The 48,617-nt window shown below is 34.8% G+C and carries 59 protein-coding genes, 3 tRNA genes and 1 pseudogene (1 of these 63 only partly in view); 23 read left to right on the top strand and 40 right to left on the bottom strand.

Going from position 1 to position 48,617, the window contains the following annotated elements:
• Nucleotides 1-586 precede the first annotated feature (586 nt).
• Both ACW8TM_RS04075 and ACW8TM_RS04070 read left to right on the top strand, forming a co-directional pair.
• On the top strand, nt 587-871 hold the full coding sequence (locus ACW8TM_RS04075; protein ID WP_491531999.1) for a zinc ribbon domain-containing protein: 285 nt from the start codon (nt 587-589) through the stop codon (nt 869-871).
• A gap of 158 nt (nt 872-1,029) precedes the next feature.
• Complete coding sequence (locus ACW8TM_RS04070; RefSeq protein WP_491531998.1) at nt 1,030-1,647, top strand: zinc ribbon domain-containing protein; 618 nt, start codon at nt 1,030-1,032, stop codon at nt 1,645-1,647.
• 587 nt (nt 1,648-2,234) lie between these two features.
• Here ACW8TM_RS04070 and ACW8TM_RS04065 read toward each other — a convergent pair.
• Nucleotides 2,235-3,516, bottom strand: a pseudogene (locus tag ACW8TM_RS04065) (FAD-dependent oxidoreductase).
• 181 nt (nt 3,517-3,697) lie between these two features.
• On the opposite strand from ACW8TM_RS04065, the gene ACW8TM_RS04060 reads away from it, so the two are divergent.
• Nucleotides 3,698-4,063 carry a DUF6917 domain-containing protein gene (locus ACW8TM_RS04060; protein ID WP_491531997.1) on the top strand — a complete coding sequence of 122 codons (366 nt, stop codon included), beginning with the start codon at nt 3,698-3,700 and terminating at the stop codon, nt 4,061-4,063.
• 142 nt (nt 4,064-4,205) lie between these two features.
• On the opposite strand, the gene ACW8TM_RS04055 is transcribed toward ACW8TM_RS04060, so the two are convergent.
• The gene (locus ACW8TM_RS04055; RefSeq protein ID WP_491531996.1) at nt 4,206-4,391 is read right to left on the bottom strand and encodes a hypothetical protein; all 186 of its coding nucleotides are present in this window, start codon (nt 4,389-4,391) and stop codon (nt 4,206-4,208) included.
• The gene (locus ACW8TM_RS04050) at nt 4,360-4,629 is read right to left on the bottom strand and encodes a hypothetical protein (RefSeq protein WP_491531995.1); all 270 of its coding nucleotides are present in this window, start codon (nt 4,627-4,629) and stop codon (nt 4,360-4,362) included. Before ACW8TM_RS04050 ends, ACW8TM_RS04055 begins: the two co-directional genes overlap by 32 nt.
• Before the next feature lie 122 nt (nt 4,630-4,751).
• Here ACW8TM_RS04050 and ACW8TM_RS04045 point away from each other — a divergent pair, with 122 nt between their 5' ends.
• Nucleotides 4,752-5,009 (top strand): hypothetical protein, encoded by a 258-nt coding sequence (locus ACW8TM_RS04045; protein WP_491531994.1) that lies wholly within the window; start codon nt 4,752-4,754, stop codon nt 5,007-5,009.
• A 75-nt stretch (nt 5,010-5,084) separates the two neighbouring features.
• Here ACW8TM_RS04045 and ACW8TM_RS04040 read toward each other — a convergent pair whose 3' ends face one another.
• A complete protein-coding gene (locus tag ACW8TM_RS04040; protein ID WP_491531993.1) occupies nt 5,085-5,249 on the bottom strand; it encodes a hypothetical protein in 165 nt (54 codons plus the stop codon).
• A gap of 366 nt (nt 5,250-5,615) precedes the next feature.
• On the opposite strand from ACW8TM_RS04040, the gene ACW8TM_RS04035 reads away from it, so the two are divergent.
• Nucleotides 5,616-5,918 carry a hypothetical protein gene (locus ACW8TM_RS04035; protein WP_491531992.1) on the top strand — a complete coding sequence of 101 codons (303 nt, stop codon included), beginning with the start codon at nt 5,616-5,618 and terminating at the stop codon, nt 5,916-5,918.
• Between the two features lie 653 nt (nt 5,919-6,571).
• Here the strand turns inward: ACW8TM_RS04035 and ACW8TM_RS04030 are convergent.
• Entirely contained in the window at nt 6,572-6,757 is a 186-nt protein-coding gene (locus ACW8TM_RS04030; protein ID WP_491531991.1) for a hypothetical protein, read from the bottom strand.
• 126 nt (nt 6,758-6,883) lie between these two features.
• Between ACW8TM_RS04030 and ACW8TM_RS04025 the strand changes: the two genes are divergently transcribed.
• On the top strand, nt 6,884-7,138 hold the full coding sequence (locus ACW8TM_RS04025; RefSeq protein ID WP_491531990.1) for a hypothetical protein: 255 nt from the start codon (nt 6,884-6,886) through the stop codon (nt 7,136-7,138).
• A gap of 300 nt (nt 7,139-7,438) precedes the next feature.
• Here the strand turns inward: ACW8TM_RS04025 and ACW8TM_RS04020 are convergent, their stop codons facing one another.
• From ACW8TM_RS04020 to ACW8TM_RS03995, 6 genes are all read right to left on the bottom strand, one after another.
• A complete protein-coding gene (locus ACW8TM_RS04020; protein WP_491531989.1) occupies nt 7,439-8,185 on the bottom strand; it encodes a hypothetical protein in 747 nt (248 codons plus the stop codon).
• Between the two features lie 28 nt (nt 8,186-8,213).
• Complete coding sequence (locus ACW8TM_RS04015; RefSeq protein ID WP_491531988.1) at nt 8,214-9,524, bottom strand: hypothetical protein; 1,311 nt, start codon at nt 9,522-9,524, stop codon at nt 8,214-8,216.
• A 900-nt stretch (nt 9,525-10,424) separates the two neighbouring features.
• Nucleotides 10,425-10,892 carry a hypothetical protein gene (locus ACW8TM_RS04010; protein ID WP_491531987.1) on the bottom strand — a complete coding sequence of 156 codons (468 nt, stop codon included), beginning with the start codon at nt 10,890-10,892 and terminating at the stop codon, nt 10,425-10,427.
• Between the two features lie 53 nt (nt 10,893-10,945).
• Nucleotides 10,946-12,187, bottom strand: a complete 1,242-nt coding sequence (locus ACW8TM_RS04005; RefSeq protein ID WP_491531986.1) for a hypothetical protein — start codon at nt 12,185-12,187, stop codon at nt 10,946-10,948.
• 335 nt (nt 12,188-12,522) lie between these two features.
• A tRNA-Val gene (locus ACW8TM_RS04000) sits at nt 12,523-12,596 on the bottom strand.
• A gap of 119 nt (nt 12,597-12,715) precedes the next feature.
• The gene (locus ACW8TM_RS03995; protein WP_491531985.1) at nt 12,716-12,877 is read right to left on the bottom strand and encodes a 50S ribosomal protein L40e; all 162 of its coding nucleotides are present in this window, start codon (nt 12,875-12,877) and stop codon (nt 12,716-12,718) included.
• An 85-nt stretch (nt 12,878-12,962) separates the two neighbouring features.
• On the opposite strand from ACW8TM_RS03995, the gene ACW8TM_RS03990 reads away from it, so the two are divergent.
• Nucleotides 12,963-13,598, top strand: coding sequence for a hypothetical protein (locus tag ACW8TM_RS03990; RefSeq protein ID WP_491531984.1), 636 nt, complete (start codon nt 12,963-12,965; stop codon nt 13,596-13,598).
• Here the strand turns inward: ACW8TM_RS03990 and sucD are convergent.
• From sucD to ACW8TM_RS03975, 3 genes are read right to left on the bottom strand one after another with little or no spacing between them, the layout of a single operon-like run.
• Nucleotides 13,595-14,464, bottom strand: coding sequence for a succinate--CoA ligase subunit alpha (gene sucD, locus ACW8TM_RS03985; protein ID WP_491531983.1), 870 nt, complete (start codon nt 14,462-14,464; stop codon nt 13,595-13,597). The two genes, ACW8TM_RS03990 and sucD, sit on opposite strands and share 4 nt — an antisense overlap.
• Before the next feature lie 3 nt (nt 14,465-14,467).
• The gene (gene sucC, locus ACW8TM_RS03980; RefSeq protein ID WP_491531982.1) at nt 14,468-15,604 is read right to left on the bottom strand and encodes an ADP-forming succinate--CoA ligase subunit beta; all 1,137 of its coding nucleotides are present in this window, start codon (nt 15,602-15,604) and stop codon (nt 14,468-14,470) included.
• A complete protein-coding gene (locus ACW8TM_RS03975; RefSeq protein ID WP_491531981.1) occupies nt 15,601-16,044 on the bottom strand; it encodes an Lrp/AsnC family transcriptional regulator in 444 nt (147 codons plus the stop codon). Before ACW8TM_RS03975 ends, sucC begins: the two co-directional genes overlap by 4 nt.
• A gap of 200 nt (nt 16,045-16,244) precedes the next feature.
• On the opposite strand from ACW8TM_RS03975, the gene albA reads away from it, so the two are divergent.
• The 3 genes from albA to aspS are packed head-to-tail and all read left to right on the top strand — an operon-like array spanning nt 16,245 to nt 18,419.
• Nucleotides 16,245-16,523 carry a DNA-binding protein Alba gene (albA, locus tag ACW8TM_RS03970; protein ID WP_491531980.1) on the top strand — a complete coding sequence of 93 codons (279 nt, stop codon included), beginning with the start codon at nt 16,245-16,247 and terminating at the stop codon, nt 16,521-16,523.
• A 58-nt stretch (nt 16,524-16,581) separates the two neighbouring features.
• Nucleotides 16,582-17,085, top strand: coding sequence for a transcription elongation factor NusA (locus ACW8TM_RS03965; protein ID WP_491531979.1), 504 nt, complete (start codon nt 16,582-16,584; stop codon nt 17,083-17,085).
• 14 nt (nt 17,086-17,099) lie between these two features.
• Nucleotides 17,100-18,419, top strand: a complete 1,320-nt coding sequence (gene aspS, locus ACW8TM_RS03960; RefSeq protein ID WP_491531978.1) for an aspartate--tRNA(Asn) ligase — start codon at nt 17,100-17,102, stop codon at nt 18,417-18,419.
• On the opposite strand, the gene truD is transcribed toward aspS, so the two are convergent.
• The 5 genes from truD to tnpA form a co-directional block, all read right to left on the bottom strand.
• Complete coding sequence (truD, locus tag ACW8TM_RS03955) at nt 18,416-19,744, bottom strand: tRNA pseudouridine(13) synthase TruD (protein ID WP_491531977.1); 1,329 nt, start codon at nt 19,742-19,744, stop codon at nt 18,416-18,418. The genes aspS and truD overlap by 4 nt on opposite strands.
• An 11-nt stretch (nt 19,745-19,755) precedes the next feature.
• Complete coding sequence (gene pth2, locus ACW8TM_RS03950) at nt 19,756-20,109, bottom strand: peptidyl-tRNA hydrolase Pth2 (RefSeq protein ID WP_491531976.1); 354 nt, start codon at nt 20,107-20,109, stop codon at nt 19,756-19,758.
• A 187-nt stretch (nt 20,110-20,296) separates the two neighbouring features.
• A complete protein-coding gene (locus ACW8TM_RS03945) occupies nt 20,297-21,235 on the bottom strand; it encodes an RNA-guided endonuclease InsQ/TnpB family protein (RefSeq protein WP_491531975.1) in 939 nt (312 codons plus the stop codon).
• A complete protein-coding gene (locus tag ACW8TM_RS03940) occupies nt 21,187-22,503 on the bottom strand; it encodes an RNA-guided endonuclease InsQ/TnpB family protein (protein WP_491531974.1) in 1,317 nt (438 codons plus the stop codon). Before ACW8TM_RS03940 ends, ACW8TM_RS03945 begins: the two co-directional genes overlap by 49 nt.
• Nucleotides 22,500-22,898, bottom strand: coding sequence for an IS200/IS605 family transposase (gene tnpA, locus ACW8TM_RS03935; protein WP_491531973.1), 399 nt, complete (start codon nt 22,896-22,898; stop codon nt 22,500-22,502). The genes ACW8TM_RS03940 and tnpA overlap by 4 nt, the downstream gene beginning before the upstream one ends.
• Before the next feature lie 192 nt (nt 22,899-23,090).
• On the opposite strand from tnpA, the gene ACW8TM_RS03930 reads away from it, so the two are divergent.
• The 5 genes from ACW8TM_RS03930 (at nt 23,091) to fen (ending at nt 27,135) form a co-directional block, all read left to right on the top strand.
• A complete protein-coding gene (locus ACW8TM_RS03930) occupies nt 23,091-23,270 on the top strand; it encodes a zinc finger domain-containing protein (RefSeq protein ID WP_491531972.1) in 180 nt (59 codons plus the stop codon).
• A gap of 12 nt (nt 23,271-23,282) precedes the next feature.
• Nucleotides 23,283-23,555, top strand: a complete 273-nt coding sequence (locus ACW8TM_RS03925) for an elongation factor 1-beta (protein ID WP_491531971.1) — start codon at nt 23,283-23,285, stop codon at nt 23,553-23,555.
• Between the two features lie 77 nt (nt 23,556-23,632).
• Nucleotides 23,633-25,834 (top strand): CDC48 family AAA ATPase, encoded by a 2,202-nt coding sequence (locus ACW8TM_RS03920; RefSeq protein WP_491531970.1) that lies wholly within the window; start codon nt 23,633-23,635, stop codon nt 25,832-25,834.
• Nucleotides 25,835-25,849: 15 nt separating this feature from the next.
• Entirely contained in the window at nt 25,850-26,086 is a 237-nt protein-coding gene (locus tag ACW8TM_RS03915; RefSeq protein WP_491531969.1) for a hypothetical protein, read from the top strand.
• A gap of 2 nt (nt 26,087-26,088) precedes the next feature.
• The gene (fen, locus tag ACW8TM_RS03910; protein WP_491531968.1) at nt 26,089-27,135 is read left to right on the top strand and encodes a flap endonuclease-1; all 1,047 of its coding nucleotides are present in this window, start codon (nt 26,089-26,091) and stop codon (nt 27,133-27,135) included.
• Here fen and ACW8TM_RS03905 read toward each other — a convergent pair.
• Entirely contained in the window at nt 27,132-27,809 is a 678-nt protein-coding gene (locus ACW8TM_RS03905) for a protein-L-isoaspartate(D-aspartate) O-methyltransferase (protein ID WP_491531967.1), read from the bottom strand. The two genes, fen and ACW8TM_RS03905, sit on opposite strands and share 4 nt — an antisense overlap.
• Nucleotides 27,810-27,847: 38 nt before the next feature.
• Between ACW8TM_RS03905 and ACW8TM_RS03900 the strand changes: the two genes are divergently transcribed.
• Entirely contained in the window at nt 27,848-28,270 is a 423-nt protein-coding gene (locus tag ACW8TM_RS03900; protein ID WP_491531966.1) for a DUF371 domain-containing protein, read from the top strand.
• Here ACW8TM_RS03900 and ACW8TM_RS03895 read toward each other — a convergent pair.
• Together ACW8TM_RS03895 and ACW8TM_RS03890 are read right to left on the bottom strand one after the other, a co-directional pair.
• Nucleotides 28,263-29,327, bottom strand: a complete 1,065-nt coding sequence (locus ACW8TM_RS03895; protein WP_491531965.1) for a class I SAM-dependent methyltransferase — start codon at nt 29,325-29,327, stop codon at nt 28,263-28,265. The genes ACW8TM_RS03900 and ACW8TM_RS03895 overlap by 8 nt on opposite strands.
• A gap of 43 nt (nt 29,328-29,370) precedes the next feature.
• Nucleotides 29,371-29,447: transfer RNA gene (locus ACW8TM_RS03890), tRNA-Lys, on the bottom strand.
• Nucleotides 29,448-29,555: 108 nt separating this feature from the next.
• Here ACW8TM_RS03890 and dph5 point away from each other — a divergent pair.
• Together dph5 and ACW8TM_RS03880 are read left to right on the top strand one after the other, a co-directional pair.
• Entirely contained in the window at nt 29,556-30,350 is a 795-nt protein-coding gene (gene dph5, locus ACW8TM_RS03885) for a diphthine synthase (protein ID WP_491531964.1), read from the top strand.
• A 26-nt stretch (nt 30,351-30,376) separates the two neighbouring features.
• The gene (locus tag ACW8TM_RS03880) at nt 30,377-31,087 is read left to right on the top strand and encodes a DUF357 domain-containing protein (protein ID WP_491531963.1); all 711 of its coding nucleotides are present in this window, start codon (nt 30,377-30,379) and stop codon (nt 31,085-31,087) included.
• Here the strand turns inward: ACW8TM_RS03880 and ACW8TM_RS03875 are convergent.
• Complete coding sequence (locus ACW8TM_RS03875; RefSeq protein ID WP_491531962.1) at nt 31,076-31,738, bottom strand: endonuclease V; 663 nt, start codon at nt 31,736-31,738, stop codon at nt 31,076-31,078. The genes ACW8TM_RS03880 and ACW8TM_RS03875 overlap by 12 nt on opposite strands.
• A 63-nt stretch (nt 31,739-31,801) precedes the next feature.
• On the opposite strand from ACW8TM_RS03875, the gene twy1 reads away from it, so the two are divergent.
• Entirely contained in the window at nt 31,802-32,758 is a 957-nt protein-coding gene (gene twy1, locus ACW8TM_RS03870) for a 4-demethylwyosine synthase TYW1 (protein ID WP_491531961.1), read from the top strand.
• Between the two features lie 9 nt (nt 32,759-32,767).
• On the opposite strand, the gene psmB is transcribed toward twy1, so the two are convergent.
• A complete protein-coding gene (psmB, locus tag ACW8TM_RS03865; RefSeq protein WP_491531960.1) occupies nt 32,768-33,364 on the bottom strand; it encodes an archaeal proteasome endopeptidase complex subunit beta in 597 nt (198 codons plus the stop codon).
• A gap of 174 nt (nt 33,365-33,538) precedes the next feature.
• Here psmB and ACW8TM_RS03860 point away from each other — a divergent pair, with 174 nt between their 5' ends.
• From ACW8TM_RS03860 to ACW8TM_RS03845, 4 genes are all read left to right on the top strand, one after another.
• Nucleotides 33,539-35,044, top strand: coding sequence for a DNA-directed DNA polymerase II small subunit (locus tag ACW8TM_RS03860; protein WP_491531959.1), 1,506 nt, complete (start codon nt 33,539-33,541; stop codon nt 35,042-35,044).
• Nucleotides 35,045-35,072: 28 nt separating this feature from the next.
• Nucleotides 35,073-36,032 carry a thiamine-phosphate kinase gene (gene thiL / locus ACW8TM_RS03855; RefSeq protein ID WP_491531958.1) on the top strand — a complete coding sequence of 320 codons (960 nt, stop codon included), beginning with the start codon at nt 35,073-35,075 and terminating at the stop codon, nt 36,030-36,032.
• 21 nt (nt 36,033-36,053) lie between these two features.
• Complete coding sequence (locus ACW8TM_RS03850; RefSeq protein WP_491531957.1) at nt 36,054-37,787, top strand: radical SAM protein; 1,734 nt, start codon at nt 36,054-36,056, stop codon at nt 37,785-37,787.
• A gap of 31 nt (nt 37,788-37,818) precedes the next feature.
• Nucleotides 37,819-37,916, top strand: a tRNA-Arg gene (locus ACW8TM_RS03845).
• Nucleotides 37,917-37,936: 20 nt separating this feature from the next.
• Here the strand turns inward: ACW8TM_RS03845 and ACW8TM_RS03840 are convergent.
• The 16 genes from ACW8TM_RS03840 to ACW8TM_RS03765 all read right to left on the bottom strand — a co-directional run.
• Nucleotides 37,937-38,593, bottom strand: a complete 657-nt coding sequence (locus ACW8TM_RS03840; RefSeq protein WP_491531956.1) for a DUF434 domain-containing protein — start codon at nt 38,591-38,593, stop codon at nt 37,937-37,939.
• Between the two features lie 2 nt (nt 38,594-38,595).
• Nucleotides 38,596-41,496: a leucine--tRNA ligase gene (leuS, locus tag ACW8TM_RS03835; RefSeq protein ID WP_491531955.1), complete on the bottom strand. Its 2,901-nt coding sequence runs from the start codon at nt 41,494-41,496 to the stop codon at nt 38,596-38,598.
• Nucleotides 41,497-41,643: 147 nt separating this feature from the next.
• Nucleotides 41,644-42,537, bottom strand: a complete 894-nt coding sequence (locus ACW8TM_RS03830) for a 50S ribosomal protein L10 (RefSeq protein ID WP_491531954.1) — start codon at nt 42,535-42,537, stop codon at nt 41,644-41,646.
• A gap of 13 nt (nt 42,538-42,550) precedes the next feature.
• Nucleotides 42,551-43,192, bottom strand: a complete 642-nt coding sequence (locus tag ACW8TM_RS03825) for a 50S ribosomal protein L1 (RefSeq protein WP_491531953.1) — start codon at nt 43,190-43,192, stop codon at nt 42,551-42,553.
• A 5-nt stretch (nt 43,193-43,197) separates the two neighbouring features.
• Nucleotides 43,198-43,698: a 50S ribosomal protein L11 gene (locus tag ACW8TM_RS03820; RefSeq protein ID WP_491531952.1), complete on the bottom strand. Its 501-nt coding sequence runs from the start codon at nt 43,696-43,698 to the stop codon at nt 43,198-43,200.
• Nucleotides 43,699-43,846: 148 nt separating this feature from the next.
• Nucleotides 43,847-44,287: a transcription elongation factor Spt5 gene (locus ACW8TM_RS03815; protein WP_491531951.1), complete on the bottom strand. Its 441-nt coding sequence runs from the start codon at nt 44,285-44,287 to the stop codon at nt 43,847-43,849.
• Between the two features lie 13 nt (nt 44,288-44,300).
• Nucleotides 44,301-44,471, bottom strand: coding sequence for a protein translocase SEC61 complex subunit gamma (locus ACW8TM_RS03810; protein WP_491531950.1), 171 nt, complete (start codon nt 44,469-44,471; stop codon nt 44,301-44,303).
• Nucleotides 44,472-44,542: 71 nt separating this feature from the next.
• Entirely contained in the window at nt 44,543-45,484 is a 942-nt protein-coding gene (argF, locus tag ACW8TM_RS03805; protein WP_491531949.1) for an ornithine carbamoyltransferase, read from the bottom strand.
• A 56-nt stretch (nt 45,485-45,540) separates the two neighbouring features.
• Entirely contained in the window at nt 45,541-46,449 is a 909-nt protein-coding gene (gene ftsY, locus ACW8TM_RS03800) for a signal recognition particle-docking protein FtsY (RefSeq protein ID WP_491531948.1), read from the bottom strand.
• 13 nt (nt 46,450-46,462) lie between these two features.
• Nucleotides 46,463-46,888, bottom strand: coding sequence for a prefoldin subunit alpha (gene pfdA, locus ACW8TM_RS03795; protein ID WP_491531947.1), 426 nt, complete (start codon nt 46,886-46,888; stop codon nt 46,463-46,465).
• Nucleotides 46,885-47,127, bottom strand: coding sequence for a 50S ribosomal protein L18Ae (rpl18a, locus tag ACW8TM_RS03790; protein WP_491531946.1), 243 nt, complete (start codon nt 47,125-47,127; stop codon nt 46,885-46,887). Before rpl18a ends, pfdA begins: the two co-directional genes overlap by 4 nt.
• Nucleotides 47,127-47,798, bottom strand: a complete 672-nt coding sequence (locus ACW8TM_RS03785; RefSeq protein ID WP_491531945.1) for a translation initiation factor IF-6 — start codon at nt 47,796-47,798, stop codon at nt 47,127-47,129. The genes rpl18a and ACW8TM_RS03785 overlap by 1 nt, the downstream gene beginning before the upstream one ends.
• A gap of 15 nt (nt 47,799-47,813) precedes the next feature.
• Nucleotides 47,814-48,068 (bottom strand): 50S ribosomal protein L31e, encoded by a 255-nt coding sequence (locus ACW8TM_RS03780; RefSeq protein WP_491531944.1) that lies wholly within the window; start codon nt 48,066-48,068, stop codon nt 47,814-47,816.
• A 10-nt stretch (nt 48,069-48,078) separates the two neighbouring features.
• Nucleotides 48,079-48,234, bottom strand: a complete 156-nt coding sequence (locus ACW8TM_RS03775; protein ID WP_491531943.1) for a 50S ribosomal protein L39e — start codon at nt 48,232-48,234, stop codon at nt 48,079-48,081.
• Nucleotides 48,235-48,246: 12 nt separating this feature from the next.
• Nucleotides 48,247-48,582, bottom strand: coding sequence for a DNA-binding protein (locus ACW8TM_RS03770; protein WP_491531942.1), 336 nt, complete (start codon nt 48,580-48,582; stop codon nt 48,247-48,249).
• 19 nt (nt 48,583-48,601) lie between these two features.
• Nucleotides 48,602-48,617 carry the 3' portion of a 30S ribosomal protein S19e gene (locus ACW8TM_RS03765; RefSeq protein ID WP_491531941.1) on the bottom strand. 455 nt of this gene lie beyond the right edge of the window, so the window shows 16 of its 471 coding nt (coding positions 456-471); its start codon lies beyond the right edge, outside the window — the gene reads right to left on this strand; the stop codon is at nt 48,602-48,604.

Here is a 48,617-nt window from a genome sequence, read left to right as displayed (position 1 = left end):
TTTCATTACTACTGTTATTCATTGGAATGTTTATTCTGTTAGTTTTTAAGATGGATTTACTTGTGGAGCTTTTACATGTTATCTTGATGTGGATATATCTATTAGGGTTTGTGTTGATGATAGAGATATTGGTCTTGTTTTGAGTGCTTTAAATTCTATTGTTAGAAGATTTGTGAAGCCTATTTTCCTTCTTTAGAGTTTAGGCATTTAATTTATTCTGCTGATTTACATTCTAAATATTCTGAGCTTATCTTCTTTTACTCAATTCATATTGCAATAGCTATTCTTGATAAATTGATTTATTATGATTTAGATACCATTATTAAAGGGGATTTAGTTCTAGAAGTAAAGTCGAGTAGAGGTTAAAGTTTAATAGTATTCTAATATTTCTATGTAAGCTTGAATTGATGTCTAATTGTCTTTAACCTTAAATAAAATGTAAAAGCTAATATGCTATACTCACAAATAATTTAACCAGAAATAAGTAGGGGGAATATTTACGGCTAGAGAAGCAGAAATCTCCTTTCTAGGAGAATTATCATTATATTATGCCAATTTTATTGAAGTGACTCCAAGAGAAAATCATGTGATAATAGAATTAGGATATAGGGATGAAAAATCAACAGTACTATACCAGAGATATGCTATTCACCCAGGTAGGCTTCAAGAATTTATAGATGCTCTACTTGAAGCAAAAATGTTTTATGAAGAAGAGGAAGAGGCGCCTCCTCCGCCACCAAAACCTAAAAGGCCGACAAGGAAACCTAGAAAAGTTAAACCAAAACTGGAAAAGAAGATTTGTCCAGAATGTGGACATGAAAATAAGCCTACAGCAAAATTCTGTGCTAAATGTGGTACAAAACTAGTCTAAATAAACCTTATTGTCAACAAGTCAACCACACTAACTTTAAAGAATAGTAAACAAGGAAATTTCACATTATTCATCATAACATAAAAGATAAAACGATGAAAAAGAATATAAAAACGAATAATCCATGTTTAACTTTATATATGTGGAGGAATTGATTAATGAAGGCTGCCTTTCGAAGTATTTCTCTTCCAACTTTTTGGGATGGAGAAGTTGAATTGACTTCTAAAGGTTTAAAAATGAAACTTCCTAAGCAACTTGAATCCGAGCTAAAGAGGAAGTATAAGCTAGATGAGCTAAAAATTTCTAAGAAGGAGATGGCTAAGAGATCGCTAAAAGAGGCTGCCCTCTTCACGTTAATTGGACCTGGAGCCTTCTTCATAGGTAAAGGTAAGGCTGTAGAAATTCCATTTGAGGCAATTGAAGATGTAAAAATTGTAGAAAAACGTTATGGCGTCCTGGGCAAAAAAGAGTTTATAGAACTAACCTTGGGATGGAAAGATAAACACTTCTCCATAATATTCTCCCCCTTTGAAGGAACTATTAGAAGACAGTTTAAAGCTAGAGAATTCTATAATGATCTTATTAGAGCTATGGAAAGACATCGAAAAGCAAGAATCCTTGAACAAGAAGAAGAATTCGAAGAGGAAGAACCATTAAGAGTAGTAAAGCCAAGAAGAGTCTCGAGAAGAAAGGCCATTAGATTCTGTCCAAAATGTGGAAATGAAGTTGAACCCGACGATAGATTCTGTACCAATTGTGGATATAAACTTCGATGACATCTCAGCTAAAATACAACTAAATAATTCTCATTTTATTTTTCTAACCAATTATATAATGACACTAGGTTTACTTACTTGATGTAGCTTTTTATTCGTTGAATTGATGGCAAATTTATGTGGAGAGGAGCTTGAGGAACTGTTGAGTCAGTAAATTTAGTTTTTGAGCTATTGATGTAAGAGATTCATTAGAAACCGAGATATGGGAAGGTTGATAGGCTAATTAAATCTTTGGATATCTAGATAATTTTCTGAAGCTCAGCTTTAATATTGAATTCTATGATGTGGATGGTCTGAGATAAGTTATACTGACACATATTAATCAAGATGGTCCAATAACTAGGTGTGCATATTGTCTTATAAAAGATGATGTGTAGAATTTGAATTTAAACATTAAATTACATCTTACTGGAACACTGATTTCAATTAAATTTCCATTATGAATTATAAATAAACCATATAGCCATATAAAGCCATAACATTTAACTTCACATTTTCATGGTATAAATTTTGATAATAACATTATCTGAGATTTCAATTAATTGGTGAAGTATTATAATTTTAAAAAGCGCTGTTATTTAGATTTACTATGAAATCTTTCTTTCAAATATCTTGTATACGTCTGCTTTTTTAATTCTCATTTCAATTTCATTTATATTAGTTGTGTAGAATCCTAAGTTAATCATTCTGTTAAAGTATTTTCCTCCAGAATATGTGTATCCAGTTGTTACTGGTTTTCTCTTATTTACTTCTTCATTTATATATGCTATAAAGTCTCCAATAATAGTGCTTCTTGGTAATTTGATGGGCTTCTTATTCATGCCCTTTAAAACCGCATTATACCCAGCTAAAATTCCAGTTGTTATTGCTTCAGTATGTCCTACTTGTGGACCGGATTTCTCTCCTGCAACGAATAGATTTTCTATGCCTATTACTTGCATTGTATTGTCTCTAGGAGCCATTGCCATGAATCTTATTGAATTACCTACACCTCCAGATATCGGATTTTCAAATCTTGCTCTTTCAAATCCAGGTATTTTCCTTAATAATTCTAGTGGAAAGTATGATGTCATGAGTTTTGCTGACCCAGTATCTAGTAATACTATGTTTTCTATATATTCTGGGTATGCATATTGAACACATGCTTTTATTTTGAGTTTATGTTCATCAATCAATTCCTTTGGTAATGGTATTATTACAGTTCCATTTTTATCAAGTTTATTTCTTATATCCTTAGATAATGATTCCTTTGCTATCTTACACGACCCACTCATAACTCCTGGAGTACCATCAGGCCTCACTCTATAATACTCCTCCACTTCTAATTTTTCTGTTATGCCTTATTCTCGGCTTAAAAGTGTGACATCTTAACATGCACATTACACATCCATTGCCATATTTTATGCAATTAGCTGGATAAGCCGAAGTTCCGGTTGCATCTATAAATACGTCACCTTTAATTTCACTTCCATCGTCTAAGATAACTGAAATTATTCTTCTACCCTCTCTCTTTACATTTACAACTCTTGATGAAGTCCTTACGTTAATATTCATTTTATTTAGAAGTTTTCTAATTTCTGGTTCAATTTTATATACATCATAGAGACTTGCATGTTTATGTCTTGGAAATTCTATATTCTTATGTCTTGCAATCCTATCCATTAATTCAAAAATTTCTCCTGCTCCCATAACTATTGCTTCTTCAGCTGCAGTAAATCTTCCATTATTTCTAAAGATTCCGCCAATCAGTCCAGTTCCAAGTAGCATGTCAGTTCTCTCTAACAGGGTTACATCTCCTCCAGCTTTAATTGCTCCAAGGGCAACTCCAATTCCTCCAAATCCTCCGCCAATGACTATTATCTTTACCATTACTTTCTCCTCTAAATTGAAATGATAAATAAATTGGATTGTTGATGTAGATTAGCGGTATATTAGTGATAGGGCTAGTTTATAAGTACTCCATAATGCTATGAGTACTATTATTATTAATAGTATGTTTTCCCACCATTTGTTCTTATATTCTTTTCCTATGAATTCTTCCTTATTTGTTATGATTAGTAGTCCTATTGCTATTAGTGGAATTATTACTGATAGGAAGATGAAATTAATACATCCTATCTCAAGAGCATTAACAAGGTATTCAATATGTGAATTAGCATTAACAAATGAGGCCAGTATTAAACCGGGAAGCACAGTTAATAATGTGGGATATATTGGCTTCGTAGAGATAATTGATGGTGGAGTAGCAGTCATTGGCGATAAAATTTACATTAAAGACAAGTTCATTGGAACAATTGCTGGGTTTAATGAGGATTATGCACCAAATCACATAACAATACTAATTAAAGGAAAACAATTAACAACTGGAACAAAATTGGGAATAAATCTTGAAGATACAATTAAAATTATAATGTAATATCAATCACGTCTACATGCCAATATAAAGTCTAGTTTGTCTTCATTTAATTCAAATTCATAAATTGCCTTTAATAATAATTCTCTTGCAACTTCACTACAAGTTAACTCTCTAGCTTTATAAATTGGTTTTGGAATAAATTCTAGATGTTTAATTTCACCATAATCAACTGCTTTAAGTATAATGGTAATTCCACTAACTTTTCTTCATGAATTTCAATTATGGTTGAAACTATTATGAATGGTGCTAAAGCCATAACAGCCAATATCAAGACTATTATTATAATTTTTGAAATCTTATGGATATCCTTCATATCTGACTCCTCCAATCTCCTCCCCAGCTCTCTTAGCTACAAAATAGGATGATGTAGTGATTATTGAGATTAGAGATAGAATGATTATTTCACGAAGCCTAGGAGTATGCATGGTGCGTGTAAATGTATTTGAAGGCAAATTCTCCAGTAAACTTAAGCATATTGAAGCATAAGTAAAGGCTAAATCTTCAATATTCTTAGGCTTAAAATTAATCCAGTAATCAATTAAATTTTCAACTTCACCACTTACCAATTGAAAGTACAGCTATTATCCAAAGTGTATTTTCAAGTGTAATTTGCAATTGTTTTCTCCATTAAATTTGCACGATACCTTTAAAAACAAGTTTATATTGGAATTTCATGGTGTAGGGTTAATTGAGTGTTGAAGAGAGATTAAAGGCTATTGAAGATAGAGTTCATAGCTTAGAGGTTAGAGTTGCTAAAATTGAGGGAATATTAGAGCAAATAGATAAAAGATTAAATCATATTGAAAGTGGAATTAAAGAGTTGAGGAGTTATTTTGAAAGTAGAATCAACCTATTAGACCGGAAGATTGATAGTAAATTTAACTGGATTATTAGTATGCTTATAACCATGTGGGTTACAATAATCCTAACAATAATATTCAAATAAACTTCAAGATTATTGACTCAATATTAACTTTGCCCTACCAATCTCATTAACTTTGAATTCATAAACAATTCTTGTTTAATTGTAGGTGTAGGCTTTAATTGGATATTGTTTTTCATTTGATGGTGTTATCAGTATTGCATCTAGATTATTTGGAACAATTACAGCAAGTATTCCAAGCTTTATAAATATTTCATATTTTGAAACATCAATAACCTTAGTAATTCCAATTAGCATCTTCAATTCTTAACTTTAAATCCTAAAATTCACTAATACTCAATCTATTCTAGCATTATTTGAAGACATTTTTCCTAGGTTTATTGATTCTCTAAATTCCCATTCTCCACTAATAAAGCTAATATTTAATTAAAATAAATAGTGGATTGGGGAGATTTAGTGGAGAGAATTGGTCATATTAGGGAGATATTTAGAGAGAGAATTGGAAGGATTTATCCAATTGAACTTAAGGGTAGAGATTATGGCGATAAGAGTAAGATTAAGGATAAAGAGTAGATCAACTAATAAGGTTTAGAGGCAAATGCATTAGTTAATTCTGGCTTTGAAACAATTTCACCTCAACTTCTATTACCAATAAAGGCAACTGAAAAGTTGGGTTTATGGCCCCTTCCATCTGAGAGATATGAAGTTAAGGAATATATGACTGCTGGAGGTCCAATAAGAAACTATATTATTTCAAATGAATTAAATGTCAATGTAATTGTTGAATATGAAACAAATAGCATTACATGTGATTTAGTTATATCACCAATTGAAGATGAAATATTAATTAGTGATAAATTGGCTGGAAAATTAGGATTAATAGTCTATGATTTTGCAGATGGAATTTGGAGATTAAATTGTGATCCATCAAATATGAAGAGAAGAAGTGTAAGTCGACAAACATGGCAATAAAATATTTAATTTAAACTTAAACTAACATATAAATTGTTAGAAAACTTCTTGACAAATAAAACTAATATTTAAAAATAATTAATAATACATACCACTATATCCAATTTTCATAATCATATACATTGAAGAATTTACAAAGAGATTAAAAGGAGTTAAATATAATTGGGCAATTTAAAATTCTATGTAGCCAATAAATTTGAGGGTTAATTAACACTTAATTTTAACTACCATTAAAACTTCTGTTTAGGTGTTTCATATCTTTATCCTATTGTTTACCAGACTTTTACTAAAAAGCTTTATGCTATCCATGTTCTTTTAGTAGGAAAATACATTTCATATAATATTGCAGGATTTTTAAGATTTTTATACAATTTAATCAATTTAACTATTACATCATTTATTGTCTTGCTTTTTCATTTTTCTTTTTAGTTTTAGTAGTTTGTGTTTTTTCTTTTTATTCTTGTGGTTGTTGTACCCAACTTTTTTACCTCAGGTGGATTTTTGTTTTTAGAATCCCTATTTCTCTAATACAAAGTCTACAGGTCTTAAAAACCATACATTCATAACTATTTAAGGTGTTTATATTACTGGATTTTTGTCTAGGAGTATTTCTGCATATTTGAGGTTATTGTAGATTGTATTTAATCCACTAGCTAATCCAATAGTCCAGACTTCATATTTGCTTGGTAGTGTTTTGTTAGTATTTTGTATTCTCTTGGCGGTATTCTTCCTCGTATTATATTTATTACTTGTCCTGGTATCTCTTTTAGGCCTAGGTGTGTTGCAAAGTATGCTCTTAGGTCGTATAGTTTGAATCTTCTTCCTATGGTTTTGTCCATTACGTCATATATGAACACGACCTTAATCTAGGTGATATTAGAGGTGAAGGATATTTTTATCCAATTGTATCGAGACCGATTGTAAGTATAATTTATCCATATGATAGTGAAACTGTTTCTGGTATTGTGGAGATTCAATCTGAAGTTACATCTACAATAACCATAAGCTCAGTGGGTTACCGTGTTTATAATCCAAACTACGATACTGGCAGGCAATCAATGTTTTATAACTCATCTCTAGGATTATGGGTTGGTTACTGGGATTCATCAACAGCACCAAGTGGGACTTATTATAGTATAAGAGTAATAGCATTAAATGAATATGAAATACCTTCAGAACCAGATGAAGTAGAGAATATTTATATTATTGGAGTTGACTAGCTTAAATCGGTTTTTTATATTAATTTCAATGTTTAATAAAAAGTTCGGGTACTTAAGAGGAGCTCTGGCCATAATGTCATCAATAATGTTAACAATAAGTTTGAAAGGTATTATTATGAACGTATGCAATTATTGTAATTAAAGGGTATCCTCCATATACTTATGAACCTGATATTGGGATCTGTCTACTTGTTTTATGTGGATTAATACAAATCATACTGACAAAAATACAAAAGTAACTGAAAATCTAAATGCAAAAGCACTGCAACTAAATCACAGTCGTTAAATTGGGAATAGGGCTTATTGATTTGCTTTATGTTTTTGTATTAATCTCTTTAACGCCAGATCTGCTCCTACCCCACTCCTCAATTCCCTATTAATATGATATCTAAGCACTCCCTCAGGATTATGAGGGTACTTATGTTCATATATTTGGAGAAGTTCACGGTATAATTGTTTAAGTTCTGAGTTTTCTTTGATTTTTTGAAAAATGTCTGCTTTCATAGTTATTTTCTTAATTGTTTTTGGTGATGATGTTAAACATTGTATAGAGTACATTAATCCTACTGTAGTCATGTTAAAGGGTGGAATTAGTATTGTGATTGCTATATTAAAACTACTCACTAATGGTCGCTCTTGAGAAAACAATATCAACAAATATAGTCCTGGTACCACCATCAATAATATTAAGTTAATCGTCATGATAATCAATTTCATCCTTCTGATTGTTTTCTTAGTTTCTCTTCCATAAATCATTATCAGCGCACCTATGTTAAGTATAAGAGCTACGTTCATTAATATTATAAATATGTACAATGGATATCCAAGATTACTCCTTGATATCCAAGATATCAATTCAGGATTTAATTCATAAAATGGCATTAGTGGGTGTTTAACATATGTTCTTGGATTTGGCGGAACGTATCCCCATGAAAATAATATGAACCATCCAATATCATGCGGTTGGACTTGAATAGGAGCAAAAATATAGGTCAAAATAAAAGTTAAAAAACCTTTATAATAGTGAAAAGCTTTATTTTTTGTCATAAACTTCACCACATAAATAAAAATGAAGTTATATGCTTGGATTACCTGTCGTTGGTTCATCCCACGTGTATCTATGCCATGGAGCTATTTTATTATAGTATTTTGGCCACCAGTAGTCTGGTCCATGCTCGGAGTCCGCCCATCCTTCATCATAAGGCCATGTCACATGGTAACCTTCCCAGTTTATTATGTTACAGAATGTTCCCCATGTATGAGCATATTCGCCCATACAGGGAGATGTGTCAAAAACATAAATTTCAAGTACGTCCCTGTAATTTAATGCTCTATTCTGACCTGGTGACGGGTCAAAATCTGCTGCATGATCATAATCAATGTATACAACTGGATGCGTATCTTCTATCCATGTCGGTTTATTAGGGTCCTCATAAAATATCCAATCATGCCAAGCTCTACCAACTAAAACAACTTCTTCAGTATACTGATCTAGAAATATTATGCAATGCAACTCCCAATCATGAAGATGCTTAGGATCATTTACATAGTAATACCAGTACTCTATTGCTATCATTGGTCCCATACCCAATTCATCATGAAATACATATTCTTCTACATGTATGAAGACTCTATATCCTGCATCGTATTCTGGATGTGACTCACGATTATCATAGTTATCTTTATTATTGCTTATATCCATGTCTTTATCAAAATAAAAATCGCATGGAAAATATGGCTCATCACTATAGTACATTAAAATAGGTTCATATGTTTGTGCTAGTGTTTTTAGTTGTTGTATTCTTGTTGAGTCTATTGTGTATGTTGCATGGTATCTTGTCAGGAGGTCTATTGATAGTGTTTCCCAGTATCCATATCTGTTTACTCCTGCTGGGCCGTCATTGTTTGGTTGTCCATCATAATGATAATAAATATTCCAAGCATCACATGGTGAATAAGCCACAATATAATACCATTTGTTTGGGGAGAGTGTTACTTGACTACTCAACTGGACGACATACCAATCCAAATAGCTTACATAAACTGTTCCATATGCAAGTAATATTCCATCCGGTCCACCCTCACGTATCTCAACGTAAATATATGACATGCCTTGTATTGTAACATTCCTCTCCCTTTCAACTCCCTCAACTCCAGCACTATATTCAGCATATAATGAAATCTTATCCACCATCCAACTCCTAGGCGGCTTAAATCCTTGACAAACCTTGTCTCCAGGACCCAGATTCAAGTAATCCTGAAGCTGAGCTTTCATACCTAGATAATACCAAATCTTTAAAGTAGCACTAGAAACAGCTTGAACTAATGATGTATATTGAATTGCTAATATTCCAACAATCAAAATTAGGAATAAAATCCTCCTCATAAATATCCCTCCCCAAGAACTAACCTCAAAAATATAAATTTCAATCCAAAATATTTAAACATTTTTTAAATAAATATTTAAAAAGAAAAGGATTTTTTATTTTAGATTAGTTAAATTTCTTTTTTAATTAATTTGATATTTAAATTTAGAAATTGAAATGTATCTTGGCTTCTTGTCCTTATTAGTTCAGACTTTTAATACTACGTTAGCCTTCTTCATAAATCAGCCTCATTTTCAATATAGTTAAATATCCTACATTCGTCTTCGTCGCTAATAGATTTTAAATTAACATAGCTTAGTTTAGAGTTACTTAATTACTAAGTCACTGCCTTCTTATTTATAAAAAGTGATTATGCAATTTGATATGCAGAATCGAATTCAAACATAAAACTGTATCCAAACGGCACCTTAATTATCATGGATTTTTGTCTTCAAAATGAAGATAAAAATGGGCGGGGTGGGATTTGAACCCACGATCTCCGCCGTGTGAGAACACAACAATATGCAATCAATATGCAAAACTAATCATTATATCATGATCTAATTCAATCTGCATTCAGTATCGCAAACATCTTTGACATTACTTTCCTTTTAATATGAATTATTTATTCATGGCTAAAATAAACAATTTTGATGTAAGAAGATAAATTTTTTCTCTAAGTTTATAGTGCAATTAAAAAGAACATAATATAGTAATAAGTTAGCAATCAAAGTGCTATCACTCAAGTTAAACATAATATTGATTTATAATATCACTTTCAATTCCACTACACCTTCTGTTTGATAACATGAAGATTTTAAATTTGAGTATAATACTGGAATTTCCACTCAGACCAATAATAAGGGTAATTGCACTATTACCAATATATCAATCAAAATTGCTTCGGAGAAAAGCTTTTTTCATTTATTGTGTAGTATTGTTTGTTTATATTGTATTATTTTTAGAGTTCGCTGTATTAATATGCATATTGTTATATTTGCTAGGATTGTTGCTGTTATTGCTAATATTGGTGTTTTGTATATTGACGTTAATAGTAATATTAACCATAGTGGAATGAATCCTCCAATTGATGTTGCTATATAGAAGATTAATTGAAGTTGATAGGGTAGAGGTTGAGGTGTTATAGTTGATAGGACTACTCCAGCTATTGTTATTATTGATGTGACTATTGTTAGAATGAGTGTTGCCCTTAAGTATTTTAGCTTTCCATTCAAGAATTGATAGGCAAAGAAAAGTGAGATTAAGCCGAAAGGAAGAGAAATCAGTAAACTGGCAGCCATATTTAAAATCCAACAAACAATAACCCATATGAAGAGAATAAATAAAAGACTGGAGGAAATTGAATTATTAGCATCTTTAATATACATTATCGAGAGAGCCCCCAACTTACTGTTTGTCCATTTTACTAAGGTATTAAAAATTAAATTTGTTTTCCTTTGATTATCACTATGTATTTCCAATTACCTTCAATAGTGTTTAGTGCTTTGAAATGTAATTCTAATGTTTCTTTTGGTCTTAATTCTACATATACATTATCATTTGATTTTAACAGTTTTTCTACATTTACTTTACCTGAATGTAATGCTTTGATTAGCGGTAGTTCAAAGCCTTTATTTGTCGTTGAATTTATTGCTACTAACATTATTTTATCGATATATATGATACATTGTTTAGCTCCTTGCAATCTTAACTTATATATTCCATTAAAAGCCATTAGGTTGTTTTTAACAACATGTACATCATAAGTATCCTTGTCATTACAAATTAGTATAGGTCCATCGTTTATCCAACCATTCTCACTTAGAATTGATAATGTTGAAAAGTCACTGCTAGAGGATGTAGAATATGTATATTCAACTCGTAGGTACTTAAATTTAGCTGCAACAAAGCCTTTGGACTCTTCGACTACATTTTCCACTTGATAGAGTTTGCATTTCCAATGAGAGAAGTATATTCCATAGTTTGGTGAATTTTGGGATGCTTCTATCATTGTTGCGAGAATATCATTAACTCTTGGTCCAATACCGAGGTTATACTTAATGTAAACAAAACTTGTAGGCAAACAGTCATTTATAGTACCATCAGATGGATAAAAGACGCTTCCTCCAATTCTATAATAGAAATCTATTCCGAATACTGTTTCTGGGCAGTAATAATAAGTTCCATCTACTTCTTTAACAACATCATAAGCCTTAAACCACACATCGGATAGTATACCATATTCCCAGCTACTAGTCAAATATTCTGCATAGCTTACATAGGTATACAACTTTAAACTTGATAGATCTGTCGTTATTGACAAGGGAGGAGGTTGATATATTTCTGGCGGCTTAGTATCTTCATCCCAAACCCAACCTTGAGTAACACCAGCACAAACAACCCATCCTATTTCCCACCAGTTATAATCTGAATCAGCTTGTAAATAGGCTATCCAGTCAGAATTTTCCTGTATTATTTTAGCAAAGTCATATTCTGGTTCTCCTGGAGCTTTTGGCTCGTAAAGCCATGTAGCAAAAATATTCCATGCCCACGTTCTTGTAACCCATTTATCTCCATAATCAAAATCTGAGTTTTCTGTCCATTCTGCAGCTGTTACAAGGTAGGTTTGTGTGTTTAGGATTAGAAATATTGCTATTATTGTCAAAGGTAATTTTCTATTCATATTTTCAGATTTCCCCTAAAATAAATATATCATGCTTTTATTTAAATATAATTATTTACTTGAATATTATTTATTTTAAAATACATCACTTTTCAAGAACAATAACTTCAATTCTTGATAGTTTTAGATAGGATTTATTGAAATTTTGGTAGGTAATCTACTTAAATTTGATTAACTTAGCTTGAATAAGAGCTACTTAATTACTAAGTCACTGCTTTCTTATTTATAAAAAGTGATTATGCAATTTGATATGAAAAATTGAATTCAAACATAAAATTGTATCCGAATGGCACCTTAAATATCATGGATTTTTATCTTCAAAATGAAGATAAAAATGGGCGGGGCGGGATTCGAACCCGCGATCTCCGCCGTGTGAGGGCGGAATCCTAGCCAGCTAGACCACCCGCCCTAATTAAATTAATGTAAGCTTCAAACTTAAAATTATCACTTTCATATTGCTTTTCAATTTCTATAAAGATATTCCTTCTTGTTAATGTATAATGTGGATTAAAATATGTTGTGAGGGAACTATCTTGTGCGTTCTCTACGTTTCCAACGTAAGTTTTTACTTCTGCATCGTCTACATTTAATTGCTGATCGAGGATTTCTTGCACCACATTTTCTACAAATTTTCATGAAAAGTCTACGTTGCTGTGCGATATGAAGTTTTTCTGGGTCGTGTATTGGCATTATACATCCCTTGCAAAATACAATAGAGCAGAATTATAAAGTTTTTGATTATAATAATTATATTGTTGGATTATGAGGGAGAGAAATGAAGGTTAAGAGAGTTAGGGAAATGATTATAGAGGAAGTTGTTAGACATGGGAAAATTACTGTAGATTTAGGGTTAAAAATGATTAAAGAAGCAGAGAGTGATCTTAATGCTTCACGGAGAATTGTCAGGTGGATTGAAGATATGGTTAAAATCGTTAATGAAAAATCTATGGAAAATCAAATAAAAGCCAAGAGAGCTCTAGATAAGAGTGAAGAAGAACTTGCAAGAGAAATTATTCTCATAGCGAAGATAATGGATAGATTAGTTAAAGAGCTTATTAAAGTTAAAGAGGAAATCATGAATAGAGAGAGAATTGTTTTGAAGACAATTAGGAGAATGGAGTTAAACTTGGAGAGAATAAATAAAGCTATAGCTGATGAAGTTGAATGGTTTTCATTAAGAGATATTGTTAGACAAGTTCATAGGGAGTATAAGGATATCTTTCTACTAGAGAGACATGTAGAGAGATTGAATAAAGCATTAAATATTGGGAGAGAGTTGGTTGAGAGAACTAGGATAATAATTGAAGAAGGAGTAGCTTCAGTGGAAATTAGAGATTTAATTAAACTTATTGGTGAAGAAGAAATTGAAAGACAGGTTGATGAAGTAATAAAATATTTGAAGCAAATCTAAAATAAAGATTTAAGTATTTCAGCTATTTCAGCTGGTTTCTTGGCTACTGGTACATTTGCCCTGTTGAAGGCCTTTATTTTACTTTCAGCAGTACCAGCTGTTCCAGTTATTATTGCACCTGCATGTCCCATTCTTTTCCCTGGGGGAGCAGTTCTACCTGCAATGAAGGCTACAACAGGTTTAGGATACTTTGACTCTAAAATGTATTTTGCAGTTCTCTCTTCTATATCACCACCAATTTCACCAATTATTACTATAGCCTTTGTTTGGGGGTCATTTTTAAATAATTCCAGGATCTCCATGAAATTGAGGCCTACAACGGGGTCGCCGCCAATTCCAATACATGTTGATTGCCCAATATTTTTACGTGTAAGGCTCATAGCTATTTCATATGTTAGTGTTCCACTTCTAGATACTATTCCTATGTTTCCAGATTTAAAGACGTGGCCTGGCATAATTCCAACTTTACATTCACCTGGTGTTATAATTCCAGGGGTGTTAGGGCCAATTATTTTTACTCCATATCTTCTGGCTATGGTGATCATCTTTATGGAGTCATGTACTGGTATATGCTCGGTTATAACGACGATATTTCTTATTCCAGCTAATATAGCTTCTAATACAGCTTCAAATGCAAATGGGGCTGGAACAAATATAATGGAAGTGTCGGCGTCATGATGAGCTAATGCCTCTAGCATAGTATCATAAACTGGTACTCCATAGACTTCCTGTCCACCTTTCCCGGGGGTGACTCCAGCTACAATTTTAGTGCCATAATCTAGCATTAATTTAGTGTGGAATCTACCTTGTCTACCAGTTATACCTTGTACAATAACTCTTGTTTCTCTATTAACAATAATTCCCAATCTCTATTCCTCCCTTGAAAGTTTAACTGCAAGGGAAGTTGCTTCTTCAATTGAAGTTAATGCAAGTATACCTGCTTCACTTAAAATTCTTCTTCCTTCCTCTTCATTTGTTCCAACTAGACGTATAACTATTGGCTTTTGATTTGAAGCAGACTTTAAAGCTGAAACAATACCTTTTGCTACAACATCACAACGGGTTATTCCACCTAAAATATTCACTAAAATAACCTTAACACGTGGATGGTTTAAAAGAATCTGTAGAGCCTTTGCAATTGCTTCTTCACTTGCTCCTCCACCTACATCAAGGAAATTGGCTGGTGATCCACCATGCATTTTGACTAGGTCTAGTGTGGCCATGACGAGTCCAGCGCCATTTCCTATAATGCCAATATCTCCATCAAGCTCAACATATGATAATCCAGCCTTCTTGGCTTCAATTTCTATGGGCGTTAAATCTCTCAATGAAACTTTATCCATCAATTCTTTGTGGCGAAATAATGCATCTTGATCAATATTAAGTCTTGCATCAACAGCAAATAATTCTCCATCACTAGTTAAAACTAGTGGATTAATTTCAACTAGTTCAGCATCATAATCAACTAGAATGTTATAAAGCTTCTTTAAATAATTGGCTATTGGATTAATTAATGAATGCTCTAGACCAAGTTTCTTCAACATGTTTCTAGCCATAAAAGTGTGGAAGCCTATTAATGGATCAATATGTTCCTTGACTATTAAATGAGGATAATTCTTTGCAACTTCTTCAATGTCAACTCCACCCTTTGAACTGGCAATAGCTACAAATTTCCTAGCTGTACGATCAATAGTTATGCCAATATAATATTCACTTTTAATTGGAAGCTTCTCTTCCACTAAGATCTTGTTAACCTTGAAGCCCTTGAAAGTAGAGCCTAAAAGCTCTGAAGCAATTTTTTCGGCTTCATCAGGTGATGAAGCAAATCTAATTCCACCAGCCTTCCCTCTACCACCAACCAACACTTGAATCTTTAGCACTACTGGCTTACCAATAGATAATGCAATTTCCCTTGCCTCTCTTGAAGAGGAAGCTACTCCTCCCCTCGGGATCTTGATGCCATATGAAGAAAATACTTGTTTAGCTTCATACTCATAAAACTTCAAGTTACATGGCCTCCAACATTCTTCAATGGCTCTATGACTATATGAGCTGAAGTTGAAATAACACCTTCAACCTTAGATACTGCCCTTAAAAATGAATCTAGCATTGATTGGTCAACAATGGCAATTAAATCTATATCACCAGTAACTCGATATAGTTTATTAGCAGGAAGCCCCTTTATCTTCTCATATGCAATTTGCCTTAATTGTGGTTGAATCTTAATGAAGACAAAGGCGTCTGCAGATCTAATTTTTAAAACTTTTAGAGCTTTCTCTGTTAAATCTATAAAACCTCTTCCAGTGCGGATTAAACCTGCTTCCTTAAATTTCCTTAAATGTATACTGAGAGCTTGCCTCGTTATACCTAACTCTCTAGCTATTTCACTTTGAGATTTAGCGACAGTTAAAACATTAATACTCTTACTACTCTTATACAACTTCATTAGTAAGTCTCTTTGCCTATCCGTCAAATGGGGGTAATCATGCTTAATCCCTATCATGACAATCCCTATATGACATACGTAAAGGTTTACTTATAATTTTCTCCAAGTATGTGAATAATGATTCTAGGCAACCTAAATCTTATAAATGGCTTACTCGTATTATTTCTAAGCTTACATTATAAGATGGAGGGGGGAAGACTATGGCTCAAGAAAACGCTGTGCTAGTAGGAAATAAACCTATTATGAATTATGTATTGGCTTGCCTAACATTATTCCATCAAGGCGCAAAGGAAGTAAGTGTAAAAGCTAGGGGAAGAGCAATAAGCAAGGCTGTCGATATAGTGGAAATTGTTAGAAACAGATTTCTAACAGACGTTAAAGTTAAGAATGTTGAAATTGGAACAGAGCAAATAACAACACAAGATGGAAGAACAATAAATACAAGCACTATATCAATAGTTCTAGTGAAGGGCAAGTAAAAGTAGCGCAGAAACGCATAGCCACCAAATTTTATTTCTTTATGGGGGTTTAATTTTCGTGAAATTACCCATATGTCTCGTATGTATGAAAAGTGGAATTCTATGTCCCAGTTGTCAAGAGAAGTTTGATAGAGGTGAAATAACATCTCTAGATATTGAGGTTGCTCGACATCTCTTAGAAATTGAAAGAAAATTTCCTGCAATAAGAGATTCAATTTTCTTTAAAGCTGTAGATGTTGGTAAAATGCTTATAGTTTTAATTAAAAGTGAGGGAAGATTATATAGGCCTTTATGGAATAAAGTTGCTAAGAAATTAAGCTCAAAAATAGGTAAACCTGTAAGAATAGTTGAGAAAACAGCAAGTATACGTCAAATAGCTGAACAAGTTTTAGCTCCAGCAAGAGTACTAGGAGTAAATGTTGTATGGTTACCGGATGGGAGTAGAGAAAACTTCATAAGAATTTCTCAATCTGATATAAGGAGGTTAGCAATAAATATTCAACAGGCAGAGAAAGTAATTTCTGAATTTACTAAAGAAATAATCCATATAGTGACAAGTTAAGTGGAGGAAAATCAATGGTCTTCGACCAGTTGGGGGAATGGAGAAAAACACATTATACAAGTCAAATAACACCAGAACTTAATGGTAGGGAAGTCACTATATTTGGATGGGTATTAGAAGTCAGAGATTTAGGGGGAATAAAGTTTATATTGTTAAGGGATAGGGAGGGAATAATTCAAATTACAGTTCCTAGAGGCAAGGTGGGAAAAAAGGTTCTAGAGAAAACTAAGAAGTTAAAACGTGAAAGCGTTATTGGTGTAAAGGGAACTGTAAGGGCAATGTCAACAGCGCCCAGAGGTGTAGAGGTAATACCAAGTGAATTAAGAATATTAAGTAGTGCAAAAACACCATTACCAATAGATACAACTGGGAGAATACATGCAGACTTAGATACAAGACTAGACATGAGGATACTTGATCTGAGAATACCTAGAAATTTAGCCATATTTAAAATACATCACATAGCTCTCAATACTATAAGACATTTCCTGATAGGAAAGGGTTTCATTGAAGTTGTAACACCTAAAATACTGGCAACTGCAACTGAAGGGGGAGCTGCATTATTTCCAGTGGCATATTTTGAAAAGGAGGCATATTTAGCTCAAAGCCCCCAAATATATAAGGAAATATTGACATCAGTCTTTGAGAGAGTTTTTGAAATAGCTCAGTTCTATAGAGCAGAGGAATCAGATACAACCTATCACCTAAACGAATTTATATCGGTAGATATTGAGGCAGCCTTTGTAGAAGCAAGAGATGTAATGAAAATACTGGAAGAACTAGTAATTCATGTAGTGAAGGAAGTTAAAGATAGAAACAGAAAGGAACTAGAATTATTAGGAGTAAAATTAGAAGTACCTGGAAAGCCATTTAAAATAATCACATATGATGAAGCATTAGAACTATTAAAAGAATATGGATTCAAGATAAAATGGGGGGAAGATCTACCGACACCAGCAAATAGAAAACTAGGAGAAATATATAATGAACCATTCTTCATAATAAACTGGCCTAGAAATTTAAAGCCCTTCTATATTAAACCAAAAGATGAAAATCCTAAAATCACAGACTCCTTCGATTTAAACTGGTCGTGGCTTGAACTAGCAAGCGGAGGAACAAGAATTCATGAGAAAAAACTATTAATTGAAAGATTAAAGGAAATGAGGCTTCATCCTGAAAGTTTTGAACCATTCTTAACATATTTTGACTATGGAATGCCACCTCATGCAGGGTGGGCAATTGGTTTTCAAAGATTATTGATGATTATAACAGGAGCAAGAAATATAAGAGAAGTAACACTATTCCCAAGGGATAAAAATAGACTTGTCCCCTAAAAACCATTTTTATCTGGAAAAACAGGCTTTATAATTTCTCTCAAAAATATTGTTGCATAAAAACCCTTCCTTAAAATAAATCTTAAGGATAAAGCACACTTATCATTATTCTCAGATGACTCAACACTTAAAACAGTAAAATCTTCAATTGGAAACACTATGGGACGGTAGGTACCATGAAAATCAAAGTGAAATAATTTCCTTAAACGGAAAGACTCAGTTGAAATATTTTCTTCCTCCAATACTTTTAAAACAGGTTCAAATGCAACACCTTTAGGAAAAAGTTTTATGTCACAACCAATTATTGGAAGAACAATTGAAGCAAATCCTCTTCGAATTAAACTATTAACCTTATCTAGATTGGATCTCTCAACTATAAAGACTTGAGATCTAGGAATACTTCCAGTTACTGGAAAGCCAACTAAATCGCCAATTACAGCTTCATTTAATGGTAAACCAAGTTTAATTCGATAACTTAGCATTTTATTGAATAGATATGATTGATAGGCATTAATGAAAAGCTTTCTTAGCATTTTAGGAATTTTTTTGATTAATTTATAATAATTTTTACATTTATTTCTTAAATCCCTAAGTATTAATAATTCATAGTCTACTGGAAGAATAGATTTCTGCTTCTCAATAAGCCTGTAAGGTTGGTAATCCTCGAGAATATGCTTAATAGCTAATTCAAAGTTTCCAGTTAATAAGGCCTTACCAATTCTATGGGAAATTGGTCTGATAGTGCCAAAACGCTGATAACCAAAAAAGGCTGGTAATCCTCCAATGCTTTTAATTTCTTCTAGGAGAACTTTAATTCGTGATAAGACTGTCTTTTCAGATAAGGGTATTGCTCTTATCTTTATAGTAAATCTATTTCCATAAAGCTCATTGATTCTAACTGGAATATATGAACGTGAATGACAGGTTATTCTAACGTTCTTACTTTTGAAGTTTAAGTTGAGATCACTTGGAGAGTAAATGCTAATTAACTGACTTGTAATAGCTCTAGCATCCTTTAAACCTAGAAATGAAAAGGCACTAATAGGAATTTTCAGGGAATGTGACAATAGATAGAGGGCAGTTAGAGTAGCACAATTTCTCTTAACCAGTATTGCACGAATATAATTTCCATATCCTGACAACGGAATATTAAAGCACTGCATGCTTGAAAAGGAAATTGGAATAACAATTTTACTTCTCAAAACTTCTTCAACAATAAAGTCCTCAGGTATTAATCGTATTTTTCCATTAACACCTTCAGTCCTAGTCAGATAATAGTGAAGTCCAAGTTCATGGTCGAGCTTAGAAAAAGTAGATGGAAACACCCATTTACACCTCAAAGCAGGGACAATTTACCAGTTATCTTATCTATTAATTTTTCAGGGGCAGGACCAATACCAACACATGTTATTGTGCCAGGCTTTAATTCAGTTAGACCCCTATCAGCAATTAACGATATAGGTAGGTTGCTATGCTTCGCCCTATTAAATATGCTGAGTAATTCATCTCTACTCCCAACCTTAACAACCACCTTCTTTTGACCTTGCGATAGCCATGCCCTCCACCAGTTAGGGAAACGAAGCCTAGAATCTTCTGCAGCACTTATAGATGCATGGGCCACTTGGACAGCAATTTTACCCCTACTCATTTTCAAGTCAGTTCTAATAACTATCACCTGTTTTAATTTCATATTAAACACCAATACTTCTAAGCGAAGTGAGCCTCCCCCTACTTAAGTAGGGGGCTTCCCTCGTTTAGGGTAGGCTTTACGCCTATCCCCTCATTTGAGGGTTCGGGGGGTTCACGTCTCCCCCATCCCACTCCTCTCGTTAAGGAGCGGGCTAAATTGATAGTGGAGTTCAAATCTCTATTATATTTCAAACACATTTGGGGCATTTAAACTCTCTTCCTTCAACTTTTCGGGCAACATGCCCACATCTATGACATCTTTTTGAAGTGTTTTTTGGATTGATATATACCACAGGTATTCCTTCTAAGTTAGCTTTATACTCGATATACGTTTGAATTTTTCTGAAGCTCCAAGCATACAGTCTTCTGTTAAGTTTTGCAGAACCATTAATATTTTCTCTGATATTCTTCAGCTTCTCCATGACAATGATTGGTTTCTCGAATTGTTTAGCGTATTTTACGACCTCTTTAGCTATCGTGTGGAGGATTTGATTAACCATTTTACTCTCTTTGCTTCCTATTCGCTTAACTAAATCAATTCTCTTCTTTCTCTGCAAATTCCTTCGAACATGTGCATACTTTCCTCTGATTTTCCTTATCTTAGCGGCACTCCAGAACTGTCCATTAATAGGTTTTGATAGGTTGTGCTTGGATATTGCTATTGCCACAGCAACGTTCCACTCTCCCAAATCTACACCTATTACAGTTTCTGGTTCATCGATTAGTTCTACTTCTTTCTTAAGCACGAAATGTGCATACCACTCTCCATTTCGCTTTACCATCTCCACCGTGCAGAATTGCCATTTACCTTGCAAGGCTTCCTCAATGAAATTCTTTTGTCTTTCACCGAAAACTATTGGCAATGTTATCCTCTCCTTACGATTCAAGCTCAGAGTTAGCCAATATGGAGTTAAAATATTAGTAGTTTTGGCAAAGTTATAGCAACGCTTATCGAAACGAATTGAAATTCTTTTTAACTTGGGCATCCCTGATTTAACCTTACCTTCTTTCTTCTTTTCGTTGAAGCTCCTTAGAATTTCTACTGCTTTGTCTCTTGCTGTCTGGATTAAGGCAGTATTCAAGTTGAATAGTTGCTTAGCCTTCTCATAGCCATTTTTGTTTGACACTCCCCCTGCTTAAGCAGGGAGATTCTTGCTTCTAGGGTGTTCATTTTTTGGGTGTTCATTGCCCTTTTAGGCTTCCACCTATATCTATCCCACCTTAGAAGCAAGGGCTGTGCCACCAGCCCGTTATCCCTACCCCTCCAAGAGGGGCTTGGGATTATGGCTCCACAAGATTTAGCTATATTTAATACTCCCACTACGTCGGCATTAATCACCCTATTGCATTTCGAGCAGTAGAACAGACCTCTATGTCTTCTAGTACCCTCAACTCCACAGAACGGGCATATACTTGAACTCTTATATTCACTTACCTCCATCACTTCTATGCCATGCTCCTCTGCCTTTTCTTTAAGCCTCTGAATTATCCATCTGAAGCTCCAGAAGTTGTGAATTATGGCATTCGTCTTCGAATTTTCATGGTTGACATCTCTCATGCCTTTAAGGTTGCCAACCACTATTTTTTGGATTCCATTTTCAACAGCATACTTAACTATCCACTTCACCATAGCGTTTATCGCATGTTTAAAGCGTCTCTGCCTTATCCTATAGAGTTTTCTAAGCCTTCTAGACGTCCTAACCTTGTTAATTCTAGTTAGCCTGCTCTGCTCTTTAGCTATCTTCCTAGCCCAATACCACCAATCAGCTAGGACTGTCTTGCCTGAGAAAGCTATGGGTCGTTTTAATCTTTCATGCCACACGGTTGCTAGATTTATAACTCCCAAGTCTATGTGGAGGGGCTTATTGCCACATCTTAAGGATGGCTTCTCGACCTTAACAGCCATAAAGCCCCTCCACACCTTATCCACATCATCATAAATTATCTCAAGTCTACCCTGCTTTCCTCTCCACCTAAGCTTACCCTTATTCCTTAGTTTGAGGCTTTTAGGAAGGTAGAGGTACTTATTATCTATCATGTAGCAGTCATTTCTTATGATTATCCTAAGTTCTCTTCGACCATTCCTCTTCCAGTATCTTGGCATGGACACCTTCTTTATGTGTGGCGGTAGCTTTCCTAACTTCTCCAACTTCTTTAGCCTTAAAAAGCTCCTCCATGCTTCATTATTCTTTCTTATTATCTGTTGTGCAGTAGCTGATCCTATCAGAAGGACATACTTCCTGTACAGATGTTTAGGATACCATGAAAACTTCTTATAATGGATGTAGGCTTGCCTACGCTCAAAGTTAAGTTCATTCCAAAGTCTAGCACAATTGTCTGCTAACTCCCATAGGACTGTGTGTCCCTCTACTATGAACGTGTTTGTCCTCCTCACTTCTTTTCACCTTGCTCCTCTATATACCTTCTAATAGTCTCTGACGACACATGCCCTGCAGTTGAGACAAAATAGCTTCTAGTCCATAGTGAAGGAAGCTTTAAAAGCTCGGGGAACTCTCTTCTGAGTATCCTAGAGGTCTTGCCCTTAATCCTTCTCAACACTATGTGGGGAGACCAATATGGTTGGACTGAGATGAACAAATGGACATGGTCAGGTTGAATCTCTAATGCAAGAATCTCCCAGTCATATTCCTCCGCTATTTCTCTGATGAGTTGTTCTAATCTACGCTTAATACCGCCCACTAGTACGGGCTTCCTTCTCTTTGGAATCCATACGAAGTGGTAGTTACAGAGATATACTGCATGCCTAGTTCGTCGATAGCCCATCAACATCCACAATAGGTTGTCGATTATTTAAACCTATCGACACCATTCATCTCCCCACTAAAGAAGGGAGTTTTCTTGCGGTAATTCTATATAATCAAAATAAAAGTTAAAGGCTACACCATAGTAACAGAGCAACTAGAAAAACTTTTATTTTTGTCTATTAGATGGAGATAGAGATTAAATAGAGGTGTATAAGTGATGGAAGAAGAATTAAGATTACCAGTCTGCATATCATGTAAAACACCAATAATTCCAGGAGAGAAAGGGGTTAACTTTCCTTGTCCAAACTGTGGAGAGATAACTTTATGGAGATGCTGGCGTTGTAGAACAATTGCAAACACATATAAGTGTCCAAAATGTGGATTTGAAGGACCATAGGAGGATGGAAGAATGGGAAAGGTATTTGTGATCGTGAAGGTTTATCCAAAAGAGGCAGATACAGATTTAAAGGAAATGGAAGAAGAAATTGCAAAGGTATTACCTGAAGGAATGAAAATAGTTCAGTCAACTAGGGAGCCAATAGCCTTTGGATTATCCGCCCTAAAAATGGGTATAGTAATGCCTGAACAGACAGAAGGAGGAACAACAAAACTGGAAGAAGCAATAGCAAGTGTACCATTAGTAAGCCAAGTACAAGTAGAATATGTTACGAGAATGATGTGATTACAAAAATTTATTACAAAATAAACATATACTTCATATAATTGTAGGAGAATTAGAGATTAGAGCTGGGGAAACATATGTCTTTTGGAGAATCTAGAAGGAGAATTGAAGTACAACTGAGGGTAGCTGAGGCTAAGCAGAGAGATGTTGGTAGAGGGAAGGTTAGAATAGATTCTAGAGTTATGCGTAAATTGGGTGTTAACCCAGGTGATATTGTTGAGATTGAAGGGAAGAGAAAGACGGCTGCCATAGTTTGGCCAGCTTATCCTGAAGATCAGGATATGAGAATAATACGTATGGATGGCTTGATAAGGAAGAATGCAGGTGTAAGTATTGGAGAAAAAGTAATTGTGAGAAGGGCAAGGGCAAGGGCAGCATCAATAGTCAAGTTAGCACCATCATCATTTTCAATAACTGTTGACAGTGCCTTCGTAAATTTCGTTAAGAAAAGACTGTATGACTATCCACTTACACAGGGAGATACAGTACTAATTCCAGTATTAGGCCAAGCAATACCCTTCACAGTAGTATTAACAAGGCCGGCTGGAATAGTATTGGTAACAGAGGACACTCATGTTATAATATTGGAAAAACCTGCAGAAGAAATAAGAGTACCAAGAGTGACCTATGAGGATATAGGAGGACTACATGAAGCAATACAGAAAATAAGGGAAATGGTAGAATTACCATTAAAGCATCCAGAATTATTCAAGAGACTAGGGATTGATCCGCCTAAGGGAGTATTATTATATGGTCCACCTGGATGTGGAAAAACACTACTAGCAAAGGCAGTGGCAAATGAGACTGACGCCCACTTTATATCAATTAATGGACCAGAAATAATGAGTAAATTTTATGGAGAATCAGAGCAACGTTTAAGGGAGGTATTTGAAGAAGCAAAGCAACATGCACCATCAATCATATTCATAGATGAAATAGACGCCATTGCACCTAAAAGAGAAGAGGTAACAGGTGAAGTTGAAAAGAGAGTAGTTGCACAGTTATTAGCATTAATGGATGGACTTGAAGCAAGAGGAGACGTCATAGTTATAGGAGCAACAAATAGACCAAATGCACTAGATCCAGCCTTAAGAAGACCAGGAAGATTTGATAGAGAAATAGAAATAGGCGTCCCAGACAAGCAGGGGAGATTCGAAATACTTCAAATTCATACGAGAAACATGCCATTATCAAAAGACGTAGACCTAAAGAAACTTGCAGAAATAACCCATGGATTTGTAGGGGCAGATTTAGCTGCATTATGTAGAGAAGCAGCTATGAAAGCTCTACGAAGATATCTACCCCAAATAGACTTACAACAAGAACGTATTCCCGAAGAAGTCCTAGAAAAACTGCAAGTGACAATGGAAGACTTCATGGAAGCCTTCAAGGAAATAACACCATCAGCCATGAGAGAAGTATACGTTGAAACTCCAAGCGTACACTGGGAAGATGTTGGTGGACTAGAAGAGGCAAAAAGAGAATTAATAGAGGCAGTTGAATGGCCAATAAAATATCCAGACGCCTTCAAGAGAATGGGGATAAAGCCGCCAAGAGGAATACTATTGTTCGGTCCACCTGGATGTGGAAAAACACTACTAGCAAGAGCAGTAGCAACAGAAAGTGAAGCAAACTTCATAAGCATAAAAGGACCAGAACTAATAAGTAAATGGGTGGGTGAGTCAGAAAAAGCCATAAGAGAAGTCTTTAGAAAAGCTAGACTAGCATCACCAGCTATAATATTCTTCGATGAAATAGACGCTATTGCACCAATGAGAGGACTTGGCTATGGAGACTCAAGAGTAACAGAAAGAGTAATAAGCCAACTCTTAACAGAAATGGACGGCCTAATAGCCCTAGAAAACGTAGTAGTTATAGGGGCAACAAATAGGCCGGATATTATCGATCCAGCCCTATTGAGGCCGGGAAGATTAGATAGGATAATCTACATACCGCCACCAGATTTCAAAGCTAGAATAGAAATATTAAAGATCCATACGAGAAATATGCCATTAGCAGAAGATGTAAATCTAGAGGAAATGGCAAAGATAACTGAAGGATATTCAGGATCAGACTTAGAAGCAATATGTAGAGAAGCAGCCATGCAAGCACTAAGAGAAGATATAAATGCTAAAAAAGTATCTAGACGTCACTTCGAATTAGCATTAAGAAGAGTTAGACCATCAATAACAAAGGATATGATACAATATTATAATAGGTGGATAGAACAATACAAGCAAATGAAGCCAATGCGAGCAAAGCTACTTACATTCACATAATTGAAGGTGATGGTAATGGTCAAGGAGCAAATCTGGATTTCAGAGCCATTAGAAGTGGCGTTAATGACTATCTTGAGCAGAAAAGAAGCTATGCGAGACGTAGAGCTCTATGAAAATCTAAGACAAATGTATAGCAACTTATCCTTCAGAGAGTTTAATAAGGCATTAATGAGACTTGAAATATGGGGTAAAATAATAGTAACAGTTACAAAAAAGGGAACAAGAAATGTTAGTTTAGTCAAAAGGGAGTAGAAATGGGAGTAAACCTTAGAGATATCATACCTGAAGAAGCACTAGAAAAAGTAAATATGAAATACTTTAACAATAAATCTCTAGCCATTGACGCCTATAATGCATTATACCAATTTCTATCAATAATACGTCAACCAGACGGAACACCGTTAAAAGATTTGAAGGGGCGAATAACAAGTCATCTAAGCGGATTATTTTATAGAACTGTAAACTTACTGGAAAATGGAATAAAACCAGTCTATGTATTTGATGGAACACCACCAGAAATAAAGGAACTAGAAATAATTAGAAGAAAGAAGATCAAGGAAGAAGCAATAATAAAATATGAAGAGGCATTAAAGAGAGGAGACTTAGAAGCTGCAAGAACATATGCACAGCAAACAGCAAAATTAAATGAAGAAATGGTTGAAGATGCAAAGAAGTTATTAGATGCAATGGGGATTCCTTGGGTTCAAGCACCATCTGAAGGAGAAGCCCAAGCAGCATATATGGCGAAAAAGGGAGATGTATGGGCTACAGTAAGCCAGGACTATGACTCATTATTATTTGGAGCACCTAAACTAGTTAGAAACTTAACCATATCAGGAAGAAGAAAGCTACCTAGAAGGAAGGAGTATATTGAAGTTATACCGGAAATCATCTATCTAGAAAAAGTTCTAGAAATATTAGATTTAACAAGAGAACAGTTAATTGACATAGCCATACTCATAGGAACAGACTATAACCCTGAAGGAATAAGGGGAGTGGGACCGAAAACAGCTCTAAAAATAATTAAAAAACATAAAACAATAATGAATGCACTAAAAGAAATTGGAAGAGCAGAATTCCCAGTAGATCCAGAAGAAATAAGGAGGATATTCTTAAACCCCCACGTAACAGATAACTATCACTTAGAATGGAGAGAACCAAATAAAGAGAAGGTTATTGAAATTCTATGTGAAGAACATGATTTCTCATTAGAAAGAGTAAATAAAGCTCTAGATCGAGCCATAAGGGCTTATAAGAAGAGTAGACAAAAAACACTTGAATTCTGGTTTAAAAAAGATTAAACACGCCAGCCATATCTTCCAATTAATGGTACAAATACACATCCACCAGCAGTAAACGACTTAAATCTACCATCAGGTAACTTAACACCAACAACAAGTTCTTGATAATAACTCCCGCCAACTGGAATTACAATTCTTCCATTAATAGCTAATTGATCTATTAGAGGTTTAGGTATTTTAGGTGCAGCGGCAGTAACAAGAATTCTATCATATGGAGATGCAGCCTCATATCCTAATGAGCCATCCCCCAAAATAACAGTGACACGATTATCATAACCAGTTCTCCTTAAATTACTTCTCGCAAATTCCACTAATTCTGGGATTCTCTCAATAGTATAAACATGTCCCCACTGCTCTTTGTCTAGCTCTCCTGGAGCTACAATTTCAGCACAAACTGCAGCATGATAGCCAGATCCAGTGCCAATCTCTAAGACTTTATGGCCAATCTTGAGATTTAACAATTCACACATAATTGCAACCATATGTGGAGCAGAAATAGTCTGGCCAGAGAATGTTGGGAGTGGAGAGTCATTATATGCATACTTTCTATAGCTGGGAGGTACAAATTCTTCTCTTGGAACCTTTAACATTGCTCGAATAACACTTGGAGATTTCAAAATACCTTCACGTTTAAGTTTTTCAATTAATTTCCTTCGTCTATACTTGAAATCCATATTGACCATATATATCTATGTTTAATCGATATAAAAATGTGAAAATCATAGAGATTATAAGAGGAAGAGGACATCCAAACATAAGGGCAAACCATAAATCAACTCTAGAAATAACTAAAGATTCATACTTAACTCTAAGAGGAGACTGTATAATAGTAGTGAATGCAGATAAAGCTGCAAGGGACTTGTCAGAAGAAATGAAAAGAGCAATAAGAAATAGAAGGAAGATTCTAATGCAAATTAAATTGGAAAACTTATATGATGAAGTTGTAGGTGAAGGACATCCCAACCTAACTTTGACAGATTCAAGGTCAATAGTCATTAGGAAAAGCACATATACATGTCCAAGAACAGTCCTAATAAATGCAAACAAGGCTGCTAGAGATCTAAATAGACAATTAATTAAAAAGCTTAGAGAAGAATACTGGAAAGAAGTTATAATTAAATTTTATCTTATTTAAAAACCTTAAAGTCGATGGCAACTTGCCATTTAAATGGAGCTATAGGCTTGACTCTCCTAGTGAAAATAATGGAAAAATCATTTACATTGCATTCCTTTAATTTTTCTATTAAATGGAGACGTGCTTGACTAATAGCTTCACTACCCATACTAAAACAGTAATAATGAATAATACCGCCAGACTTTATAAGCTTGACAGCTTTATCTAGAAATAGATGTGAACTTTCAGGTAAATTCATAATAATTCTATCAGCAAATGACTCCTTTCTAAACAATTTTAGAGAATATTTTGCATCGCTCAATATTGGATAGACAAAGCCTTTAAGCTTATTTAACTTTAAGTTCTCTCTTAAAAGATAAACTGCATGAGGATTAATATCAATTGAAAAAACATGTACTCTAGAATACTTCGCAATCATTATGGAGAAAGGGCCTACACCTGCAAACATATCGATAACAATTTCTCCATCCTCAACTTGCCTTGCAACTCTGTATCTCTCAAAGGATAAACGGGGACTGAAGTAAACATTTAGAACGTCGACCTTAAATGTACAGCCATATTCTCTATATAATGTAACTGGTGAAAATTCACCGGCAACATGCTCTAATTTACGAATTCTAAAAACACCATTAACTCCACTTCTCTTAGCAAAAACAGTTTTTACATTAGGATGAACCTTAATTAAAGCTTCACCGATAATATGCTTATAAGATGATAATTCAAGGGGAATTTCAATTACAGCAATGTTACCAATTATATCAAAAGACTTAGGAAGTAACTCTAACTTGGAATCTGGAATCAATCCAATTAAAGCATCAACAAGACTTCGTGGCTTAAGAGGCTTATCTTCAAAAAAATTTGTACAAAGCTGGAAATCCCCAAGATTATTTAAGATATAATTTAACTCATCTTTAGTAGGCTTCCTTTTAAGTGGAATTAATATGAAATCATCAGTTCTCTTAATTTTTTTACCCCTATGCACCAAGTCTAATTTTTCAAGAATCTCTATAGCCCTTTCTCCATGAATCCTTCTAATCTTAATAGCCTTAATCATCATGAAAAAACTTTGGCAATAAAATAAAAAAATACCGTTAAATTAATGGCGGGCCCGGCGGGATTTGAACCCGCGACCAACGGGTTAAAAGCCCGCTGCTCTTCCTGGCTGAGCTACGGGCCCTTTATTTAAGGTTTAAAAATGTTACAAATTAATATTTCGCTTGGTATAAGTAAATTTTAACCATATAGAATTATAATGAGTATACGAGGACATGTAGGATGAAGAGTTATGCTGACTTTCATTGGATTGGGATTATATAGCGAAGATGATTTAACAATTGAGGGTTTAAAGCTATCTAGACAAGCAGACAAAGTCTATCTTGACACCTATACAAGTTACATGCCTGGATTATCAATACAACGCCTAGAGCAAATAATAGAGAGAAGGGTAGTGCCATTAAAGAGGAAGGATTTAGAGTCAAAGGAAATTTATAAAATAATAGAGGAGGCAAAGGAAAAACTTATAGTTTTATTAGTTCCTGGGGATCCATTTATTGCAACTACACATATACAACTACGAATAGAAGCTGAAAAACTAGGTATAGAAACAAGGGTTATACATTCAGCATCAATATACTCTGCAATACCTGGAGAAACAGGGTTATCAAGCTATAAATTTGGCAGAACTGTAACTATAACGTTCCCCTATGAAAATTATATTTCGGAAACACCTTATGACGTAGTAAAAGAAAATAAGCTAAGAGGCCTCCACACATTATTACTACTTGACATTGACCTTGAGAAGAGCAAGTTTATGACCATAAAAGAGGCCATTGAAATTTTATTGGAAATAGAGGAAAGAAGAAGAGAAAACATAATTACTCCAGAAACACTGATAGTGGGAGTAGCAAGAATTGGAAGCCCTAATTCAATAGTTAAAGCAGATTTCATAAAGAATATAATTAACTATGACTTTGGAGGACCGCCATATACTATGATAATTCCAGGAAAACTACACTTCATTGAAGCTGAAGCACTAATTACCCTAGCAAAGGCACCACACATAATTTTAAATTATATTTGACATTAACACTTCATAGGCGAAGGGGGATGCAGGAAAGGGAATTGACTGAGAAAATACAAGATTACATTGAAGGGTTACACTACGTATTAAAACAAATAAATAAAGAGAAAGTGAAGGAAGAAGAAATAAAGGAAGTAATTGAATTAGCTGAAAAATATTTTTCAGATGCAAAATATTATCTAGCTAAGAAGGATTTAATTACAAGTCTAGTATGCACTGTCTATGCAGAAGGTCTACTAGATACACTGAGATTCCTTAACAAAATAAAATATCACTGGAAATTCGAAAAACCAGAGGCAAAAGGTATGAAGGTTGTTGTTGCAGGCACGTTTGACATCATTCATCCAGGACACTTATGGTTAATTAAAAAGGCAAGCGAGTATGGAGAAGTCACAGTAATAGTTGCAAGAGATGAAAACGTCAAAAAATTCAAGGGGCACATTCCCATAATACCAGAAGAACAGAGACTACAAGTTGTAAAAGGATTAAAATATGTAAATGAAGCAATCCTCGGACATACAGGTAATGACATTATAAAGATTATTGAAGAAATAAAGCCAAACATAATAATTTTAGGGCCAGATCAAAACTTTGTATCTGAAAAAAATCTAAGAGAAGAATTAAAGAAAAGAGGATTGAACATAGAAGTAATACGAATAAAAGAGAAGTATACTTCATGTAGATTTTTCAAGACATCCGATATAATTGAAGAGATAAAAAGAAGACTAAAAAGGTAGGATAGCTGACCTTTTCTTACATAAGTTATGAGCTAACATTATGGGTAAGGGTGTATTTCCATTTTCCGGCTTTATACAGTTTAGAACAATGTCTATTGCTGTGTCTAGACAAATTTTATGACCGACACTTACATATATTGGTTTTCCAGGGAACTTGATCATTGCACCAACAATTCTATCGTTGAAGTTTATAGGAAAAACATTATTTCTTAGAGGTTTATCCATTAAAACAGTACCGCAAAGCAACTTCTTAGCAACACCAATAGTAGGAATGTTTAAGATTAAACCTAGATGACAAGCAAGGCCAAATCTTCTAGGATGTGCTCGGCCATGGCCATCTACGAGAATTATGTCAGGCATGGAAGATAGAGACCTAATAGCCATTAAAATTGGTTTCAACTCTCTAAAGGCAAAAAATCTAGGCACGTATGGAAAATTTATATCACAAGAAATCACCTTTTCCTCTACAATATTCATTGAAGGAAAGTCTAAATTCACAGAAGCGCCAATAGCAGCATGCCTTCTATAAGATACGTCAACGCCACAAACAATTCTAGGAGGATAATTGAAGTGATCTTTCTCAACAATTTTTTCTGATAATAGCAATTGTAATTTTTCAGCCCGCTTAAAATCAAATTTAAATCTCACCATCAATTAACTTCTTATAAAACCAATACTTTTAAGTTACCATAGGTGAACTCACATATTGAGAAAATGATTGTACCAAAAGAGATGATACTTAGATACAAGCAACAGAGCTATCATTTCATCGGTAATTCAGCAGTAGTAAAAACTTGTCATTGGCTTAAAGCTTCACTTCTAAGTAGAGGAGAAAAACACTGCTATAAACAAAAATTCTATGGAGTACCATCACATAGATGCCTACAAATGTCTCCAACAATAACATGTACACAACAATGTCTATATTGTTGGAGAGTACAAGAATCAGATTTGAAGGTAAATGGAAGTGAAAAAATAAAGTTAAGATTTGAAGAGCCAGAAAAAATAGTTTTGAAATCAATTTTAATTCAAAGACAAATATTGTCAGGGTTAAAGAGCAATATGAAGGTAGACAGGTTAATGCTTGAAGAAGCATTTAGACCGATACATGCAGCAATAAGCCTAGTTGGTGAACCAACAATGTATCCATGGATAGGAGAATTAATAAGCTCGTTTTTCTCTCATGGATTTAAAACAGTTTTCCTAGTGACCAATGGAACAATGCCGAAAATTTTAAGTAGACTTGAAAGTGAGCCAAGTCAGCTTTACGTAAGCCTATCTGCGCCTAATGAAGAAATTTATAGGAGGACATGTATACCGAAAATTAAAGATGGATGGAAGAGAATTCTTGAAACTCTTGAACTATTAAAAAGCTTTTCATGTCCAACTGTAATGAGAATAACGTTAGTGAAAAACTTGAATATGTGCAATGCAGAGGAATATGCAAAGATAATTTCAAAGTTCGAGCCCACATATGTTGAGCCAAAGGCTGCAATGAGTTTAGGTGGATTTAGATGGAGATTACCAATCAATTGTATGCCAAAATTTAAGGAAGTAAAGAGTTTTGGAAGTAAAATTGCTGATTATTGTGGATATAAAATTATAGATGAATCATTAAGTTCAAGAATAGTTCTCTTAAGCAAGCTTGAAAGACCTATAAAGTTAATTTAAATTTTATCTTTAATCAGATACTGGTATAAACTCTTCAATGGCACCATCCTGAGTTATAATTAACAAGTCGATTCCATCACCAGATATTGCATCACGTGCAATGGCTGCTTTCATAGCATTTATAGCTAATTTTTTACCTTCCTCGATAGTCATGTCTGGAGAATAATTGGACTCAATAATGCTAATAGCCAATGTGGCGCCAGAGCCAACTGAAGCAAATTTGTCTTCAATCCATGAGCCAAGGGGATCTAAGACGAATAGATGTGGCCCAGATGAATCAACACCACCAATAATAGTCTCAGTCAAAAATGGAACAAGCTTCTGACCGTATAGTATTACTGATAGAAGCTTAGCTAAACTACGGACAGACATTGGGCGCTTATAATCTAATTCATATAGATTTGCCTCTGCCATTAACGACCTAGCTATAACTTGCATATCTGAAACAAGACCTGCACATGCAATGCCAAGATGATCAGTTATTTTAAAAACCTTCTTTCCAACCTTACTCAGTACAGTGTATCCATATGCAATTCTCTTCTCAGAAGCTAGGACAACACCGTCCTTACATACAATTCCAACTGCAGTTGCACCCACCATACTCATATAACCTTCACCTACATCTATAACCCTATTACAAACGGTGTTATTAAAGTTAATCTACCAAAATAGTCATGACAATAGCTATGATTAAGGACATTCAGTAAATGAAGCTCTACTATTGAGAGGTAAAAGAATAATAGTATAATAATTCTCTAATTCACTTGTATGAGAAATGACTTGAGAAGAGCAATAGCAAAAATTGTTAGTGCTGGATTTCAAATAAATCCAGAAGCATTAGATTTACTTTCAAAAAAAGACAATGCATATGATATAGTATGTAAAGTTATTGAAAATCTAGATAAGATGGAGAAAAAACCATTGATAATAACCCCTGAAATTATCTCTGATTTTGACGTTGAAAAAGGGGGGGAGGAAGAAGAATTAATAGATATTAGTAAGATTAAACTTGAAGAAGAAATTTTATTTGACCCAACAGAGCACATTTTCACTGAAAGCAATATAACTGGCTTCATAAATTACTTCATTAGTAGATTTAAAAAAATTAGGAAAATCCTAATGGGTGAAAGGTTTGATGTGAGGGGAGCAATAACAATAAAACAGGCAAAGAACTGGTCAACTGCTAGGAGAGAAAGGGTGAAAATAATTTGCATGGTTGCAAACAAGAAGAAAGCTAGTGGAGGTGGACTAGTTTTAGAGCTAGAGGATTTAACAGGAGTTATAAATGCAATAATAGCTGAGAAAAATAGGGAATTAATAAGCAAAGCTGAAAAAATTATAAAGGATGAAGTAATTTGTATTGAAGGAAAAATTATTGGTGACGGAGAAGCAATAATAGTTTCAGATGTTATATGGCCAGAAATACCCATATCGGGTAGGAGGATAAGAGGAAAGCCTGAAGGTATATATGCAGTCTTAATCTCCGACTTACATATTGGCAGTAGATTCTTCATGAGATCAGCATTTAACCGCTTCATCCTCTGGATAAATGGAAAAATAGGAACAGAAAAACAAAAAAGAATAGCTAGAAGAATAAGATACATTATAATAGCTGGAGACATAGTAGATGGAATAGGAGTGTATCCTGGCCAAGAAAAAGAATTACTAGTGAAAGACTTAAAGGTACAATACAAGATGGCAACTGAATATCTAGCACAAATACCAGAACACATAACCATAATAATTATTCCGGGAAACCATGATGCTACAAGACAAGCCTTACCATCTCCAGCAATATTTCAAGAATATGCAGAACTCTTATACAAAATGAAAAACATAAAAATGCTGGGAGATCCCGCATACATTAAACTCTATAAGACCATCTTTCTAATAACACATGGAAAAAGTCTAGATGACATACTAGCAAAGGTACCAGGAGTAAGGTATGATAAACCTGCACATGCAATGATTGAACTTTTAAGAAGAAGACATCTAGCACCAGTCTATGGTGAAAGAACACAACTCGCTCCAGAAGCTGAAGATCTACTAGTAATCGAGAAAATTCCAGATGTCTTCCATGCGGGGCATTTACATACATATGAATATTTAAACTATAGGGGTGTACTAATAGTAAATTCGGGGACATGGCAAGAACAAACAGATTACATGAAGTCAATGGGAGTAATACCAAATCCAGGTAAAGCCACAATAGTAGACTTATCCACTGGAAAAATTGAAAGTGTAATTGACTTTTCAGAAAGACATGAAATCGAAATTTCAGTATAAAGGAAGTGGTGAAATGGAGATCAATAAAGTGGGTGAATGGTCATTAATCAACATTATATTCAATAGAATAGTAAAAAATGAAAATGTAGCTCTCCCCTATGGAGACGATGCCATAGCAATACCATTTGAAAATCAAATAATAGTCATTAACACTGATATGCTTGTCGAATCAACAGATATACCGCCAGGAATGACAATGAAGCAAATTGGAAATAAAACAGTTGTAATGTGTATAAGCGATCTAGTAGCTAAAGGTGCACGGCCCATAGGTCTCATATTTGCCCTAGGGTTACCATCTAAAATGAAGATTAAAGAATTTCAAGATCTTATCGATGGATTAAATAGTAGCGCAGAAAAATATGGCACATATATTCTTGGAGGAGACATAAATGAAGCAAAGGAGTTAATCATCTCAGGAACAGCTATAGGTATAGCCAATATGGTGGTCAGTAGATTTGGAGCAAAGGTAGGAGACATAGTTGCAGTAACAGGTGAATTTGGAAATACGGCTGCAGGATTAAAGATTCTCCTCGAAAAAATAAGTGTACCTGAGGAACTGGAGAAAGAGATTGTAAAATTCGTGTATGAACCAGAAATTAAGCTGAAGGAATCATTAGCATTAATAAATAGTGGTGCGGTATCAGCAAGTATAGATAGTAGTGATGGACTAGCAACATCACTTCATGAAATAGCTGAAAAAAGCAGTGTTGGATTAAAAATCTGGAGAATGCCAATATCAAAGATAGCTAGAAAATTTGCTGAAATAACAGGGTTTGATCCATTTGAACTAACATTTTATGGAGGAGAAGAATACCATTTAATAGTTACTATACGACGAGAAAGACTGAAAGAAGTAATAGAGAAAATTGAGAGTATTGGAGGAAAAATAATACCAATAGGTGAAGTAATTAAAGAAAGAAAAATAGTTTTCATAGAAAAGGGAAGGGAAAGAGTAATTGAGAAGAGAGGGTGGGAACACTTTAAATGAAGTTAATGGTGAATAGAACCTATGAAAACAATAAGTCATGCAATAATAATTGATGGATATAATGATGAACCTGCAGGACTAGGTGTACCACCATACCTAGATGTTTATGCTAGATATGTGGCTGGAGCAATATGGACATACGACAAAAATATAAAAATACAGTATTTCACTATTGATGAAGTTAGAGAAAACTATCATGAAATAATTAGAAAAGCAAATAAATCCGACTTATTAATCCTAATCGCTGGAATGGTTGTTCCTGGAAAATATTTAGGAGGAAAGCCAATAAAACCGAGAGAAGTACTACAAATTGCGAAAATATTGACAAAGCCGATAAAAATACTTGGTGGGCCAGCAGCAAGATTTGGCTTTGGAATTGAGGGAGGAAAAAGAACACTATTAATTAGAGATATAGAAGAAGAATTCAATCTGATAGTTAAGGGAGATTTGGAAATTGTAGTTTACAACCTATTGAAAGAAGGACTAAAAGTAGACAAAATAGATCCAGGAGAAAGAAGGAAAAATGCTCATCAAATTAGAGAATTTGCAATTAGAGGAGCAAAAATAGTTTTAGACCATCCAAATCATGGATTAAACTTAATATGTGAAATTGAAACTTATAGGGGATGTCCAAGATTTATAACTGGATGTTGCTCCTTTTGTGCGGAAGTATATCATGGTCTGCCAGATTTTAGACCAATAAAAGATATTGTTGATGAAATTGAAGCATTATATAAATTCGGTGTAAGAAACTTTAGACTAGGAAGACAACCAGACATATACAGCTACATGGCTAAAGGTGTAGGAGAAAGAGAGTTCCCAAAATTGAATCCAGATGCTATAAGAAAGCTCTTCACATCCATAAGACATGTCGCACCCAATTTAAAAGTACTACATATTGATAATGCTAATCCAGGAGCCATATATCATCATCAAGAGGAAGCCCTTCAAATAACAAAAATTATAGTTGAATATCATACGCCAGGTGATGTAGCAGCCTTCGGAGTTGAAAGTGCTGATCCAAGAGTGATAAAAGCCAACAACTTAAAGGCTTCTCCAGAAGAAGTAATCAAGGCTATTGAGATTATAAATTCAATAGGTGCAAGGAGGGGATATAATGGGCTTCCAGAACTACTTCCAGGCATAAACTTTGTTTATGGATTAATTGGAGAAACAAAGGAAACCTACGAGATAAATCTACAATTCATGAAGGAAATAATGAGAAGAGGATTGCTTATAAGAAGAGTGAATATTCGCCAATGCATTCCTCTACCAGGAACACGGATGTGGAAGATAGGAACAAGAATAATTCAACGCCACAAAACAACTTTCAAAATATACAAGGAAAAAATGAGAAGAGAAATAGACTTACCAATGCTTAAAAAAATTGCTCCAACATGGACAATTTTAAAGGAAGTATACCTGGAAGAGTTTAATGGAAAATTAACATATGGTAGACAAGTTGGATCCTATCCAATATTAACTTGTATTCCAATGAAACTTGAACTAAAGAAATTTATAGATGTAATAGTAGTTGACCATGGCTATCGCTCAGTAACAGCGCTACCATACCCGATTAAAATAAACACATTAAACATGAAAACATTAGTCAAAATCCCAGGAATAGGAGTGAAAAGAGCTACAAAAATAATACGTAAAAGACCAGTAAAAAATCTTCAAGAACTATCTACAATAATAAATGATGATGAACTTATAATTAAACTTAAAAATGTTATCGATTTTTCTAAACGATAAACTCATAAGTCTTATTATAGAATATCGAAATGGGCCCGTAGCTCAGCTAGGATAGAGCAACCTCTAAGAGAGGCTCGAGCCGGCCTTCTAAGCCGGGGGCCGTGGGTTCGAATCCCACCGGGCCCGCCACACCATCATTCTTCATGGATTTAAAATAGCTTTAAAATAAGGTTGGGAAAACAGTTACGTACAATTTGACCAGCTAAATCAAAAACTTTTTTTGCTCGTTCGATGATTACACAGTCACTAGTGGCAACCACTTCTCCATATGTTAGAACTGCAATGTCACTTTGTTTTACTGCTTGTGCATCTCCATTAATATAATATTTCTCTAGGCAATGTCTGACTTGTGAAGCAAGTTCACCACTACGGCTAACTGGACTATCGAAGAAAAATAAGACTTTTTGTGGCTTGAGATTGGAGATATATGTTAAAATTAAATTTATAGCTTTAAAGGTGTAATCTGAAATTGTATATTTGCCGAAGACAGCTGAGACATCTCTTATGAAGCCATCATCACATTCTATTAGGACTTTTCCCTTTAAACCACTCTCCACAGTGATCAATACGTTAAATCCATCTATTGCAATTATCCTATTACTGATATAGCTTGACGGTACCATTTTTTCTTTATGTTTCCTAGCTGTTTCTTCATCATAGACTGCGCGATATAGTATTGCACGTTCAGCTCTGCTTAAGCCATATCGATTGGCAATAAATGTTGCAGCTGATTTCCGAGTATAACCTCTACTTAAAAGATATCGCATATCAATTATTGCTTCTCGAATTTTCTTAATGGAAATCATTTTTACTCAATATATATTGCTGGGCGAAGGGGCATTGCTAAGCTTGCACGATTCTTAGGGTCAATTTTCTCAGGGTCATCTGCATAAAATAATAAGAATTTACAGTTAAACTCTTTTTCAAAGAAGCCTTTAGCCTCTTTAAATAGATTCATTTCGTCTATTTTAATGTTAACTCTAAGGTCACGTTCATTGTCTGGTAGATTTATTAAATCTTCGAAAGCATATTTTATTACTTCTAATGCTTTTCTTCCCTTATTACGAGCATAATCTCTCTTCATTACTTCTCTAATTATTTTACTTTGTAATGATACACCTCTAGCAATGAGGAATGCTACATCTCTATAAATTCTCCATTTCCATTCAGGAGCGAAATAGAGGGTTATTTTTGAGGGTTTTGACTTGATGACTCGAATTATTTCATATATGTCCTCCAATGTCTTTTTGATAAGGGCTTCTCTGAAATCAGCCTTAATATTTATTTTACTTTCATCAGCCTTGGGCCATTCAGCAGTTGAAATGAAGGGTTCATTACCAGTTTTCTCCCACAATTCTTCGCATATGAAGGGAGTGAATGGAGCCATCAATCTAAGCCAAATATTTATAGTTTCAAGGATAATGTTCCGATTAATTGACTCTACTCTCCTTAAATACCATCTGAGGTTATTCCATATTCCGAAGAAGGCTTCATGGAAAGCTGTTCTTGTCTTAAGTTTTTCTAAACTTTCTGTTACAGTTAATATTGCCTTGTTAATTTGACTTATAAGCCATTTGTCGATTAGAGTTTGCTCAGTCCTATTACTCTTAGTTGCCATTGAATATAGATTTAGAATAAATCTATAGAATGAATCTAAATTCTTAGTCATATCACTGGCATTTTTACTTCGCCAGTCTGGGTCATCTAATCCCTCTGCACTTGCAAGAAGAGTAGCTCGAATAACATCTGCACTATAATCCTTTAGAGCCTTTTTGAGTGTTATGAATATTCCCTTAGACTTGGACATTGGCTTACCTTCAATCATTAACATTCCATTTACACCTATAGCTTTAGGCCAGTAATGTTCCGGAAATATTGCTACATGATGGAAGATAAAGAAGGTTAAATGGTTTGGCAGTAAGTCTTTAGCGGAAACCCGTAAGTCAACAGGATACCAATAATTAAACTCGTTTCTCATCTGTTTTAGGATTTTAGATGGGACATTAACTTTCTTAGCTATTTCATCAACATTTCCTTTACCTAGAAAGATGTAGTCTAATACTTCTGGAGTAAGTTGTTCACTTGAAATTAAGTTTGCATTAACATACTTGCTTATAGTATAGAAGGCCATGTAAATGGTGGAGTCACTTAGAGTTTCAACTAGCCACTCTCTATCCCATGGAAGAGGAGTACCTAAGCCGGAAAACCTTGTACATGGCTTATCATTTAACCACTCAATAGTATCTTCAAACCATCTTCTCGCCTCCTCTGGATAAATTTTCATGTTCCTTAGAGCTCTACGAGTCTTCTCTTTCCATCGTTCATCTGAATATCTGAGAAACCATTGATTTTCAAGAATTTTGACGATACATTTTGTACCACACCTACAAATAACAGGCTGAGTAAGATCATACATGAAGTCTATATAGCCCTTAGCATAGAAATCTTCAATAATCCTCTCTTTGACTTCAGATACAATTAATCCAGCATATTCTCCACAGATCTCCTTTAAAACACCTTTATGAAACTCCTTCTTATAGATTATTTGTGTTGCATCTTCAGCCTTAGGATCATGCTGATTTTTAACGCCAAGTTGATCAACTATTTCAATTGCTGGAAAGTCACCGAAGTCTTCAACCTTTATCATAGATATAGGTTTTATTTTCTTAATTTGTTCAACATCAATATTATACTCTTTAAGGATATCTGGATTTTCAATTAGATCTCGAAGTGCAAGCCAATCATAGGGGGCATGTGCAGGGACACTATAGACTAAACCTGTCCCATTATCAGGATCTACAAAGGGGGCTGGCAGGATTATGATCTCCCTATTATTCACGGGGTCTAAGCAAGTTTTACCTATCAACTTTTTTCCAGAAATTTTCTCTAAAACTTCAATTTTCTTTAGTTGCTGTGAAAGCTTATAGGCAGCTTGTTCACTGATAATCCATTTTTCACCGTCAACTCTAGCTATAACATACTCAACATCAGGATTAACCCAAAAATTAGTTACACCAAAAATAGTTTCAGGTCTAAAGGTAGCAGCAGGAAGTAAACATCCATTTCCTAGCTTAAATTTCATTAATATGTATTTTTCAGGAGAAACACCTACACCTTCAAGTCTATCATGATCACCAGTAGGACTTTTACATTTAGGACACCATACGATTGGATGTGAACCTTTAACAACATATCCGTTCTCCCTAAACCGAAGATATTGCCACTCTATAAATCGGCTAAAGGCAGGATGATGACTTGTAGTATGAAATTCCCTTCTCCAATCAACTGAAAAACCAATTCTCTTTACAATTTTTCTATTCTCATTAGTATAATATTGAGCCATGTAGATGGGATTAACAAACTTCTTCACTTCTTCAATTGAAACACCATCTATGTTAACTAGGATATCAATTAATTTTTTGTCTCCCTGCTCTATTCTCTTTGCTGCACCTGCAATAGTTGCACCTGTCCAATGCCATGCCCATGGGAAAAGTACATTGTAACCCTGCATACGCTTAAATCTAGCATAAACATCAACACGTGTAGCAGTAAATGCATGACCTAAATGTAATGGCCCGTTCATATATGGAAATGGAAATGTTACAAAAATCTTTGGTCTATTGTTAGGGTCAGAATAAAATATTTTATGCTTCTCCCAGAGTTTAAGCCATTTCTCCTCAATTTCACTATGATCAATAGACACGGACACTAGTTAAACCTCCACCAACATAATTTACCAATATTACGCTATTATATAATGTTCGTGGCTTAATGGGATTAACTTTACAGAAAATAAACGTTAAAATGGATGGAAAAATTCAGTTGATCCCTTTACAGCTAAATTTACTAGTAAAATTTAGAGTGAAGAGGGAATCTCTAGTTCTGGTGAAATTTTTGAAATTTTTGATGCTAGAGTTTTTGCTATTAGATTTGCATGTTGAATTACTTGTGGAATTAATTCGGGTACTGGTAATGCAGAGGCGACTGTAAGTGTCCTTGCCTCTTGGACTGCTTTACTGATTAGTAGTGTGACATTTTCCTTAGTTGGGAAGGCTACTTTGACGGATAGGGCTATAGCTCTCATATGAGCTTCAGCCAACTCATTCTTATATTCATTTAAATCAATGTATAAGTCATCTGACGTTAAAATTGAACCATCAAAATATGCTACCTTCACGTTTAATTTAACTTCAATGGGTTTTATTCCTAGTCGCTTCAATAGGTCAGCTAGATCGGCACTTATAACTTCCCCTTCCCTGGCAACAACAGTATCCTTTGTGATCCATATGGAGCCCTCTTCAATTTTGACAGGTATCTTGAACATGCTAAATTTACTCATAATTGGTCCTGGAGGAAGCCCAGTATTACCTGCAAAAACCACTATATCGTTGGGAGCAATATCTCCAGGCTTTGCTTCAGCCTTAATCTTATGCTTATTAAGGGTTAAAATTAGAGAGAAGGGGTCATCATTTAGAAATATGAATGCATTTTGTCCCTTTAAATGGGGAATTAACTTTGAGAGGCCAGGCTTAATTTTTGCACATGCATCAATAGCTCTTCTCATCAAAGTGTTTTTAGCAACCTTAATTATCGCTTTTCCACGTAATATTCTCCTTAATTCCTGTAATTGATTAGAGCGTAGACCATAAAGATTAGCTATTGCAATAACTCTATGCTTCTCAATTAAATCAATTAACTCTTTAACAATCCTAACCTTCCTAGTGGGAATCTTTCTCTTAATTGTAAGCATAATTATCACCATCCTAAACTTTAACAGTTGGCCCCATAGTGGTTTTTACATATATGGCTCCAATATTCTGTGAACTTTTAACCTTTTTCTCAATGGCGGATAATACAGCCATTGCATTTTCAGCAATCTTCTCTGAAGGCATGGTCTCCGTACCAATTCTACATTGAATGAGGGGTTGTGTCCTAGTTCTAATTCTAATTAGAGATCTCGCTCTTTCTATCTCAGCAGAAATATCAATGGTGGGTGGAACTGGAATAGGCATTTTTCCTCTAGGTCCAAGTATAGGGCCGAGATATCGGCCTACAAGGGGCATTAAATCTGCCCTTGCAATGAATACATCAATTTCCTTGGCCAATTTCTTTGCAGCCCTCTTATCTGAACCATATCTTTCAAGGTCAGCTTTAGTTAGAACTAGATCTGCTCCACCCTTCCTAGCTTTTAATGCAAAATCTCCTTCACCAATAACACAAACCTTTATAGGTTTATCTAGAGGATTAGGAAGATAAACATTAAGATTTATTCTATTTTCAGGCTTTCTCATATCAATATTTCTTAACACCACAATAAGCTCTATGGACTGAGTGAAATTTCTCTTCTTAGACAAGGATTTAGCCTTCTCTATGGCATCCACTAGAGATTTATGTATACTTCTCATAAACTTTATTCCTCCTCAAACTTTTCAAGTATGTCATCGTATTTCCCTTCGTCAAGCTCTCTTTGTACAATCTTCGGATTCTTATTTTCAACAGTTACACCCATACTTAGACATGTCCCTAAAATTTCTTTTACTGCACCCTTTAGTGTTTTGGCTGAAAGTTGTGGCCATTTAATTTTAGCTATCTTTACTGCTTGCTCTATAGTTAGATTGCCAATCTTCTTTTCATGTGGAGTACCAGAGCCCTTCTCAGCTTTCACTTCTCTAATTATAAGGGCGGCAGTTGTAGGTGTACCTACAGTTACTTCAAACTCTTTAGTATCAATATCAACTACAACTTTAACTGGAACACGCATACCAGCAAATTCCCTAGTTAACTCATTTATCTTGTTGACTACTTGCATAACATTTAAGCCTAATGGACCTAGAGATGGACCAATAGGCGGCCCGCCAGTTGCCTTTCCTCCCTCAACTAGGAAGTTAAAGGTCTTCTTAGTACCCAACATGTACACCTCAACTATTCTCTAATTATTAGCTAGAGTGGAATGATAATGGGATTTATTATATTTTTCTGAAATTGGCTCCGTAACATGAGTGGAATCAACCGAGTATTACACATGGCGACATCAACCGAAAACGTTACAGAACCCTAAATTAAATGGTTATACGACGTACAGTATCCCCATGCACAGTAATGGGAAGAGTATATGCAGCTTCAAGTAATTCTAAAGTAACCTCCTCCTTTACACGGTCAATCCTCGTAACTTTTCCCTTCATTCCCCTAAAGGGACCACTAATTATTTCTACAATATCACCTACATCCAATTCTTCAAGTGGAGACTTAGGGATAAGAAAATTCTCTATTTCAGATGAATTAATTTTACCTGGAACCCATCCCTTAACATGCTTAATACCTGCAATGGCCCTTTCAACTAGGGCTAGGCTTTTAGCTTCAATAAAAATGAATCCCTTCACTTCATCAGGTGCAATGATTGCATTTAAGGGTATACCCTTGGAGGAAGCCCTAGTAAATACAAGTAATGCAACACCCTTCTCCTGTCCAGCAGTAGTTCTAACAGCAAAGTATGGAGACATGATTTTCATCTCCTCATGGTGGAAGAGCTTGAAGTATAGCTGACATAAACTGAATAATAAAGGAATACATACCCAATATAAATAAGCCAAGTAGGCAAATCTTAAGCGAAAGCCAAAATTCATTCATTGAGGGTTTACGTGAAAGACGAAGTATACGTTTAACTGAGGCTATAAAGCTACTCATTACATCATCACCATTAATTACCAAAAGTTAAAGTATGTGGGGTCTTAAAAATTTACTGCTCCACTCTACAATTACTGAAGTATTAATGCCAATAATGCCTTTTGGACATGTAGTCGATTTTCCGCTTGGTCCCAAACAATTGAGTGGGGGCCATCAATAACGTCATCAGTTATCTCTTGACCTCTCTTGGCTGGTAGACAATGCATCACCATTACATTTGAAGAAGCCTTCTCAAGCAAAGCTTTATTAACTTGGAATGGTGGGAAAATCTTCATTCTAATCTCAGCCTCAGCCTCTTGGCCAGCACTAACCCAAACATCAGTATAAATTATATCAGCATCTCTCACAGCTTCAACTGGAGAATTAAATATCTCTATCTCTGATCCACTAACCTCAGCATTCCTTCTAGCCATTTCTAAAATCTTCTCCTTCGGTTCATATCCTCTTGGACATCCAAGCCTAATGTTTAAACCAAATTTAGTACAGCCAATTAAGAGTGAATGTGCAATATTATTGGCTGCATCACCTACATAAGCTAAAGTTAAACCCTTAAGTTTACCTTTCTTCTCCCATATAGTGAACATGTCAGACAGTATTTGACATGGATGGAACAAATCACTTAAACCGTTAATAACAGGTATTGTAGCCGCTGTAGCTAAGTCCTCGAGATCCCTATGGGCATAGACTCTAGCCATAATGGCGTCAACATAACGGCTTAAAACACGCGCAGTATCTTCAATTGTCTCACCCCTCCTAAGCTGAAGATCATTCCAATTCAGATAGAGAGCTCGACCTCCAAGCTGATACATGCCAACTGAGAAGGAAATTCTAGTTCTAGTAGATGGTTTCTGAAATATCATTGCAAGAGTCTTACCCTTAAGAAGAGGAATTACACGCTCACCAGAATAGAAGCGAAGCTTCAGATCCCTTGCTAAATGTAAAACAGACCATAATTCATCTAAATTAAAATCTTGAATTGTAAGGAAGTCTTTATTCCTCAAACTCTTAGGCATAAATTAAAATCCCCCCATGAAATCTAAGTATCAATCCCTATTAAAGGTTTAAGAGTTTATTCTAAAATGGAAGAAATAAGCCATTGAGGTGTAAAGCGTATTAAATCAGTATATTTTTGCCCATTACCAAGATATATTATGGGCTTCCTGGTAGCATAGAGTATTGAAATAGCAGTTCCACCTTTTACGTCGGCATCAATCTTAGTTATAATTGAAGCATCAATACCTACATGCTCATTAAATATTTCAGCTTGAGTAAGTGCATCATTACCAGCAAGGGCATCACCAACAAAAATAACTAGGTCAGCATTAATGACGCGAATAATCTTTTTCAATTCATCCATTAAACCTCTATCAGTCTGCATTCTACCGGCAGTATCAATTAATACGACAGGAATATTACGTGAAGAAGCAAAATTAACTGCATCATAAGCCACAGCGGCTGGATCAGCACCATATGTATGCTTAATCATTCTGAGGCCAAGTTTCTCAGCATGGAAGGCTAATTGCTCTTCTGCACCAGCTCTAAAAGTATCACTACAAGCCAAGACACTAAGTATATTTTTATTTTTGAGCATATATGCAATTTTTGCAATAGTAGTTGTCTTACCACTACCATTCACACCTACAAAGACAAGCTTTACAGGCTCAGCTTTCATTTTCTTCTGCCTAATATATTCAATTAAATCTAATTCTCCAGCTGCCTCAATTATACTGATAAAAATGTCCTTCAACTTATCCTTAACTAGCAAGGGAAGATTACCTTTAAATCTATCTATCTTTAAGCCGACAAGGAAATTTTTAACTTCACTTATAATATAGTCTGTTACTGGATATGCTACATCGCATTCAATCAACTTTAATTGCCAGTCAAATAGAATGTCATTTAAATCCTTCTCTGTAATTGTCTTCTGGGAAATAATGTCTACAAGAAATTTTAATGTATTCTTAAGCTTATTGAACAATGAATATCACCAATTAAGATGAACTACTCAGCAGTTTGTTTAACTCTGCTTGAACATTAGATATTGCATTTAAAACTTCCTGCAACTTTTTTTGAACAGTCATTTGCTCCCGTTGAACTTGAGCTAGTTGATTGTTAAGATAATCTTCAATTGAGGATATTGACTTCTTAATTATAACTCCAGCACCTACATTTAAGAGTGCATTAGAATTGTCGACAATTGAAACCAAAATATAGACTGATGGACCAAGTGGAACATATATTTCATGACCTTTCTCAACATTCTTAATTTCTTTAAGAGTGTTAAGGGTTATTTGAATGCTAGTTGAAGTATTACTTAGAGATTCAAATCGACGTTGAAGAGACTCTGCAATAGAGTTTAAGGTATTCAATTCAACATATAGCCTATTTACTTTAGCTTCTAACTCCTTTCTACTCAAGATTTCATCTCCATAATATGCTTAATTAATGGGTTCTTAGTTTCCTCAGGTGAAATAACCTTAATACTCTTCACACGTATATGGGCTCTTTTAATCTTATGTAATCCAGTAATAGATGAAAAAACTCTTTCTAATGCGTGTTCAGGTTTTATAGCAGTAACATCAATTACAAATTTCTGCCATGTACCACTTCTAAGCAAAATTCTTCCTTCAACACGATAAACCTTAACGCTCATCATTAAACCTCCAGTAAGCCCAGCGCTCTCTCAATATGTGCAAGTTCAGGACCAGTAGTTGCTGCACCAACTAATGCCCCCTTAGAGTTTCCTATAATTCCTGTACCTACATAAGGGAAACCTGCATTCACTGTACCTACATCAACATTTACCTTAAAAATGTTGCTTATAATTTTTAGATCTTCCTCACTAGTCATTGGATGCAATACACCGCCCCTATTAGTTACAACTGCAACTGCACCGACTATTGGAAGGCCAGCAATAAGGAAATCAACAACCTCCACGTCAAGTACATCTTCAATAGTCTTCTTAGCTTCACGTTCTAATTCTGGATGGACAATGGCGGCATTATCATTTACTAGAATAACGTTTCCTAATGCAGTTCTCCTACTAGGTAAAATGGCAATGTTAATCTTTAACTTTGAGGAGAGAAGATTTAGTTCATCATCAGTTACAATGTGAGGAAGAAGAAGGCCCTTAGAATTCCCAGCAACTAATGCGCCCAATAAAACAGACTCTCCAATTCTAGTTTGAATTATAGGAGCCCCCAAGGTTGACTCGACAATCTTAACAATTTTATCTGGAATGTCAGGGGGAATTAACACATAGCTATCTGTAGCCATGCAGAAAACACCGATACTAGAATTACCATAAATAGCCATCTTCTCTATCAAACCTTAGACCTCACCTCAAGCTGGATAAACCTTTGCTACTTCATCCTCCACAACTACTCTAACCTTCACTTTTCTAGGAGGCTTCTGTCTACCTCTACGCCAAATAAGCATATTTAATTCAGGTGAAATCCAAACTTGTTCAGTCTTCATGTGACGCTTAATGAAGGCTTTAATAAATCTTATAGCTCTTGGAACACGCTTAGGCCTTGGAACGGAATATGCAATTCTTAAGGGTATTATATACTCCCTCTCTACACTAGGCTTAGACATAGGATTCACCTCATAATTGCAGTCTACTTCTTCTCCAGTGCCTCAACTTAGGGTGACGTCTAAATTTACCCCTAGTCTTAGCTACAACCCAGAAGGGTACAGGTGAATTTTGTTTTAATGCTCTTGCTAATCTCCTCTTTTTAGCAGCAGGTTTGTTTCGAGCCATCATAAATCACCTTTAGGGCTTCCTCTTAAAAATTATTCTAGTAGACCTCCTACGGCCTTCAAGCTTCAACAATATTGCTTTAAGTTGCTTATCAGTTAATGGGATAGGTAGACGTCCAGATTGAGCCAATTGAATAAGTTGAATTTCAAGTTGCTCTGCAAATTGAGGGCGAACTATCTTTAAATTCATCAACCTACTTCTAGCTTTAGGAGTAAGTATTCTTCTCAAAATAGCTTGCTTTTGTGCCTCTTCTTCTTCACGTTTCCTGGCTTCCATTGCACGTCTCTGTAATTCAAGTAGCTTTCTTCTCTTCAATTCTTCAAGTTCAGCGTCATATGAATTACTCATTCAGTCACTCTCCATCAAATTACTTTGCTAGAGCC

Source organism: Candidatus Culexmicrobium sp., from assembly GCF_058356305.1.
The sequence above is the reverse complement of the archived record's forward strand: the minus strand, read 5'-3'. Positions and strand labels throughout refer to the sequence as shown.

Excerpts from the sequence above, each read along its gene's own strand:
- ACW8TM_RS04070 (WP_491531998.1), top strand. The coding sequence starts at position 1,030 with ATGAAGGCTGCCTTTCGAAGTATTTCTCTTCCAACTTTTTGGGATGGA.
- ACW8TM_RS04060 (WP_491531997.1), top strand. The coding sequence starts at position 3,698 with ATGATTAGTAGTCCTATTGCTATTAGTGGAATTATTACTGATAGGAAG.
- ACW8TM_RS04030 (WP_491531991.1), bottom strand. The coding sequence starts at position 6,757 with ATGGACAAAACCATAGGAAGAAGATTCAAACTATACGACCTAAGAGCA.
- ACW8TM_RS04020 (WP_491531989.1), bottom strand. The coding sequence starts at position 8,185 with ATGACAAAAAATAAAGCTTTTCACTATTATAAAGGTTTTTTAACTTTT.
- ACW8TM_RS04015 (WP_491531988.1), bottom strand. The coding sequence starts at position 9,524 with ATGAGGAGGATTTTATTCCTAATTTTGATTGTTGGAATATTAGCAATT.
- ACW8TM_RS04010 (WP_491531987.1), bottom strand. The coding sequence starts at position 10,892 with ATGTATATTAAAGATGCTAATAATTCAATTTCCTCCAGTCTTTTATTT.
- ACW8TM_RS04005 (WP_491531986.1), bottom strand. The coding sequence starts at position 12,187 with ATGAATAGAAAATTACCTTTGACAATAATAGCAATATTTCTAATCCTA.
- ACW8TM_RS03995 (WP_491531985.1), bottom strand. The coding sequence starts at position 12,877 with ATGCCAATACACGACCCAGAAAAACTTCATATCGCACAGCAACGTAGA.
- ACW8TM_RS03990 (WP_491531984.1), top strand. The coding sequence starts at position 12,963 with ATGAAGGTTAAGAGAGTTAGGGAAATGATTATAGAGGAAGTTGTTAGA.
- ACW8TM_RS03975 (WP_491531981.1), bottom strand. The coding sequence starts at position 16,044 with ATGAAGTTGTATAAGAGTAGTAAGAGTATTAATGTTTTAACTGTCGCT.
- albA (WP_491531980.1), top strand. The coding sequence starts at position 16,245 with ATGGCTCAAGAAAACGCTGTGCTAGTAGGAAATAAACCTATTATGAAT.
- aspS (WP_491531978.1), top strand. The coding sequence starts at position 17,100 with ATGGTCTTCGACCAGTTGGGGGAATGGAGAAAAACACATTATACAAGT.
- pth2 (WP_491531976.1), bottom strand. The coding sequence starts at position 20,109 with ATGAAATTAAAACAGGTGATAGTTATTAGAACTGACTTGAAAATGAGT.
- tnpA (WP_491531973.1), bottom strand. The coding sequence starts at position 22,898 with ATGTTGATGGGCTATCGACGAACTAGGCATGCAGTATATCTCTGTAAC.
- ACW8TM_RS03930 (WP_491531972.1), top strand. The coding sequence starts at position 23,091 with ATGGAAGAAGAATTAAGATTACCAGTCTGCATATCATGTAAAACACCA.
- ACW8TM_RS03925 (WP_491531971.1), top strand. The coding sequence starts at position 23,283 with ATGGGAAAGGTATTTGTGATCGTGAAGGTTTATCCAAAAGAGGCAGAT.
- ACW8TM_RS03920 (WP_491531970.1), top strand. The coding sequence starts at position 23,633 with ATGTCTTTTGGAGAATCTAGAAGGAGAATTGAAGTACAACTGAGGGTA.
- ACW8TM_RS03915 (WP_491531969.1), top strand. The coding sequence starts at position 25,850 with ATGGTCAAGGAGCAAATCTGGATTTCAGAGCCATTAGAAGTGGCGTTA.
- fen (WP_491531968.1), top strand. The coding sequence starts at position 26,089 with ATGGGAGTAAACCTTAGAGATATCATACCTGAAGAAGCACTAGAAAAA.
- ACW8TM_RS03905 (WP_491531967.1), bottom strand. The coding sequence starts at position 27,809 with ATGGATTTCAAGTATAGACGAAGGAAATTAATTGAAAAACTTAAACGT.
- ACW8TM_RS03895 (WP_491531965.1), bottom strand. The coding sequence starts at position 29,327 with ATGATGATTAAGGCTATTAAGATTAGAAGGATTCATGGAGAAAGGGCT.
- dph5 (WP_491531964.1), top strand. The coding sequence starts at position 29,556 with ATGCTGACTTTCATTGGATTGGGATTATATAGCGAAGATGATTTAACA.
- ACW8TM_RS03880 (WP_491531963.1), top strand. The coding sequence starts at position 30,377 with ATGCAGGAAAGGGAATTGACTGAGAAAATACAAGATTACATTGAAGGG.
- ACW8TM_RS03875 (WP_491531962.1), bottom strand. The coding sequence starts at position 31,738 with ATGGTGAGATTTAAATTTGATTTTAAGCGGGCTGAAAAATTACAATTG.
- twy1 (WP_491531961.1), top strand. The coding sequence starts at position 31,802 with ATGATTGTACCAAAAGAGATGATACTTAGATACAAGCAACAGAGCTAT.
- psmB (WP_491531960.1), bottom strand. The coding sequence starts at position 33,364 with ATGAGTATGGTGGGTGCAACTGCAGTTGGAATTGTATGTAAGGACGGT.
- ACW8TM_RS03850 (WP_491531957.1), top strand. The coding sequence starts at position 36,054 with ATGAAAACAATAAGTCATGCAATAATAATTGATGGATATAATGATGAA.
- ACW8TM_RS03840 (WP_491531956.1), bottom strand. The coding sequence starts at position 38,593 with ATGATTTCCATTAAGAAAATTCGAGAAGCAATAATTGATATGCGATAT.
- ACW8TM_RS03830 (WP_491531954.1), bottom strand. The coding sequence starts at position 42,537 with ATGCTTACAATTAAGAGAAAGATTCCCACTAGGAAGGTTAGGATTGTT.
- ACW8TM_RS03825 (WP_491531953.1), bottom strand. The coding sequence starts at position 43,192 with ATGAGAAGTATACATAAATCTCTAGTGGATGCCATAGAGAAGGCTAAA.
- ACW8TM_RS03820 (WP_491531952.1), bottom strand. The coding sequence starts at position 43,698 with ATGTTGGGTACTAAGAAGACCTTTAACTTCCTAGTTGAGGGAGGAAAG.
- ACW8TM_RS03815 (WP_491531951.1), bottom strand. The coding sequence starts at position 44,287 with ATGTCTCCATACTTTGCTGTTAGAACTACTGCTGGACAGGAGAAGGGT.
- ACW8TM_RS03810 (WP_491531950.1), bottom strand. The coding sequence starts at position 44,471 with ATGAGTAGCTTTATAGCCTCAGTTAAACGTATACTTCGTCTTTCACGT.
- argF (WP_491531949.1), bottom strand. The coding sequence starts at position 45,484 with ATGCCTAAGAGTTTGAGGAATAAAGACTTCCTTACAATTCAAGATTTT.
- rpl18a (WP_491531946.1), bottom strand. The coding sequence starts at position 47,127 with ATGATGAGCGTTAAGGTTTATCGTGTTGAAGGAAGAATTTTGCTTAGA.
- ACW8TM_RS03780 (WP_491531944.1), bottom strand. The coding sequence starts at position 48,068 with ATGTCTAAGCCTAGTGTAGAGAGGGAGTATATAATACCCTTAAGAATT.
- ACW8TM_RS03775 (WP_491531943.1), bottom strand. The coding sequence starts at position 48,234 with ATGGCTCGAAACAAACCTGCTGCTAAAAAGAGGAGATTAGCAAGAGCA.
- ACW8TM_RS03770 (WP_491531942.1), bottom strand. The coding sequence starts at position 48,582 with ATGAGTAATTCATATGACGCTGAACTTGAAGAATTGAAGAGAAGAAAG.